51 protein-coding genes and 2 pseudogenes (2 of these 53 cut by a window edge) are annotated in these 56334 nt (G+C 66.5%); 17 read left to right on the top strand and 36 right to left on the bottom strand.

Going from position 1 to position 56334, the window contains the following annotated elements; genetic code table 11:
- The 4 genes from LOS8367_RS10690 to LOS8367_RS10675 form a co-directional block, all read left to right on the top strand.
- On the top strand, positions 1–173 hold the final stretch of the coding sequence (locus tag LOS8367_RS10690) for a carnitinyl-CoA dehydratase (protein ID WP_085896497.1). Its footprint begins 613 nt before the window's first position; only the last 173 of its 786 coding nucleotides appear in the window; its start codon lies off the left edge, out of view; the stop codon is at positions 171–173.
- A 19-nt stretch (positions 174–192) separates the two neighbouring features.
- Positions 193–1116: a 3-dehydrocarnitine:acetyl-CoA trimethylamine transferase BcoG gene (gene bcoG / locus LOS8367_RS10685; protein ID WP_085896496.1), complete on the top strand. Its 924-nt coding sequence runs from the start codon at positions 193–195 to the stop codon at positions 1114–1116.
- Complete coding sequence (locus LOS8367_RS10680; protein WP_085896495.1) at positions 1113–2534, top strand: carnitine 3-dehydrogenase; 1422 nt, start codon at positions 1113–1115, stop codon at positions 2532–2534. The genes bcoG and LOS8367_RS10680 overlap by 4 nt, the downstream gene beginning before the upstream one ends.
- A 258-nt stretch (positions 2535–2792) precedes the next feature.
- Positions 2793–3800 carry a zinc-dependent alcohol dehydrogenase family protein gene (locus tag LOS8367_RS10675; RefSeq protein ID WP_085896494.1) on the top strand — a complete coding sequence of 336 codons (1008 nt, stop codon included), beginning with the start codon at positions 2793–2795 and terminating at the stop codon, positions 3798–3800.
- A gap of 97 nt (positions 3801–3897) precedes the next feature.
- On the opposite strand, the gene fahA is transcribed toward LOS8367_RS10675, so the two are convergent.
- Both fahA and hmgA read right to left on the bottom strand, forming a co-directional pair.
- Entirely contained in the window at positions 3898–5157 is a 1260-nt protein-coding gene (fahA, locus tag LOS8367_RS10670; RefSeq protein WP_085896493.1) for a fumarylacetoacetase, read from the bottom strand.
- 34 nt (positions 5158–5191) lie between these two features.
- Positions 5192–6532: a homogentisate 1,2-dioxygenase gene (gene hmgA, locus LOS8367_RS10665; protein WP_242665565.1), complete on the bottom strand. Its 1341-nt coding sequence runs from the start codon at positions 6530–6532 to the stop codon at positions 5192–5194.
- 175 nt (positions 6533–6707) lie between these two features.
- Between hmgA and LOS8367_RS10660 the strand changes: the two genes are divergently transcribed.
- Positions 6708–7151, top strand: coding sequence for a MarR family winged helix-turn-helix transcriptional regulator (locus LOS8367_RS10660; protein WP_085896491.1), 444 nt, complete (start codon positions 6708–6710; stop codon positions 7149–7151).
- A 214-nt stretch (positions 7152–7365) separates the two neighbouring features.
- Positions 7366–7596, top strand: a complete 231-nt coding sequence (locus LOS8367_RS10655; protein WP_085896490.1) for a hypothetical protein — start codon at positions 7366–7368, stop codon at positions 7594–7596.
- 177 nt (positions 7597–7773) lie between these two features.
- On the opposite strand, the gene xylA is transcribed toward LOS8367_RS10655, so the two are convergent.
- The 3 genes from xylA to xylB form a co-directional block, all read right to left on the bottom strand.
- Complete coding sequence (xylA, locus tag LOS8367_RS10650; protein WP_085896489.1) at positions 7774–9075, bottom strand: xylose isomerase; 1302 nt, start codon at positions 9073–9075, stop codon at positions 7774–7776.
- A 117-nt stretch (positions 9076–9192) separates the two neighbouring features.
- Entirely contained in the window at positions 9193–10221 is a 1029-nt protein-coding gene (locus LOS8367_RS10645) for a LacI family DNA-binding transcriptional regulator (RefSeq protein WP_085896488.1), read from the bottom strand.
- A 122-nt stretch (positions 10222–10343) separates the two neighbouring features.
- Positions 10344–11789, bottom strand: coding sequence for a xylulokinase (xylB, locus tag LOS8367_RS10640; protein WP_085896529.1), 1446 nt, complete (start codon positions 11787–11789; stop codon positions 10344–10346).
- A gap of 503 nt (positions 11790–12292) precedes the next feature.
- Between xylB and LOS8367_RS10635 the strand changes: the two genes are divergently transcribed.
- The 5 genes from LOS8367_RS10635 to LOS8367_RS10615 all read left to right on the top strand — a co-directional run bounded on the left by LOS8367_RS10635 (position 12293) and on the right by LOS8367_RS10615 (position 18041).
- Positions 12293–13054 carry a GntR family transcriptional regulator gene (locus tag LOS8367_RS10635; RefSeq protein ID WP_165761443.1) on the top strand — a complete coding sequence of 254 codons (762 nt, stop codon included), beginning with the start codon at positions 12293–12295 and terminating at the stop codon, positions 13052–13054.
- Between the two features lie 138 nt (positions 13055–13192).
- Positions 13193–14740, top strand: a complete 1548-nt coding sequence (locus LOS8367_RS10630; protein WP_106535046.1) for a type 2 periplasmic-binding domain-containing protein — start codon at positions 13193–13195, stop codon at positions 14738–14740.
- A 138-nt stretch (positions 14741–14878) separates the two neighbouring features.
- Complete coding sequence (locus tag LOS8367_RS10625) at positions 14879–16006, top strand: Gfo/Idh/MocA family protein (protein ID WP_085896486.1); 1128 nt, start codon at positions 14879–14881, stop codon at positions 16004–16006.
- A gap of 165 nt (positions 16007–16171) precedes the next feature.
- Positions 16172–17398, top strand: coding sequence for a D-mannonate dehydratase ManD (manD, locus tag LOS8367_RS10620; RefSeq protein WP_085896485.1), 1227 nt, complete (start codon positions 16172–16174; stop codon positions 17396–17398).
- Between the two features lie 142 nt (positions 17399–17540).
- On the top strand, positions 17541–18041 hold the full coding sequence (locus LOS8367_RS10615) for a GNAT family N-acetyltransferase (protein WP_242665564.1): 501 nt from the start codon (positions 17541–17543) through the stop codon (positions 18039–18041).
- Between the two features lie 27 nt (positions 18042–18068).
- Here LOS8367_RS10615 and LOS8367_RS10610 read toward each other — a convergent pair whose 3' ends face one another.
- From LOS8367_RS10610 to LOS8367_RS10565, 10 genes are all read right to left on the bottom strand, one after another.
- Complete coding sequence (locus LOS8367_RS10610) at positions 18069–19433, bottom strand: MATE family efflux transporter (protein ID WP_165761442.1); 1365 nt, start codon at positions 19431–19433, stop codon at positions 18069–18071.
- Positions 19434–19612: 179 nt separating this feature from the next.
- Entirely contained in the window at positions 19613–21079 is a 1467-nt protein-coding gene (locus LOS8367_RS10605) for a polysaccharide lyase family 7 protein (protein ID WP_165761441.1), read from the bottom strand.
- A gap of 70 nt (positions 21080–21149) precedes the next feature.
- Positions 21150–22094 carry a sugar kinase gene (locus tag LOS8367_RS10600; RefSeq protein ID WP_106535047.1) on the bottom strand — a complete coding sequence of 315 codons (945 nt, stop codon included), beginning with the start codon at positions 22092–22094 and terminating at the stop codon, positions 21150–21152.
- Entirely contained in the window at positions 22091–23611 is a 1521-nt protein-coding gene (locus LOS8367_RS10595; protein ID WP_085896482.1) for an aldehyde dehydrogenase (NADP(+)), read from the bottom strand. Before LOS8367_RS10595 ends, LOS8367_RS10600 begins: the two co-directional genes overlap by 4 nt.
- Positions 23612–23782: 171 nt before the next feature.
- Complete coding sequence (locus LOS8367_RS10590) at positions 23783–24529, bottom strand: SDR family NAD(P)-dependent oxidoreductase (protein ID WP_085896481.1); 747 nt, start codon at positions 24527–24529, stop codon at positions 23783–23785.
- A 65-nt stretch (positions 24530–24594) separates the two neighbouring features.
- A complete protein-coding gene (locus LOS8367_RS10585; protein WP_106535048.1) occupies positions 24595–26928 on the bottom strand; it encodes a heparinase II/III domain-containing protein in 2334 nt (777 codons plus the stop codon).
- Positions 26929–27000: 72 nt separating this feature from the next.
- On the bottom strand, positions 27001–28548 hold the full coding sequence (locus LOS8367_RS10580) for an extracellular solute-binding protein (protein ID WP_085896524.1): 1548 nt from the start codon (positions 28546–28548) through the stop codon (positions 27001–27003).
- Positions 28549–28583: 35 nt separating this feature from the next.
- The gene (locus LOS8367_RS10575) at positions 28584–29456 is read right to left on the bottom strand and encodes a carbohydrate ABC transporter permease (protein WP_242665563.1); all 873 of its coding nucleotides are present in this window, start codon (positions 29454–29456) and stop codon (positions 28584–28586) included.
- A 22-nt stretch (positions 29457–29478) separates the two neighbouring features.
- Positions 29479–30471 carry an ABC transporter permease gene (locus LOS8367_RS10570; protein WP_085896479.1) on the bottom strand — a complete coding sequence of 331 codons (993 nt, stop codon included), beginning with the start codon at positions 30469–30471 and terminating at the stop codon, positions 29479–29481.
- On the bottom strand, positions 30468–31577 hold the full coding sequence (locus tag LOS8367_RS10565; RefSeq protein ID WP_085896478.1) for an ABC transporter ATP-binding protein: 1110 nt from the start codon (positions 31575–31577) through the stop codon (positions 30468–30470). The genes LOS8367_RS10570 and LOS8367_RS10565 overlap by 4 nt, the downstream gene beginning before the upstream one ends.
- Positions 31578–31939: 362 nt before the next feature.
- Here LOS8367_RS10565 and LOS8367_RS10560 point away from each other — a divergent pair, with 362 nt between their 5' ends.
- Positions 31940–32287 carry a cupin domain-containing protein gene (locus LOS8367_RS10560; RefSeq protein ID WP_085896523.1) on the top strand — a complete coding sequence of 116 codons (348 nt, stop codon included), beginning with the start codon at positions 31940–31942 and terminating at the stop codon, positions 32285–32287.
- Between the two features lie 56 nt (positions 32288–32343).
- Here LOS8367_RS10560 and LOS8367_RS10555 read toward each other — a convergent pair whose 3' ends face one another.
- Both LOS8367_RS10555 and LOS8367_RS10550 read right to left on the bottom strand, forming a co-directional pair.
- Positions 32344–33105 carry a FadR/GntR family transcriptional regulator gene (locus LOS8367_RS10555; RefSeq protein WP_085896477.1) on the bottom strand — a complete coding sequence of 254 codons (762 nt, stop codon included), beginning with the start codon at positions 33103–33105 and terminating at the stop codon, positions 32344–32346.
- On the bottom strand, positions 33081–33803 hold the full coding sequence (locus LOS8367_RS10550) for a ribonuclease activity regulator RraA (protein ID WP_242665562.1): 723 nt from the start codon (positions 33801–33803) through the stop codon (positions 33081–33083). Before LOS8367_RS10550 ends, LOS8367_RS10555 begins: the two co-directional genes overlap by 25 nt.
- Before the next feature lie 239 nt (positions 33804–34042).
- On the opposite strand from LOS8367_RS10550, the gene LOS8367_RS10545 reads away from it, so the two are divergent.
- The 3 genes from LOS8367_RS10545 to LOS8367_RS10535 are packed head-to-tail and all read left to right on the top strand — an operon-like array spanning position 34043 to position 36888.
- Positions 34043–35017, top strand: a complete 975-nt coding sequence (locus tag LOS8367_RS10545) for a TRAP transporter substrate-binding protein (RefSeq protein WP_085896476.1) — start codon at positions 34043–34045, stop codon at positions 35015–35017.
- 57 nt (positions 35018–35074) lie between these two features.
- A complete protein-coding gene (locus LOS8367_RS10540) occupies positions 35075–35605 on the top strand; it encodes a TRAP transporter small permease (RefSeq protein ID WP_085896475.1) in 531 nt (176 codons plus the stop codon).
- Entirely contained in the window at positions 35605–36888 is a 1284-nt protein-coding gene (locus LOS8367_RS10535) for a TRAP transporter large permease (protein ID WP_085896472.1), read from the top strand. The genes LOS8367_RS10540 and LOS8367_RS10535 overlap by 1 nt, the downstream gene beginning before the upstream one ends.
- A 110-nt stretch (positions 36889–36998) precedes the next feature.
- On the opposite strand, the gene LOS8367_RS10530 is transcribed toward LOS8367_RS10535, so the two are convergent.
- Complete coding sequence (locus LOS8367_RS10530) at positions 36999–38339, bottom strand: aspartate aminotransferase family protein (RefSeq protein ID WP_085896470.1); 1341 nt, start codon at positions 38337–38339, stop codon at positions 36999–37001.
- Positions 38336–39094, bottom strand: a complete 759-nt coding sequence (locus LOS8367_RS10525) for a beta-keto acid cleavage family enzyme (RefSeq protein ID WP_085896468.1) — start codon at positions 39092–39094, stop codon at positions 38336–38338. The genes LOS8367_RS10530 and LOS8367_RS10525 overlap by 4 nt, the downstream gene beginning before the upstream one ends.
- 132 nt (positions 39095–39226) lie before the next feature.
- Here LOS8367_RS10525 and LOS8367_RS10520 point away from each other — a divergent pair, with 132 nt between their 5' ends.
- Complete coding sequence (locus tag LOS8367_RS10520) at positions 39227–40168, top strand: MurR/RpiR family transcriptional regulator (protein ID WP_306456260.1); 942 nt, start codon at positions 39227–39229, stop codon at positions 40166–40168.
- A 316-nt stretch (positions 40169–40484) separates the two neighbouring features.
- Here the strand turns inward: LOS8367_RS10520 and LOS8367_RS10515 are convergent, their stop codons facing one another.
- From LOS8367_RS10515 to LOS8367_RS10495, 5 genes are all read right to left on the bottom strand, one after another.
- A complete protein-coding gene (locus LOS8367_RS10515) occupies positions 40485–40958 on the bottom strand; it encodes a MarR family winged helix-turn-helix transcriptional regulator (protein WP_085896464.1) in 474 nt (157 codons plus the stop codon).
- A 157-nt stretch (positions 40959–41115) separates the two neighbouring features.
- Positions 41116–41409, bottom strand: a complete 294-nt coding sequence (locus LOS8367_RS10510) for a CcdB family protein (protein WP_085896461.1) — start codon at positions 41407–41409, stop codon at positions 41116–41118.
- Between the two features lie 12 nt (positions 41410–41421).
- Positions 41422–41643, bottom strand: a complete 222-nt coding sequence (locus LOS8367_RS10505) for a type II toxin-antitoxin system CcdA family antitoxin (protein WP_085896460.1) — start codon at positions 41641–41643, stop codon at positions 41422–41424.
- A gap of 137 nt (positions 41644–41780) precedes the next feature.
- Positions 41781–43076, bottom strand: coding sequence for an O-acetylhomoserine aminocarboxypropyltransferase/cysteine synthase family protein (locus LOS8367_RS10500; RefSeq protein WP_085896459.1), 1296 nt, complete (start codon positions 43074–43076; stop codon positions 41781–41783).
- 113 nt (positions 43077–43189) lie between these two features.
- The gene (locus tag LOS8367_RS10495; RefSeq protein WP_085896456.1) at positions 43190–43795 is read right to left on the bottom strand and encodes a TetR/AcrR family transcriptional regulator; all 606 of its coding nucleotides are present in this window, start codon (positions 43793–43795) and stop codon (positions 43190–43192) included.
- Positions 43796–43959: 164 nt separating this feature from the next.
- Here LOS8367_RS10495 and LOS8367_RS10490 point away from each other — a divergent pair, with 164 nt between their 5' ends.
- On the top strand, positions 43960–44523 hold the full coding sequence (locus LOS8367_RS10490) for a carboxymuconolactone decarboxylase family protein (RefSeq protein WP_085896453.1): 564 nt from the start codon (positions 43960–43962) through the stop codon (positions 44521–44523).
- Between the two features lie 85 nt (positions 44524–44608).
- On the opposite strand, the gene LOS8367_RS10485 is transcribed toward LOS8367_RS10490, so the two are convergent.
- The 12 genes and pseudogenes from LOS8367_RS10485 to LOS8367_RS10430 all read right to left on the bottom strand — a co-directional run.
- Positions 44609–45343, bottom strand: a complete 735-nt coding sequence (locus LOS8367_RS10485) for a sporulation protein (RefSeq protein ID WP_165761440.1) — start codon at positions 45341–45343, stop codon at positions 44609–44611.
- Between the two features lie 149 nt (positions 45344–45492).
- Entirely contained in the window at positions 45493–48006 is a 2514-nt protein-coding gene (gene ligD / locus LOS8367_RS10480; protein ID WP_085896449.1) for a DNA ligase D, read from the bottom strand.
- Positions 48003–48848: a non-homologous end joining protein Ku gene (ku, locus tag LOS8367_RS10475; RefSeq protein ID WP_085896448.1), complete on the bottom strand. Its 846-nt coding sequence runs from the start codon at positions 48846–48848 to the stop codon at positions 48003–48005. Before ku ends, ligD begins: the two co-directional genes overlap by 4 nt.
- Before the next feature lie 209 nt (positions 48849–49057).
- A pseudogene (locus tag LOS8367_RS19280) lies at positions 49058–49444 on the bottom strand (efflux RND transporter permease subunit); the annotation flags it as partial.
- A gap of 60 nt (positions 49445–49504) precedes the next feature.
- Positions 49505–49703, bottom strand: a pseudogene (locus LOS8367_RS19515) (efflux RND transporter permease subunit); the annotation flags it as partial.
- 284 nt (positions 49704–49987) lie between these two features.
- On the bottom strand, positions 49988–50410 hold the full coding sequence (locus LOS8367_RS10460) for an efflux RND transporter periplasmic adaptor subunit (RefSeq protein WP_085896444.1): 423 nt from the start codon (positions 50408–50410) through the stop codon (positions 49988–49990).
- A gap of 501 nt (positions 50411–50911) precedes the next feature.
- Positions 50912–51655 (bottom strand): 2-dehydro-3-deoxy-D-gluconate 5-dehydrogenase KduD, encoded by a 744-nt coding sequence (gene kduD, locus LOS8367_RS10455; protein WP_085896443.1) that lies wholly within the window; start codon positions 51653–51655, stop codon positions 50912–50914.
- Positions 51655–52479 (bottom strand): 5-dehydro-4-deoxy-D-glucuronate isomerase, encoded by an 825-nt coding sequence (gene kduI, locus LOS8367_RS10450; protein ID WP_085896442.1) that lies wholly within the window; start codon positions 52477–52479, stop codon positions 51655–51657. The genes kduD and kduI overlap by 1 nt, the downstream gene beginning before the upstream one ends.
- 44 nt (positions 52480–52523) lie before the next feature.
- Positions 52524–53918 carry a glucuronate isomerase gene (gene uxaC, locus LOS8367_RS10445; protein WP_085896441.1) on the bottom strand — a complete coding sequence of 465 codons (1395 nt, stop codon included), beginning with the start codon at positions 53916–53918 and terminating at the stop codon, positions 52524–52526.
- 4 nt (positions 53919–53922) lie between these two features.
- Entirely contained in the window at positions 53923–55209 is a 1287-nt protein-coding gene (locus LOS8367_RS10440; protein WP_085896440.1) for a TRAP transporter large permease, read from the bottom strand.
- Positions 55206–55766 (bottom strand): TRAP transporter small permease, encoded by a 561-nt coding sequence (locus LOS8367_RS10435; RefSeq protein ID WP_085896439.1) that lies wholly within the window; start codon positions 55764–55766, stop codon positions 55206–55208. The genes LOS8367_RS10440 and LOS8367_RS10435 overlap by 4 nt, the downstream gene beginning before the upstream one ends.
- A 63-nt stretch (positions 55767–55829) precedes the next feature.
- Positions 55830–56334: the 3' portion of a C4-dicarboxylate TRAP transporter substrate-binding protein gene (locus LOS8367_RS10430; protein ID WP_085896438.1), read on the bottom strand. It continues 473 nt past the right edge of the window; the window shows 505 of its 978 coding nt (coding positions 474–978); its start codon lies beyond the right edge, outside the window; the stop codon is at positions 55830–55832.

The raw sequence follows: 56334 nt of genomic DNA, 5'->3' as shown, positions 1-56334 counted from the left end.
CCGCGATCAAGGAGATCGCCCGCGAGGCGGAGGACATGAAGTTCCAGGATGCCATGAACCGCGTCACCGGCAGCCAGTTCGAAACAGTCGAGCGGCTCTATCGCTCCGAGGATCAGAAGGAGGGCGCGCGCGCCTTTGCCGAGAAACGCGACCCGGTCTGGAAGGGCCGGTAACGAGAGGACAGGAGACGTTATGCCGCTCGAGATGAACCGCAAGATATTCCTTACCGCCGCGATCACCGGTGCCGGGGCCACGCAGGACAAGAGCCGCCTCGTGCCCCGCTCGCCCAAGGAGATCGCCGAGGCCGCCATCGACGCCGCGAAGGCGGGGGCCGCGATCGTGCATTGCCACGTGCGCGACCCCGAGACCGGCGCGCCCTGCCGGGACCTCGATCTCTACCGCGAGGTGACCGACCGCATCCGGTCGGCCGATATCGACATGGTGCTCAACCTGACGGCGGGGGTCGGCGGCGACCTCACCTTCGGCGGGGTCGAAACGCCCATGGATATCGACGCGGCCGAGACCGACATGGCCGGCGCGACCGAGCGCATGGCCCATATCCGCGCCTGCCTGCCCGAGATTTGCACGCTCGATTGCGGCTCGATGAATTTCGGCGATGGCGATTACGTCATGACCAACACCACCGCTATGCTGCGGGCCATGGGCGCCCAGATGACCGAGCTTGGCGTGAAGCCCGAGATCGAGGCCTTCGACACCGGCCACCTGTGGTTCGCCAAGCAGCTGGTCCGCGAGGGCGTGCTCGACGACCCGGCACTGGTGCAGCTCTGCATGGGCGTGCCATGGGGCGCGCCCAACGATCTCAACACCTTCATGGCGATGGTCAACAACGTGCCCGAAAGCTGGAATTGGTCGGCCTTCAGCCTCGGGCGCGACCAGATGCCCTATGTGGCCGCGGCCGCCTTGGCGGGGGGCAATGTCCGCGTCGGCCTCGAGGACAATCTCTATCTCGAGCGTGGCGTGCTGGCGACCAACGCGCAGCTGGTCGCGAAGGCCGCCAGCCTGCTGTCGAACATGGGGGCCACGCTCATGGGCCCGCAGGAGGTTCGCGACCAGCTCGGGCTGAGCAAGCGCGCGCCCGGTGACCTGCCGGCATGAGCCGCGCGGCGATCATCGGCGGCGGTGTCGTCGGCGGCGGTTGGGCCGCGCGTTTCCTGCTCAACGGCTGGGACGTCGCGGTCTTCGACCCCGACCCCGACGCCGAGCGCAAGATCGGCGAGATGCTCGACAATGCCCGGGCCTCGCTGCCCGCCCTCTACGACCGGCCGCTGCCGCCCGAAGGTCGGCTGAGCTTCGCCGCTTCCGTCGTCGAGGCGGTGACGGGGGCGGACTGGGTGCAGGAGAGCGTTTCGGAGCGGCTCGACCTCAAGCACGCGGTCTATGACGAGATCGCCGGCCACCTTCCCGAAGGCGGCTTCGTCGCCTCCTCTACCTCGGGCTTCAAGGCCAGCGATCTCGCCGCACGCGGCGCGCCGGTCGTGGTGGTGCACCCGTTCAACCCGGTCTATCTCCTGCCTCTGGCCGAGATCTCGGGGGAGGCGCGGTATTGCGATCGCGCTCACGAGATCGTCGCCTCGATCGGCATGCACCCGCTCGTGCTGCGCAAGGAAATCGACGCCTTCATCGGCAACCGGTTCCAGGAGGCGGTGTGGCGCGAGGCGTTGTGGATGCTCAAGGACGGCATTGCCACGACCTCGGAGATCGACGACGCGATCCGCATGAGCTTCGGTCTTCGCTGGGCGCAGATGGGGCTGTTCGAGACCTACCGCATCGCCGGCGGCGAGGCCGGCATGCAAAGCTATATCGAGCAGTTCGGCCCGACCCTCGGCTGGCCCCGGACCAAGCTGATGGACGTGCCCGAGCTAGACGATGCGCTGATCGACATGATCGGCCGCCAGTCCGATGCGCAGTCTGGGCACCTGTCGACCCGCGCGCTGGAGCGGCTGCGCGACGACAACCTCGTCGCCATCCTGCGCGGCTTGCGTCGCACCGGCAGCGGTGCGGGCGGCGTCCTTCTCGAACATGAGCGGAGCCTGCCCGAGGGCGGGGAACTCGATGGGCTGCCGATCACGCTGCGCAAATCCGTGCCGGTGACCTGGACCGACTACAACGGACACATGAACGAGGCCGCCTATCTCGAACTGGGCAGTTGGGCGACCGATGCGCTGATGAAGCTGGTCGGCGCAGACGCGGCCTATATCGCTTCGGGCAAAAGCTTCTTCACCGTCGACACCCGAATCCGGTATCTCGACGAGGTGCATCGCGGCACGATGCTGACGGTGACCACGCAGCTTCTCGAAGCGACAGGCAAGAAGATGAAGCTGTTCCACCGCGTGACCAAACCCGACGGGATTCTCGCGGCGACGATCGAGACCCTGCTTTTGCACACCGACCTGACGTCCCGCCGCGCCTGCCCCCCCGATCCGCAGGTGGCAGCGGCGCTCGAAACCCTGGCCGCAGCCCATGCCGGGCGACCCGCCGAGGGCGCCGGTGGCGCCGTCGGGCAACGCAGCTGACGAACGGAGCTGGCCGCCCATGTGCACGGGCAATACGTGCAGATGAACGCGGCGGATGGCGATCTCGAACTGGAATGGAAGGTGCATCTGCGCTCGATCGCTGGGATTGGTACGGATTTCCGGACCTGATCCCGGCGTCGCGCGGCCAGTGGCCACGCCCTAATTTCAAGGTGGCGGGACATTCCGGCGCATGCGCTAGATCATGATAGCAATAGGGGCACGGCCCCGGCAGGGACATCCAACAGGAAAGGCAAGCTCTTGATAAAGGTAACGAGCAGGGCGCCCGGCGGCCTCGACAACCTCGTGCTGGAAGATGTGGCCGAACCGGCGGCACCCGGCCCGGGCGAGATCACCGTGCGCCTGCATGCCAGCTCGCTCAATTATCACGACTACCGGGTCTGCGCCGTCGAGGGGGCCTTGCCGGACGGGCGGATTCCGATGGCCGATGGCGCGGGCCGCGTCGAGGCGGTCGGCGAAGGCGTGGACGACTTCGCGGCCGGCGATTCCGTCGTGTCCTGCTTTTTCCCGGACTGGCAGGCGGGCGACGACCGGCCATTCGACTTTTCGGGCACCCCCGGCGACGGGCGTGACGGCTATGCGCGCGAACGTGTCACGCTGCCCGCGAGCTGGTTCACCCACGCGCCCGAAGGGTGGAGCCACGAGGAAGCGGCGACCATCACCACCGCCGGCCTAACCGCCTGGCGGGCGCTGGTGGTCGATGCGGGGCTCAAGGCCGGCGACACGGTCGCCGTGCTCGGCACCGGCGGCGTGTCGATCTACGCGCTGCAACTGGCCAAGGCGATGGGTGCCCATGTGATCGCCACCTCCTCGTCGGATGCGAAGCTCGAGCGCCTGCGCGGGATGGGGGCGGATCACGTCATCAACTATCGCGAGGCGCCCGAATGGGGCGAGGAGATGCGCCGCCTGACCGGAGGTCGCGGCGTCGACATCGTGGTCGAGGTCGGCGGGCCCGCCACGCTCGCGCAATCCATCGTCGCCGGACGCCCCGGGGCGCATATCGCGCTGATCGGCGTGCTCACCGGTCGCGCCGGAGAGGTTCCAACCGCCCTTCTGATGGCGCGCCAGCAACGCCTGCAGGGCCTGATCGTCGGCTCGCGCACGCATCAGCTCGATTTCGTGAAGGCGCTCGACGCGTTGAAACTGCGCCCGGTGATCGACCGCAGCTTCGAGCTGTCCGATCTCGCGCAAGCCTTTCGGTATCAGGAAAGCGGTGCGCATTTCGGCAAGATCTGCGTGACGATGTGAAGTGGGCTACATCGACCTGCCGGCACCTCGCTGCGATCTCATCCGGCTCGTAATTGTACCGGGCACTTGAAAGGCAATCGGCGGGCCGAGGCCCTTCTCAGCAGTGGGCCTTGTAGGGATCGTCCAGCGCCGGCAGCACCTTGCCGGTACATTCGCCGAAACCGACACGGTACCCGTCGCCCCGCGCATGGCCCCTGAACCGCAGCGTATCGCCATCCTCGATGAAACTGCGGGTCTGGTCACCGACGGCAATCGGCTCCTTGCCGCCCCAGCTTAGTTCAAGAAGCGCCCCGCGGCTCTCTCTGGCAGGCCCCGATATGGTGCCCGAACCCAGCAGGTCGCCGACCCGCATCGGGCAGCCCGACGTGGTGTGGTGCGCCAGTTGCTGCGCGGCGGAGTAGTACATCTCGCGGTAATTGGTCCGCGCGATGGTGACCGGCCCTGCCCATTCGGGGGCGAGCTCGACCTCCAGATCGATGTCGTAGAGCATCGGGCCCGGCTCCTGCAGATAGGGCAGGAGTTCGCGCTCGCGTTCGGGCGTCGACGTGCGAAACGGCGCAAGTGCTGCGGCGGTGACGATCCACGGGCTGATCGAGGTCGCCGTCGCCTTGGCCTGGAACGGGCCGAGCGGCTGGTATTCCCAAGCCTGGATGTCACGCGCTGACCAGTCGTTCAGCAGCACGTAGCCGAAGATCATCGCATCGGCCTTTGCGACGCTCAGCGGTCCGTTCGAGGGCTGGCCGAGGATCGCCCCCATCTCAAGTTCGAAGTCGAAACGCTCCGACGGCGCGAAGCGGGGAAGCGCGTCATCCGGCCCCTTGATCTGGCCCCAGGGGCGGCGGATCTCGGTGCCCGACACCACGACCGACGAGGCGCGGCCATTGTAGCCGATGGGCATCGACAACCAGTTTGGCGGCAAGGCGTTTTCGGCGCCGCGAAACATCGTGCCGACATTGGCGGCGTGATGGCGACTGGCGTAGAAATCCGTGAACTCGGCCACCGTAAACGGCAAGTGCATGCGGGCCTCGGCCTGCGACACCAGATGCGCGCGCAATGCCTCGGACTGCGACGCCCCCTCGGCCAACAGCTCCCTCAGCCGCGACCGGAGCGCTGCCCAAGCCTCGGTGCCTGCCGTCATGAGCGGGTTCCAGGTGGCCGACTGCAACAGGGGGCCTCCGCGCAACGCGATGATCCCCGCACGCTCCAGCGCCGCGACGTCGAGGATCATGTCCCCGATCGCCACGCCGCAGCGCGGGGCCTCGCCCGGGGTCGAGAAGACGCCGTAGGGCAGGTTGTTGAGCGGGAAATCGGTCTCGGCCTCATTGGCGCTTTCGACCCAGCTTCTGTCGAGGCTCATCTCCCCTCCCCGCGCCCTTGTCGTAAAAGAGGGCTCAGTCCCATTTGCCTTCCGGCGTGCCGTCGAAGTGCTTCTCGAGACTGTCCCAGCAGCCGATATAATACTCCTGCAGCGGCGCCTCCTTCGCGGCGAACTCGGTCAGATGCTGCGGAAAGCGCGTCTCGAACATGAAGGACATGGTGTCCTCGAGCTTGCTCGGCCCGAGATCGGCATGGGTGGCCTTCTCGAAGGCTTCGTTGTCGGGCCCGTGCGGCAGCATCATGTTGTGCAGGCTCATGCCGCCCGGCACGAAGCCCTGCGGCTTGGCGTCGTACTGGCCGTGGATGTTGCCCATCAGCTCGGACATGACGTTCTTGTGGTACCAGGGCGGGCGGAAGGTGTTCTCGGCCACTGACCATCGGTCGCGGAACAGCACGAAGTCGATATTGGCGGTACCCTCGACGCCCGATGGTGCGGTCAGCACGGTGAAGATTGACGGGTCGGGATGGTCGAACAGCACCGCGCCGACCGGGCAATAATTCCGCAGGTCGTATTTCACCGGCGCGTAGTTTCCGTGCCAGGCCACCACGTCGAGTGGCGAATGCTCGATCTCGCAGCGGTGGAACTGGCCGCACCATTTCACGGTGACGGTCGAGTGCGTCTCGCGGTCCTCGAAGGCGGCCACCGGCGTCTTGAAATCGCGGCGGTTGGCCATGCAGTTGGCGCCGATCGGCCCGCGCCCGGGCAGCTGGAACTTCTGGCCGTAATTCTCGCATACGAAGCCACGCGCCGGGCCTTCGAGCAGCTCGACCCGGTAGACCAGCCCGCGCGGAAGGATCGCGATTTCCTGCGGCTCGAGTTCGATCACGCCGAGCTCGGTGCAGAACCGCAGCCGCCCCTCCTGCGGCACCACCAGAAGCTCGCTGTCGGCAGAGTAGAAATAGGCGTCGACCATGCTTTCGGTGACGAGGTAGATATGGCTCGCCATGCCGGTCTGCGTGTTCACGTCGCCCGCCGTGGTCATCGTGCGCATGCCGGTAAGCCAGTCGAGCGGCGTGTCGGAATGCGGCACCGGGTCCCAGCGGTACTGGCCCAGCGAGGTGACGTCGGGCATCACGTGCGGCGCCGATTTCCAATAGGGCAGATCGATGCGTGCAAAACGGCCGGTGTGCTTCACCGAAGGCCGGATGCGGTAGCACCAGGTCCGTTCGTTCTGATGGCTGGGCGCGGTGAAGGCGGTGCCCGAAAGCTGTTCCCCGTAAAGGCCGTAGGCGCATTTCTGCGGGCTGTTCATGCCTTGCGGCAGCGCGCCGGGCAGCGCCTCGGTCTCGAAGTCGTTGCCGAAGCCCGGCATGTAGGATGGTCTCGCGCCGTCGTCGTTTGGCGCGCGCCTCATCTCCTGCGGAACCTCGCCTGACGCCATCTTTCCCCTCCCCCTGATCGGCCCGAACGAGCCCGTTTCAAGTCGTGGCCAAGTTTCGTTGCGATTGCAACGATGTCAAGAAACATTGCAAATGAGAGGAAGCTGCGCGAGGGGGACGCACTACCCGCGACCGAGATGAGACGATGTCATGGACCACGACCTGCCCGATTTCGACTTGTCGCGCTTCCTGCCCTACCGGCTGTCCGTGGCGGGCGACCGGCTGAGCGCCGGGTTGGCGCGGCGCTACCGGGCGGAGTTCGGCATCTCGGTCGCCGAATGGCGGGTGCTGGTGCATGTCACCGACGCCGGGGAGGTCTCGATCCGGGATCTGGAGCGCCGGGTCAATCTGGAGAAATCCAAGGCCAGCCGCGCTGCCACGCGGCTCGCGCAGGCGGGCTATATCCGCAAGGCCCCGAACCCCGCGGATCGGCGGCTCCTCTGCCTGTCTCTGAGCGAAAAGGGACGCGAATTGATGTCCCGGCTTCTCCCCATCGCCTCGGCCTACCAGGCGCGGCTCGAGGAGATCATCGGCGACCGTATGAGCGAACTCGAAGCAGCGCTGGAGATCATGGCGACCTCCGAACTGGACTGACGCCGCTTGCTGTCCGGACGGTTCTACCCATGTCCGGCAACCAAACTGCGGGCATGCAGGTGGCATTTCGATGCCACCACCGCTCCTTTGCCCTAGAGACATCGATGATCGCATCGCGCCCATTCCCGGTAGAGAAAGACCGGTAACTGGAGCTTGGCCCTGTGACAGAACGGCTAATCCAAACCTAATCGGCGGCGGTGACGCCGTCCGCTTCGTGTTCGGCGACGAAACGGCGAATGGTCGACGCGAGCGCGAGGTGATCCTCGACTACGAGGCGGGTCTCGACGAGATCGACCTCGGCGGCGCGAGCATCCGCAAGGTTCGCGAGTTCGGCAACAACCTCCAGATCGAGCTCGACGGGGATCGCGACATGATCTTCCTCACCGGGGTGGGCGACATAGACGAGGTCACCTTCCTGAATGCCGAAGGGCTGGCCTTCGTCTGATCCGGACGCCGCCGCGATCCCGGTATGGGGCCGCGGCGGCCCTCCCATATAGGTCGTAGCCCGGGCGAAGAGAGATGGCGGAAAGCGCGTCATGGGTCCGGCACCATGTCCGCCCATGGTCGCGACACTCAGCCGGGCTGATCGCGGCGGCCCTCTCTAGAGCCGCCGCGCTTCGCATTACAGATAGCGGTTCACGAGGTTCTCGAGCCGCTCCTGTCGGCTCGAACGCGGCTCGGGGTTGATCCCCTCGCTCTCGACCCGGGCCGCGATATCCTCGAAGCCGCCCGCGAGCATGGACTTGGCCTCCGCCGTCTCCCAGCCCGCGTAGCGCGCGTCGCGCGCCTGCTCGAGCTTGCCATCCTCGAGCATCTTCGCCGCAGCCTTGAAACCCGCCGCGCAGGCATCCATGCCGCCGACATGGGCGAGGATCAGATCCTCCGCGTCGAGCGACTGGCGCCGCAGCTTGGCGTCGAAATTGGTGCCGCCGGTGGTGAAGCCGCCGGCGCGCAGTACCTCGTAATAGGCCAGTGCCATCTCGGGCACGTTGTTGGGGAACTGGTCGGTGTCCCAGCCTGACTGGTAGTCGTTGCGGTTCATGTCGATCGAGCCGAAGATTCCCAGTTCGCGCGCCAGCGCCAGCTCGTGCTCGAAGCTGTGACCGGCAAGGACCGCGTGGCCCTGCTCGATGTTGACCTTCACCTCCTTTTCCAGTCCGAAGTCCTTGAGGAAGCCATAGACCGTCGCGACGTCGTAGTCGTATTGATGCTTGGTCGGCTCCTGCGGCTTGGGCTCGATCAGGATCGTGCCATCGAAGCCGATCTTGCGGGCGTATTCGACGGCCTGCGTCAGGAACCGCCCCGCCTGCTGCCGCTCGCGCCCCATGTCGGTGTTGAGCAGCGTCTCGTAGCCCTCGCGCCCGCCCCAGAGCACGTAGTTCTCGCCGCCGAGCTGATGCGTCGCGTCGATGCAGGACTTCACCGTCGCGGCGGCGAAGGCATAGACATCCGGATCGGGGTTGGTCGCGGCGCCCGCCATGTAGCGCCGGTGCGAGAACAGGTTCGCCGTACCCCACAGGAGCTTCGTCCCCGTCTCCTCCATTTTGCCTTGGAAGTAATCGGTGATCTCGCGCAGGTTGCGGGTGTTCTCGGTGAAGCTCGCGCCCTCGGGCCGCGCATCGACATCGTGGAAGCAGAAATAGGGCACGCCGAGGATTTCAAACATCTCGAAGGCCACGTCGGCCTTGAGCTTGGCCTTCGCCATCCCCTCCCCGAACCAAGGCCGATCGAAGGTCTGGCCACCGAAGGGGTCGCCCCCCTCCCAGGCGAAGCTATGCCAGTAGGCGACCGAAAAGCGCAGGTGATCGCGCATCGGCTTGCCCATCACGACCTCGTCCGGATCGTAGTGTCGGAAGGCGAATTCGTTGTCGCTGCCAAGGCCCTCGTGGCGGATCTTGGGGATGTTCCTGAAGAAGTCGGTCATGTCGGTCTCGTTCCTCGCCTGCCGATCTGCCCCGTGGCGCAGCGCTCGGCCCATCATTTCTGACTAACGTACATCAGAAATGGTACGGCGCAAAGCCTGATCCGATCTCGGTACGGCTCAGGGCAGGTTGTCGCGCAGGAATATTTCGGTGTGGATCCGTCCGGTCTCGGCATCGATCGGCATCGCTTCGATCAGGTTGCGGATGATGACGAGAGCGCTCGTCACCTCCTTGCGGATGTCCTGTTGCAGCACGGCGTCGAACATCCCGTCTTGCAAGGCCACGCGGGACTGGTCGGTCAGTTCATGCACGACCACCATGGGTCGCGGGTCGGCCCCCGCGCGATCCAGCGCATCACGCAGGCCGCGATTGCCGCCGCCGAGGCTGTAGATGCCGATGATATCCGGGTGCTCCCGCAGCTGGTCGGTCAAAAGCCGGTCCACCCGCGCGGCCTCGTCGCCGCTTTCGATCGGGGGCAGCAGCTTCAGCTCGGGAAACTCCGAATGCATGACCTGCTCGAAGCCGAGCCTGCGTTCGACATGATCGCGCACCAACATCGAGCCTGCAACGATCGCGATGCGGCCGGGCCGACCGGCGCAGAACCGGCCCAACAGGCCGGCGGCGGTGCGCCCGGCCGATACGTTATCGATGCCCACGAAATGGCCGCGCGCCGACGCCGAGAGGTCGGATATCAAGGTCACCACCTGAATACCTGCAGCGCGCAGTTCCGAGACGGCCTGCCGCACCTCCGCCGACTCCGTGGCGACCATCACCACCCCGTCGGCCTCCGTCTCTCTCGTCCGGCGTAGCTCGGCTCCGAGCGCCCGGCCATCGAATGGCGGGACCAGCGAGACGCTGATTTCGGTGCGGTCGCGCAGCGCGATCCGCGCCTGCGTTTCAAGCTCGGCTGCGAGGTTGCGCATGAAGCTGTTTGGCCCGTCGGGGATCACGAAGCGGATCTTGTAGATCCGCTTGCGCGACAGGTTCGCCGCCATCAGGTCGCGCTCGTAGCCGAGCTGCTTCATCGCCGCGCGAACCCGCTCCTGCGTGGCCGCCCGGACGCCGTCGCGCCCGTTCAGGACCCGGTCGACGGTGGAGAGGCTGACATTGGCCACGCGCGCCACGTCATGCACGGTCGGTCGCGACATATGACGGCCCCTCTGGATTGCTACGATACCCGGTTAGAGCAGCGCTGACGGATCGGCAACTTGGCGAGAGGTGCGAGCCGGAAGAGACGCGGCGTTACGGTCACCGTGCGCCTCGCGCACCGTCACCCCCGGCTCAGAGCCTTGAGCGCCGCATAGCTCTCCTTGTAACGGGCATGCGCCTCCGAAAAGGCGCCGCACAGATCCCGCTCCGGTTCCACCACACGCGAAATGGCGGGTGGCGTCGCGATCTCGGCGCCCTGCCCGTTGGCCGCCATCAGCCCAAGCCGTGCCGCGCCGAAGGCGCCGCCGAAATCGCCCGCGACTGGCAGCTCGACCGGCATCTCGAGCGCGGTGGCAATCGCCTTCAGCCAGTACTCCGAGCGCGTGCCGCCGCCGACGCCGATCAGGCGGTCGAAGCGGGTTCCGGTCGAGGCCAGCGCATCGCGGCTGTCGCGGATCGCGAAGCTCACCCCTTCCAGCACGGCGCGGACCAGCGCCGCGCGATCCGTGTCGTGCCCCATATGCAGGAACGAGGCGCGGATATGCGCGTCGTTATGCGGCGTCCGCTCGCCGCCGAGATAGGGCAGGAACAGCGTACGGGACGGCGCCTGCAGATCGCCCAGATCCGCGGTCAGCGCGGGGGCCGGACTCCCCAGCACGCCCGCGAACCAGTTCATCGCATCCGCCGCGGCGAGGATCACCCCCATCTGGTGCCAGCTCTCGGGCAGCGCGTGGCAGAAGCTGTGGACCGCACTGGCGGCGTTCGGGTGAAACCCATCCGTCGCGGCGAAGAGCACGCCAGATGTACCGAGCGACACGAAGGCCGTACCGGGTTTCACGACGCCCATGCCCACCGCCGAGGCCGCGTTGTCGCCACCGCCGCCGGCAACGACGACATCCGAAGGCAGGCCCCAGCGCGCGACGAGTTCCGGGCGCAGCCGGCCCGATACCTCCGAGCCCTCGACGAGCCGTGGCATCCGGTCGCGATCCAACCCCGACGCCTCGAGCAGTGCCTCGGACCAGTCGCGCGCGGCGACGTCGAGCCAGCCGGTCCCGGCGGCATCCGACATCTCCGAGACATGCTCTCCGGTCAGCCAGAGGCGCAGGTAGTCTTTGGGAAGCAGCACCTTGCGGATGTTTTCGAAGACCTGCGACTCGTGGCGCCGTACCCAGGCGAGCTTGGGGGCGGTGAAGCCGGGGAAGACGATGTTGCCTGTGATCGCGCGAAACCGCGGATCGGCATCGAGCGCCGCGGCCTCGGCGTGACTGCGGGTATCGTTCCACAGCATGCAGGGCCGCAGCACCCGGTCGGAGGCGTCGAGCAGCGTCGCACCATGCATCTGCCCCGACAGACCGATGCCGCGCACCGCAATGGCGTCGATCCTGTCCAGAAGCGCGCCGATCGCGGATTCGGCCGCCGCAATCCAGGCCGCGGGATCCTGCTCGGACCAGCCGTCATGGGGCCGCGCAACCGAAAGTGCGGCGCTGCTTTCCGCGAGGATCGACTGATCCTCGGCGATGGCCAGCGCCTTTAGGCCCGAAGTACCGAGATCGAGGCCGATCACGATCATGACGGCTCTCCTGCCCGGTGGCGTCTGCGCGAAAAGATGCGTCTCGACGCATGGCGCATACGGATTGGCGACGCCGCATATGAAACGGTATCCGCCCGCGCCGTCCTGCTGGCATCCATCGGCTGCTCCTCCAAAACCCCTGACCGGCCGCGACTGCGCGACGTGGCCATCTGTATATGAGTTACGTACATCAAGCTGCATCTCCTGCAAAGCGGGATCTGGTCTCGCTGGACGTTAGCGATGTCACGCTCTCGACCCGTTCTGATGCGGCTACATGATATCGCGGGTCATCCCGGCACAGGCAGCATTTGATGCAGGAAGGCGAAGCAAGCTACTTCCGCGCTGGAAACAGGAGTTGACGAATCTTTCCAGCATCTGGCTACATGGCAAACAAATGTTTAACTCTGTTCATAAGATTTCCGAACTGATATATCAGTTGACGAAGTTAGAGGCACGGCCTCCGAGCGAGGTTGTCACCCCGTATGGTTCGGGAGAGCGAATTGCAGAACCCATCGCCGCAGACCTACCCGCCCAAGTCCGTTCCCGTCGCCGAACTGCTGGCCGGCACCCGGCTCGATCCGGGGGCCAACATCACCTTTCAGGTGTTCGATGTCCTGCGGGACCTCATCGTTTCGGTGAAACTGCGCCCCGGCCAGAGACTGTCGGAAAAGGAGATCGCCGCCGCGCTCGATGCCAGCAAGACGCCGGTACGCGAGGCGCTGATCCGGCTCGACGAGGTGAAGCTGGTCGAGATCGTGCCGCAAAGCGGGACCTACGTCACCAGGATCTCGGTCAGCCGCTACACGACCGCCTGCTTCATTCGCTTGCAACTCGAACTCGGCGCCGTGCACGACGCGGCGATCCGCCCTGATCCCCGCCACCGGGTCGAGGATCTCGACGGCATTCTCGGCCTGCAATCCGACGCGCTCGACCGCGATGACGCCACCGCCTTCTTCGAACTCGACGAGAGATTTCACCGCCAGCTCTTCGTGCTGTCCGGACATGCCGATGCCTGGGCCACCGCCCGGCGATCGCAATTCGACCTGAACCGCGCCCGGCTCATTCGCCGCCGGCACCGGATCCTGCGCGGCCCCGAGGTGATCGCGGAGCACGCCGCGATCGCAGACGCGATCCGCGCCCGCGACCCACAAGCCGCGGAGGCCGCACTCCGGGCGCATATTGGCGATCTGGACCGGCAGGTCGGGGTGCTCTTCACAGATGAGAGGCTGCACGGGCTGATCGAGTTGCCGACCGCGAACTGACCGGGCGGCCCGACGCGGCCGCGCCGGATGCAAGGGCCTGACGCGGTGAGGAGGCCGCGCCGGCACGACCATGGGTGAGCCTCCGCTCGGGGCGCTCACCGATGAATGACCGATTTACGCGAGAGGGAGGACAACAGTATGCGTAGAGCGTCTTTGGTTTCGGCCATCCTGAGCACGACATGCTTGGCCGGCGCGGCCGCCGCAGAGGAGGAGCTGCGGATCACCGATGCGCCGCTGGAGCTTTCGATCCACATGCATTGGGACCGCTCTCAGGGCTATGACGAAAGCTACCCGGTCGAGCAGAAGGCACGCGAGCTGACCGGTATCCACCTGATCGAAGCGACCGCCGGCAAGAACACCAACGACACGCGCGAGGCGATGAACCTGTTGCTGGCGATGGGCGAGATGCCCGATATCGTCGGCAGCCAGCTGATCAAGCAGCCAGTCAATGAATACGGCCCGCAGGGCGCCTTTCTGCCGCTGAACCAGCTGATCGAGGAGCATGCACCCCACATCAAGGCCTTCTTCGACGAACGCCCCGAACTGCGCCGGGCGATCTCGGCCTATGACGGCAACATGTACTACATCCCCTATCTGCCCGACGGGAAATACGGCCGTGCCTACTTCGTCCGGCAGGACTGGCTCGACAAGCTGGGCCTAGAGCGTCCCGACGATGTCGACGCGCTTTACGACACGCTCGTCGCCTTCCGTGATCAGGACCCCAACGGCAACGGAAAGAAAGACGAGATTCCGTTCTTCGTGCGCGATTGGGAAGAGCTGATGCGGCTCGTCGTGCTCTGGGATGGCCGCTCCTCGGGCTCGGACACGCCGCATGATTTCATGGTCAACGATGATGGCAAGGTGGTGCACCCCTACGCTCAGGAGAACTACAAGATCGGCCTCGCCAACATCGCGCAGTGGTATCGCGAGGGGCTGATCGACCGGGAAGTGTTCACTCGTGGCTCCAGCGCCCGCGACTACCTGCTCGGCGAAGATCTGGGCGGCATGACACATGACTGGTTCGCTTCGACCTCGGGCTACAACGCCTCGCTTTCGGGCGAGATCGAGGACTTCGACTTCGTGCCGATGCTGCCGCCGAAATCGGTCAGCGGCCACCGCATCGAGGAGCATCGCCGCATTCCGATCAAGCCGGATGGCTGGGCGATCAGCCATTCCAACGCGCACCCGGTCGAGACCATCAAGTATTTCGACTTCTGGTTCACGGAAAAGGGCCGCTTGCTGTCGAATTTCGGGATCGAGGGCGAGCAGTACGAATTGATCGACGGTGAGCCGGTGTTCAAGCCAGAGGTGCTGAACAGCGACCAGCCGGTGAACAGCCAGCTCTGGGCCATCGGCGCGCAGATCAAGAAGGGCTACTGGCAGGACTACCGCTACGAGTGGCAGTGGACCGCCCCCGCCGCGCGCGAGGGGATCGAACTCTACGACTCCCACGATCTGCTGGTGGACCAGTTCCTCGGCGTCGCCTTCAGCAAGGAGGAGCAGGCGGTCTACGACAAGTACTGGCCCTCGATCCAGAGCTACATGCTGGAGCGCCAGCAGGCCTGGGTGCTCGGCAATGGCGATGTCGAGGCGGATTGGGACGGCTATCTCGAGACGCTCGACAAGATGGGCTTCGACGAGGTGATCGAGGTCATGAACGCCGCCTATGCGCGGCAATACGGCTGAGCCTCTCCGCATCTCGCATGCCGCGGTCGACCCGATCGCGGCATGCCCCTGCCCGGCCCGCGCACCGACCGATCCGGCGCGAGCGCGTCGGCCACCCAGAAACTCCCTAAATCGCCGTCAGGCCAAGAGTAGGACAACATGACTAGAGTCTTGATTTTCGGGACCGGTTTCGCCGGTCAGGGTCACGCCGAGGCGTTCCGAGGCGCTGGTGCCGAGGTCGTGGGCGCCGTCGGCCGCACCCCGAGCGTCGTGGACGAGGTCGCCCGGAACTTGGACATCCCCTATTCCGGGACCGACTGGCAGGAGGCGCTCGAGACCTGCCGCCCCGACATCGTTTCTATCGCGACCCCCGGCGGCGCCCATTACGAACCGATCAAGCAGGCGATCGCGTTCGGCTGCCACGTGTTCTGTGACAAGCCGATGACGGCGGAGGGCGACACGGCGGCCGAGCTTTACGAACTGGCGCGGCGGAAGGGGGTCAAGACGGCCTATGCCGCGAGCTTTCGCTACGCGCCGAGCATCCTGCATGCCAAGCGACTCGTGGCCGAAGACGCGATCGGCGCGCCTACCGAGGTCGAATGCATCTCGCATTTCAACCTCGAACGCGAGATCCCCTTCGGCTGGTCGCACCGCAAGGAGGAGGGCGGCGGCCGCCTCAACAACAACTTCACCCACACGCTGTCGATCGTGACCTCGGTGCTGGGTGACAGGATCCTGTCGATTGCGGGCGAGGTGCGCGATGATCTGGGCCGCGCGCCGATCGTCGAAGGGGTGCACAACTTCGCCACGCGCCGCGACTTCATCCCCCAGAACCTCGACGACCCCTCGCTCGAATGGGGCGAGAGCAATGTCGAATGGTCCTATACGGTGATGGCGCGGCTGGAGAGCCGCTTCGCCGACACCCCCGTCTCGGTGCTGTTCAAGCATGGCGGTCTGGTGCCGCGCTTCCACGAGGATCACGTCGTCTTCTACGGCACCAAGGGCGCGATCTACGTCAAGGGCCATTACGGGAGCGGCCACCTGTATCTGCACGAGAACAAGACTTGGCGGGAATTGCCGCTGCCCGGCGACATCGCCGCCGCCGTGCCGGATGTGCGCGGCGAGACCGAGCAGTGCTGGCACCATCTCGCCCGCGAGTTCGTGCGCGACATTCGCGGCGAGGCGGTCGAGCCCTACCCGACCTTCAGGGAGGGCAGCCAGTACCAGCGGATCATCGACCTGATCCGCAGGAACGACAGCTGGACGGATGTGACCGGCCTCGCCTGACAACTGTTCGAGCCACGCGCAGCCTCGGTAGCGCGCCACTACATGTCGCCGGGCTACGCGAGCCCGGCTCTCAATGATCCATGAACGGCCCGCAGGGCCGGCAGGCGGGGTCCCCGCTCCAGCAGGAGCGGCGATCACCGCCCGCTTCGACGGAGACCCGACCCCATGAAGATCACCGATGCCAAGCTGTTCGTCGGCGGCCCGGCCAAGAACTACGTCACACTCAAGATCATGACCGATCAGGGCGTCTATGGCCTGGGCGACGCGACGCTCAACAACCGCGAGACCCTGCCCGCGAAATACCTGCAGGACTACCTGATCCCGAACCTGATCGGGATGGACCCGCGCCGCAGCGAGGACATCTGGCAGTTCCTCTATCGTGGCGCCTATTTCCGGCGCGGCCCCATCGCCATGGCGGCCTACGGCGCCATCGACATGGCGCTTTGGGACATCAAGGGCAAGCTCGCCAACATGCCGCTCTATCAGCTCTTCGGTGGTAGGAGCCGCGACGGCGCGCTGGTCTACGCCCATGCTACCGGCGCCGATCTTGAAGATCTGATGGACTCGATCGCCCATTACGTCGAACAGGGCTACAAGGCGGTGCGCGTGCAATGCGGCATCCCCGGCATGCCGACGGCGAGCTATGCCGTGCCCGAGACGAAGGGCGACGTGAAGAACTACATCACCGATTACAGCGGCATCCGGCCCAAGCTCGAGATCTGGGACAGCGAGAAATACATCCGCTTCATGCCCGAGGCGCTGATGCGGATCCGAGAGCGGTTCGGCCCCGAGCTGAAGATCCTGCACGACGTGCACCACCGGCTCACCCCGCGCGAGGCGGCGGCCTTCGCCAAGGAGGTCGAGCCGGCGCGGCTGTTCTGGCTCGAGGACCCGACGCCCGCCGACGATCAGGACGCGCTCAGGCTGCTGCGGCAGCACTCCACCGTGCCGGTGGCCATAGGCGAGGTGTTCAACTCGATCTGGGATTGCAACAAGCTGATCGAGAGGGAGATGATCGACTTCATCCGCGTCGCCGTTACCTATGCCGGCGGCATCACTCATGTGAAGCGGATCGTCGATCTCGCCGGGCTGCACCATGTGCGCACCGGCTTTCACGGGGCGCCGAGCCATTCGCCGATCTGCATGGCGGCGCATGCGCATCTCAACGCCTGGGCGCCCAATTTCGGGATTCAGGAATATCTCGTTCTGGGCACGCCGGAATGCGACGCGCTGTTTCCGTCCGAGCACCGGATGGAGAACGGCATGGTCTTCGTCAGCGACGCGCCAGGTCTCGGCGTCGATTTCGACGAGACGGAGGCCGCGCGCTACGAATACCGGCCCGGCAGCCATCCCGTCGTGCGGCTCGAGGATGGCACGATGTGGAACTACTAAGGCGCATCCCGGGCGGAGCGAGCGTCCCTGCTCCGCTTACGGCCGGGCGTCCGGGGACTTATCGCGCCCGGCCCTGCTGTCAGGCCAAACCCGTCCTGAATGGCGAGTGCCTTGCCACGGCTATCCGTTTCGGGCCTCATGCATGGCCATGATCATTCGTTCGGAAACCCCGGCCGACGTGGATGCGATCCGCCGGCTGACGATCGCCGCCTTCGAGCGGATGCGCTTCAGCGACGGCACGGAGGTCGACGCGCTGGACAGGCTGCGGCGGGACGGTGACCTCGCCCTCTCGCTGGTCGCGCTCGAAGGAGACGAGATTTCGGGCCATGTCGCGTTCTCGCCAGCCGCAATCGGCAAGACGCGCGAAGGCTGGTTCGGAGTGGGTCCGGTCTCCGTCCTGCCCGCCCGGCAAGGCGTGGGGATCGGCTCGGCTCTGATGCAAGCCGGTCTGACGCTGCTCGGCGCCCAGGGAGCGAAAGGGTGCGTGCTGATCGGCGACCCTGCCTTCTACGGGCGGTTCGGCTTCGTCAGCGACGGTGCGCTCACCTACAAGGATATTCCAACGAGGCATGTTCAGTGGCTCGCCTTCGAAGGCGACCGGCCGGAAGGTGAGGTGAGATTCAGCGACGGCCTACAGGACTGAGCCCACCTCGACGGTTGGACGCAGACCTCACTCCGCGGCGAGGCCGCGCTTCCATTCGCCCTTGTAGAGCCGCAGGTGGAAAAGCGGGAACTTGACCAGCTCCTCGACCAGGAACAGCGCGAAGACCCAGGTCACCGACAGGTCGAGATGCAGCACGAAAAGCGCGGTCAGCGGAATCCGCACCAGCCATTGCGCCGCGACAAAGATGTTCATCACGTAGAGCGTGTCGCCCCCCGCCCGCAGCGTCTGGCCGCAGATCGCGTTCGATCCCTTGGGAAAGGGCAGAAGCAGCAGCACTGGCAGGAAGCTCAGCAGCGCCGCAGTGGTTTCCTGTTCGAGATTTCCATAGATCCAGCCTGATCCGAGGCAGATGAAGAGGTAGGTGGTCGAGACCAGCCCGGCCGCGACGAAGGCCATGCGCCAGGCGCGGCCGAGGAAGCGGTCCAGCTCATCGCCGCTGCGGTTGCTGCCCAGGAGCTGCGCCACGATGATGCCCGTCGATTGCGCCCAGGCGATGCCGAAGGTTCCCGCCGCCTGAACCCATGGCAGGATCAGCGTCATCGCGGCGAACTGGTTCACGCTCATCTTGGCGAAGAGCAGCATCGCTGCATAGTTCGCGACCGCGTTGCTGACGAAGGTGCCGGCGATCGGCATCGAGAAGTTGAGATGTCGCCCCAGCGACTGCCACAGCGTGCCGTTGAGCCAGCCCGGTTCGTCCCGATAGCTGCCGGTTTCGCGGTGAAAGGCACGGGCGAGGTAGAGGGTACGGGCCAGAGCTCCGAGCGCGCTGCCGATCGCGGCACCGGTGACGCCGAGCCCCGGCAGTCCGCCCGCCCCATGGATCAGCAGGTAACTCGTCGCCACGTTGATCGGGATCGCGAACACATAGCTCTTGAGCGGGATGATGGTACGGCCGCTGCCGTTGAAGAAGCTGCCCACGCATTGCGCTACCGCCTCGCAGAGCACCACCAAGAGGAAGATATTGAGATACGAGCGCGCCTGCTCGGCGATCCAGGGCGTATGCGCGATGCGGTCGAGGACCAGCCCCCCGAAGGCCGCGACGAAGACGATGCCGATCATGGCGACCGCGAGGTTGGTGATCAGCCCGGCATAAAACCCGGTCTTGAGCGCCACCGGTCGGCCCGAACCGACCGCCTGGGCCAACCGGATCTGGGTGGCGGTGGAGAAGGCGAAGAGCGTGCCGACCAGCAGCGTGCCGAAGGCCGAAGCGAGACCCATCGCGGCCAGCGCCGGCTCGCCCAGCCCCGAGACGAGATAGGCGTCGATCAGCACGATGCCGTTGACCATCATCGCCTTGAAGGTCAGCGGCCATGCGACGTCGAAAACGGTGCGGTTCGAGGGCGTCGCGCGGCGGGTGGCAGTGTCAGACATCATGTTCCATCAAACCGATTGGCGCGGCCCCCCTTGAGACCTGCGCTCGAAAATCGAAACCCGGCGCGACGCGCGCGCCACAAGCGACGACAAGGGCCCCCGGGGCCCGCTCCGACCTGCGGGGTCGTGCATGCGGACGGCCGGGAGACACCCCCGGCCGCCGCCATCGATCTGCGATGTCAGGAGCCGTGCTCCACATCCAGTTCGAAGAATGTCACCTGGTCGTAATCGCGATCCGGCCGATCGCTGGTGTTGTTCTGCGAATAGGCGCCCGCCTTGAAATACATGAAGTCGTCCGCGACCGAGTAGCCGCTCTCGCTCATGTCGTAGGGCTCGGCCTCGATGCGGCTTCCATCGTCGCGGGTGATCGCGACATGCAGCATCGGGTGCTCGACGCCGTCGCGCTCCTCGCCGCGCACCGCGATTTCGTAGGCGAAGGTCTCGTCGAGCGCGATGCCGTCATCGGGGTTCTCGGCGTGATTGCCGCGGCTGCCGATCATCTCGACATAGACGTCGTCCTCGCCCACCGCCTCATGCGCGAAATAGATCGAGCCGAACTTGTTGCCGGGGAGCTTGCGGTAATAAAGCCGGATCGGCTCGTCGTCCTTGGCGTGGATCTGGCCAATGATGACGCGGCCCACCTTGCCCGCCTCGCCGATCCGGGTAACCTGGTTCACCGCCAGCGTCGCACGCATCACGCCGTCGACGCCGCCCGCCATCGCCTGCGCCTCTTCGGGGGCCGAAGAGAAGACCCAGTTGTTGGCCGTGGGCGTGCCATCGTCGTTGCGAGTGGAGATGTTCTCGTCGCCACGGCGGATCATCTCGCGCAGCTCTGAGCGGGCATAGCTCGAGCCGGAGGTGGTGAAGCCGCCCGGCACGGTGCGGAACACCATGCCGCCGGTGACCGGGTCGGTGTAGAAGAACCGGTCGTCGGACCAGCCCTGCAACTCGTTCTCGGAGATCTCGTCGACCTTGCCGTCCTGGTCGAGATCGGCGGGCAACGTCAGCTTCCAGCCGGTCAGGTCGAAGTTCTCGCTGGGGGGCACGTCGATGCGCAGGTCCAGCCCGGTCTTGCTCATGTTGGCCACCCGCGCCGTGTCGCTGCCGTCGCTCAACTCCGCGACCTCACCCGAGCCGCAGCCATAGGCCTGCACCTCGATCAGGCTGTTCCAGCCGCTGGCCTCGTTGCCCTGCCCCGTGAGCCGCAGGTAGCGCGCCGGGGTCGCCGGCACCTCGAACCGCTCGATCGCGGTGCTCTGCCCGGCGCTCTGGCCGCCCGAGATCAGCGAGGTCCAGCTATCGCCATCCTCGGAGGCCTCCAGGTCGAAACTGGTGCGCCGCTCGTCGCCTTTGTAGAAGGCGAGCCCGACCTCGCGCAGCGCCTGCGCCTCGCCCAGATCGAGGGTGAGCTGCTTGCCCGCCCCTTCTGACGACCAGCGCGAATCCGGGTCGAAATCATTGTCGAAAACCCGATCGGGCCCGTATTCGGCGTCGAAGCTGCCGTCATCGCTGGCCGAGACGATGGCCAGTGGCGAGATGTCGGCGCAGGACTCGGGCGCCTGTGCCGCGACCTGAGTGGCGGGCCAGAGCGCGCCGGCCAGAAACAGCGTGACTCCGCTGCGCAATCCAATGGTGATGTTCGTCATGTCGCTCCTCCCCGAGCGGTCAAAAGGCGCATGCGCGCCGGGAAACTGGAAAATGGACTGGTCGATGCCGTCAGGACGCGCGAGCCGCCGCAGCCTCCTCGCTAGTGGTGGCGGGCAGGATCGCGCCGGGCGCGGCAACCACCCGCGCGGCCATCTCGTGGGCGCGGCGCAGCGCATCGTCGACGCCCTGCCCCTCGACCCAGGCCGCAAGAAAGGTACCGTCGAAGCTGTCGCCCGCGCCGGTGGTATCGACGACCCGCTCCGCTTGCGCGAAGACCGGCTCGCTTCCGCCCGGGTCCGGCACCAGCAACCGTGGCCCCGCCCCGCCGCGTTTCAGGACGCAAAGCGACATGTCATACCTTGAGAGCCGACGCGTCGCCTCCGCCTCGCTTTCACCGAACAGCGCCACCTCGTCGTCGATCGAAGGAAAGCCGATATCGGTGACCGCCCAGGCCCGGTCGACAGCCGCGCGCGCGACCGCCACGCTCTCCCACAGGCGCGGCCGGTAATTGCTGTCGAAGCAGACCGTCACGCCCGCCCGCCGCAGCGACGCCAGCCGATCGAGCAGCGCCGCGCGCACCGGCGCCGACAGGATCGCCAGCGTGATGGCCGATAGGAAGACGTGGCTCGCCCCGTCCAGCGCCGAGAAATCGGGGGGCGCGTCGGGACCGAACATCCGCCGCGCCGCCGAGGCGTCACGCCAATAGGCAAAGCTGCGCTCGCCCTCGGCATCGGTCTCGATCGCGTAGAGGCCGGGGCCGCGATCGGGGTCGAGGCGAATGCGCGCGACGCCGACGCCATGCGCTTCGGCGAAGCTCATGATCCGGTCCGAGAACCGGTCGTGTCCCAGCGCCGTCACCAGTTCGACCCGCGCCGCGCCGCGCAGGGCGCGCCGCATGTAGATCGCGGCGTTGAGCACGTCACCCGCCACGCCGAGCCGGGCGGTCTCCTGCGCCTGAGGCACCGACAGCTCGATCATCGGCTCCCCGACGAAGAGGATGAGGGGCGGCGTCACGACAGGGCGCCTCCGCGCATCTCGTCGGGCAGCAGCGCCTCGGGGATGTTCTGGAAGCAGACCGGGCGCAGGAAGCGACGGATCGACAGCGTGCCGACCGAGGTGGCGCCGAAATTGGTGGAGGCGGGGTATGGCCCGCCATGCACCATGGCGTCGCAGACCTCGACCCCGGTCGGGAAGCCGTTGGCCAGCACCCGGCCCGCCTTGCGTTCGAGCAGGCGCAAGAGCGGCGCTGCATCCTCCGCATCGCCCTCCTCGATCTGCAGCGTCGCGGTGAGCTGTCCCTCCAACTCCCGCGCCACGGCGCGCATCTCGTCGACGTTCTGGGCCAGAACCACGACACCAAGCGGGCCGAAAGCTTCCTCGTGCAACGAGGTATCGGCGAGCCAGTCGCTGGCGCGGGTCACGAAGAGCGCGGGCGCGGCGTAGCGGGCGTCGCTCTCGCGCGCAAGCCGGGTTTCGGCCCGGCCATTGGCCGCCATCGCCTCGCGCGCCGCGCGGTAGGCGCCGGCGATGCCCGGCGTCAGCATCGGCTGATCGGGCGCTTCGTTCAGCGCCGCCTGCGCGGCATCGACGAAGCTCTCGGCCCGGTCGCCCGCGGGCAGGACCACGACGCCGGGATTGGTGCAGAACTGCCCCGCCCCCATCAGCAGCGACGCGGCCCAGCCGGTGGCGATCTCGCCGCCCCGCGCGGCGAGCGCGCGCGGCAGCACGAAGACCGGGTTGATCGAGCCCAGCTCTCCAAAGAACGGGATCGGGTCGGGCCGCTGCGCGCAAAGATCGAACAGGGCGCGGCCACCGGCGAGAGAGCCGGTGAAGCCCACGGCGCGGATCAGCGGCTGGCGCACCAGTGCCTCGCCCACGGCGCGGTTGCCGCCCTGGATCTGGCCGAACACGCCGGGATGCAGCCCCTCGGCCACGCGCGCGGCATCGACCGCCTGCGCCACGATGTCGGCCACGCCGGGATGCGCCGAGTGGCCCTTAACCACAACCGGGCAGCCCGCCGCCAGCGCCGCCGCCGTGTCGCCACCCGCGCTCGAGAAGGCGAGCGGGAAGTTCGAGGCGCCGAACACTGCCACCGGGCCGATCGGGCGCTGCATCATCCGCAACTCGGGGCGCGGCAGCGGCTGGCGCTCGGGCAGCGCCTTGTCGTGGCGCAGGTCGAGATGCTTACCCGCCTCGACATGGTCGGCAAAGAGGTTGAGCTGGGCCACGGTGCGCCCGCGCTCGCCGTTGAGCCGCGCCTCCGGCAGACCGGTCTCGCGCATGCCGATCTCGGTGATCTCGGCGCCGCGCGCCTCGATCTCCTGACCGATGCGGCGCAGGAAGGCGGCGCGCTGCGCGCCGCTGGTGGACGAATAGCTGTCGAAGGCCGCCTCGGCCGCCGCGCAGGCCCGCTCGACCAGCTCGGGGTTGCCCGCCTGGAACGTCTCCGGCGTGCCGTGGATCGGCTGGTTCTCGAAGGTCGTGCTGCCGTCGAGCCATTCTCCGGCAATCAGGTGCTTGGTCTTGAGCATGGAAAGCTCCTTTCGGATGTCGTCGCGGCGCGCCAGCCCGCCCGCGTCAGGCGGGCGGATGGGGATGAAATCTGAGGGCGAGCGGGCCGCGCCCCGAAAAAAGGGGGGGGCGGCGCTCGGAGCCCGTGGGGGATTGACGGGGCCGCCGCGCAGGGCGGCCCCGGGGGAGGATCAGGAGAAGACCAGACCGCCGTTGATGTCGACATTGGCGCCGGTGATGAAAGACGCCGCCGGCGAGGCCAGGAACACCGCCAGCTCGGCCACCTCCTCGGAGGTGCCCTCGCGCTTCAGCGGCGTGTTGCCCGCCACCATCTTGCGCACCTCGGGCTTGGTGAAGATGTTGTGGAAGTCGGTGTCGATCAGCCCGGGGCAGAGCGCGTTGACGCGGATCGCCGGGGCCAGCTCCTTGGCCATGCCGCGGGTCATGGTCATGATCGCGCCCTTGGCCGCGCCATAGGCCAGCGCGCCGCCGCCGGCGCCGTCGCGGCCCGCCTGGCTGGCCATGTTCACGATCGCGCCGCCCTCGGTCATGTGCGGCAGCGCCGCCTGGATCAGCAGGAAGGCTGAGGTCACGTTAACGTCCATCACCGCCTGCCAGTGCTCGACCGTGATCTCGGGGATGGTCTTGCGGGCGATCAGCCCGCCGGTCACCGGCATCACCACGTGGATGGCGCCGAAGGTTTCCGCCGCCGCGGCGACGAAAGCCTTGACCTGCGTAGGGTCGGTCATGTCGCCCTGCATGGCGAAGGCGCGGCCACCCATCTCCTCGATCTCGCGCACGGCCGCCTCGGCGCCCTCGCCGCTCTTGTAGTAGTTGATCGCGACATTAGCGCCCGCCTTGGCGAGGCGGATGGCGCAGGCGCGGCCGATGTCACGCCCGCCGCCCGAAACGATCGCGGTCTTGCCCTTGAGTTCCATGTGTTTGGTCCTTCGAATTGAGGTGGATTGCGCCACCCGGGGACTCGGCCCAGGCGGCAGAGGCGTCAGGTGCGCGCGAGCTTCTTGATCACCCGCTTGAAGGTGCGTTCCTCGGCGTCGGTAAAGTAGAGGTCGCAATCGTAGCCCTGATCGTCGAGGAAGTGGAAAATCCGCTTCGGCGCGTCGAGCCGATAGGGCACGAGCAGCGTCGCGATCCGGTGCCGCGTCGCCTCCGGGAACCGCGCGGTGACGCAGGTGCTGACCGGCAGCCCCTCGTATTCCTTCGGATCGACGCCCGGAAAGCCGGTTTCCTGGCTCAACTGCGGCATCCCGGCCTCGGACCAGACGACCTGCCCGTAGAACCCCGCATTGCGCCCGGTGTAGCGGAACGAGGCCTGTCCCAGATCGTAGGGGCCGTTGGCGTGCAGCAGCCAGTCGATCGAGACCGGGCTCTCCGCATCGATGCTGTCGACGATGACGAAGTAGCTGTCATGGACGAAATGCACCTCGCGGCTGACGCTCGTGACCTCCGGGCTCAGCGAACGGTAGGCCTCGGTCGCGTCGCCATGGATATAGATGTCCTCGCCGCGATCCTCGGCCGCGAGGATCCGGCCTGTCGCCGCCATGGCGCGCGCCTTGTCCTTGTCCGCGTATTGCCCCTTGCCGTTGATCAGGATCGCGTTCTTGGAGCGCGTCTGACGCCGCCAGCCTTGGTGCATGGTCGAGTTGAAGGCGACGTAATGCCCCGACTGGATCGCCAGATCCTCGCCGAAGGCCGAAAGGCAGAACGCGTTCTGGTCGCCATGGCTGTGGCTGATCGAGCCGAAGGGCGAGGCCTTCATCACGAATTGCAGGTGTCGGTCCGGATCATCCATGTGGCTCTGGATCGCGGCCCAGCCGATCCCCTTGAACCAGCGCAGCCGGTCCTCGGGCCCCGGTGCCGCGCCCTCGACCTGTGGCCAGTCATGGCGATACATCAGGTCGTCGAAGTTCAGGTCCCACCAGCCGTAATTGTAGAAGGCCCCCTCGGTGCCCGGATCGTTGCGGCAGATCTCGTCGAAATACCACTGGTAGGCGGGGTTGCCGGTGACGCCCGCATATTGGCGCAAATTGTAGCCGATCTTCAGGCAGGGCAGATCGCCCATGGTGCTGTCGTCGCCGAAGGTGGCGCGGCGGGTATCGGGCGCCTTGGTATAGAGCGGGAAATCCCCGGTCTTCTGGAAAAAGGGCCGCTCGTAGAGGTTCAGTCCCGTGAAGCTTTTCAGCAGGTTGGCCGCCTCTGTGAGATAGGCCATGCCGGTCATCCAGTAATGCGGCCCCTCGGCCCAGCCGCCATCGGCGTCGCCCCAGGGCGAATAGACGGTCCAGAGGAACTCGATCGAGTAGTCGAGCCAGTCGCGCGCCTCGGGCTCTTCGTCGAGAAGCGCGATGCAGGCCGGCACGAGAACGGCCGAGACCGAGCGCACCGCGTGGCTGTCATAGGGAAAGAGATGGATATGCGCGTGGCGGATCACGTGATCGGCCACCTCGCGGGTGCGCACCAGGAGCGCCTGGCGCACGCGCGCCTCCTCGTCCTCGTCGAGCACGTCGCGCAGCCAATCATAGCCCCAGGCCAGCGCCACGGCGACGCGGAAGGCCCATTCGTCGGTATAGCCGCGCGAGGTGGTGCCCGCCGGATCCCAGTCGGCAGCCGAGAGCAGCCATTCCTTCGAGCGAGCGAGCATGGTGTCGTCGCCCAGCACCTTGCCCGCGACGGCGAGATGGCGGATCGCGTAGATCAGCTCCTGGCAGTCGATATAGGTCTGACGCCAGATCGGCGCGGTGCGGGTGTTGTTCGGATATGGCGCCGGTTCGGCCATGATCTCGCGGTCGAGCCATGGCTTGACCGACTTGTCGAAGAAGTTCTGCCAGTTGCAATGCTGCGGGTCAGCCGCGACCGCGTCGCGGAACGCCGCGAGCTCCTCGGGGCCGAGCCAAAGCCGCGGATGCGCCATGTCGGCGCGGGCATAGCGATCGGCGCGGTTGGGCAGCGGCGTCTCGGGCAGCGCCTCGGGCAGGTCGAAGGCGCGGGACTTGCTCCAGCGGGTGGCCGGACGCTTGGCGTCCGCGTCCCAAACCGCGTAGGACCAATGCCAGCGGCCCGGCGGCAGTGCCGCATCGGGCGTCAGGAAATTGAGCGGCAGGTCGGTGAAGACCCGCGTCGCGTCGTCGGCATAATCCGGATCGGTCGAGAGGCGCAGCACGTAGCGCGCCGCCTCGTCGACCACCGGCAGCCAGGTGAAGCGCGGCGGGTTCTCGGCGATCTCGGCGCCCTCGTCGGGAGCGTAGCGGATGTTGAGCCGGCCGGCGGCGGGTTCGTCGAGATAGGCGGTCTGGGGTTCGGCGGTCATAGTGGCCATGCGCTTGCATCCTTGGTCGAATGGGAGATCGGGGGTACCGGGGGGTCGTGATCGCCCCCCGGAACCGGGGCGTCAGCTTTCGTACTGGCGTTCATAGGCGGAGTTCATCACCTCCAGCACGTCGCTCAGACCACGCTTGTCGAGCTGGGCCATGTACTCGCCCCAATCGGCTTCGACGTCGCCGGTGCCGAGGATCCAAGCCTGCTGGCGCTCCAGCATGTAGGTGAGGATCGAGGGCCAGTACTTGTCGTAGACCGCCTGCTCCTCCTCGTTGAAGGACACGCCGAGGAATTGGTCGATCAACAGGTCGTTCTGCTCGTAGAGTTCGATGCCCTCGCGCGCGTCGTCGGAGGTCCACTGCCATTCATAGGCGTAGTCCATGTAAAAGCCGCGCGGGATCTGCGCGCCGATCTCCCACATCTGGCTGTTGACCGGCTGGTCGCTGGTCAGCACCTCTTCGGTGTAGACCGGCTCGCCATCGACCATTTCGTAGTGCACGCCCTCGACGCCGAAATTCGACAGCCGGCGGCCTTCCTCGGTGAACCAGAAGTCGAAATACTTGATCGTCTCGACGGGATGCTCGTTGGCATAGCTGATGGCCCAGCCATCAGGCTTGAGCGGGGTGCGGCGGTGCTCCTCGATGCGCTGGCCGCTGACGCTCTCAGGCGGCAGCATCGGCGCGAAGTTGAAGCCCGGCACCTTCTCGGCGAGGGCGGCGTTGTAGCCGGAGGTCGAGGCGAACCAGTCATGGGTCAGGCCGCCGAGATTCTCCGACAGAAGGTATTCGCGGGCGCTGGAGCCACGGGTGAAGATCTCGGGATCGATCAGCCCCTCGGCATACCACTTGGCAAGGTTCTTCATGCCCTCGCGGTAGCCCTCTGTGGCGTAGGGATGCTTAACCTCGCCATTGTCGACGTAGAAGTCGTGATAGGTGTCCGAGCCCGAGGACCGGCCGTCCCACAGGGTCACGAAGCGGATCAGCTCCTCCCACTGGCGCTCGAAGATCGGGATCTCGTCCTTCTTGCCGTTGCCGTTGGGGTCCTGGTCGCGGAACGCCACCAGCACCTGGTAGAGCTCCTCGACATTGTCGGGCCGCTCCAGCCCCAGCGCGTCGAGCCAGTCCTGACGGATGTACCAGGCGCGGCCGAACTTGCCGTCGGGCAGGTAGGGCACGTAGTAGATCTTGCCGTCCGATGAGGCCATGGCGTCGCGCAGTTCGGGCCGCTCGTCGAGCAGCGCCTTGATGTTGGGCGCGTGCTCCTCGATCAGCTCGTCCAGCGGCAGGAAGGCGCCCTGGGGGCCGTACTGGTTGACCGGGTCCTTGATCCGGTTGCCGCCGACGATGTCGGGCAGGTCGCCCTGCGCCAGCAGGAGGTTCATGGCCTCGTTATGGTCGGGGGTGTTGCGCCCGGCGGTGGCATCCACGAGGTGGATGCCGGTCATCTCGCGCGCCGCCTGCTCGACCGGGTAATCCTCTTCGTAGCCCTGGTTGCGGGGCCAGTGGAAATGGATGCTCAGCTCGAGCGGCTCCTCGACGATCCTGAGATGTTCATCGGCGAAGCCGGGCTGCGCCAGCATGGTGGTGGCCAGGAACGTGGCGGACAGTGTCGTTTTACGCATGGTTTCCCTCCCAAATCGCGTGTCGTTCTCGCGGGTCATTCCTTCACGCCTCCCAGAAGGATGCCCTTGTTGAAGTACTTCTGGACCCACGGGTAAATCAGCAGGACCGGAATGATGGAGCAGACGATGATCGCCGCGGTGACCGTCTCGACCGAATAGGCCGCGTCGATCAGGGTGCTGGTAAATTCCTCGTCGTCGGACAGCTCGGCGATCAGCTGGCGCAGGTAGACCTGCAGCGGGATCTTGTCCTCGCTTTGGAGTAGCACCATCGCCCAGAAGAAGCCGTTCCAGCGCGCCACGATGCAGAACAGGGTGATCGTGGCGATCGCCGGCTTCGACAGCGGCACATAGACCTTCCACAGCACCTGGAACTCGTTGGCGCCGTCCATCCGCGCCGCCTCCTCGAAGGAGGACGGGATGGATTCGAAGAAGTTGCGCAGCAGGATGATGTTGAAGGCGTTCAGCGCGAAGCCGATGATGATGCCGAAATAGCTGTCGAGCAGACCCAGATCGCGCATGTTCAGGAAGAACGGGATCAGGCCGGCGTTGAACCACATCGTGAAGGCCACGAAGAGGTTCCAGAACCTGCGCCCGATCAGCTGCGGCCGCGACAGCGCGTAGGCGCCGGGGATGATGATCAGCAGGCTTACCGCCGTGCCGCCAAAGGTGTAGATGAAGGTGTTGGCGTAGGAGCTCCAGAACTGCGGCTCGCTCAGCACCCGCTCATAGGCGGCGAGGGTGAACTCGACCGGTGCCAGCACCACCGTGCCGGCGGCGGCCGCGAAGCCCGAGCTGAAGGAGACGGCGGCGATGTAGATGAACGGGTAGAGCGTCGAGATCGTGAACAGCCCCACCAGCACCATGTTGGCGATGACGAACCATTTGTCGCCGCGAGAATAGAGATTCATGTTGGCCATTGGCGCGTCCTCCTCACCACAGCGACGTGCGCGACACGCGCTTGGAGATGGTGTTGGCGGTCATCACCAGGATGAAGGCGACGACGGCGTTGAACAGGCCGGCCGCGGCGGCGAGGTCGTATTGCCCCTGCTGCAGACCCTGGCGGTAGATGAAGGTGTTGATCACGTCGGCCGTCTCGTAGGTGGCCGGCTGGTAGAGCAGAATGATCAGCTCGAAGCCCACTTCCAACAGGTTGCCGATGCGGATGATCAGCATGATGATGATCGTCGGCAGGATCGAGGGCAGCGTCACCTTCCACATCATCTGCCAGCGGCTGGCGCCGTCGACCACCGCGCTCTCGTAGAGCGAGAGGTTCACGCCCGCGATGGCGGCGAGATAGACGATCGACTGGAATCCCGCCTCCTGCCAAATGCCGGAGCCCACGAAGATCGGCCGGAACCATTCGGGCTTGGTCAGGAAGTAGATCGGGTCCATGCCCAGCCATTCGAGGATGGTGTTCACGATCCCTGCCGAAGGGCTGAAGGCCGTGATGACGATGCCCGCGATAATCACCGTCGAGATGAAATGCGGCAGGTAGACGATGGTCTGCGCGGTGCGCTTGTAGGTCTGGTTCAGGATCTCGTTGAACATCAGCGCCAGGATGATCGGCGCCGGAAAACCGAACAGCAGGGTGAAGAAGCTGATGATCACGGTGTTCCGGATCGCCCGCAGGAACTGGTCGTTCTCGAACAGCGTGCGGAAATGCTCGAAGCCGATCCACGGGCTGCCGTCGATGCCGCGGAAGATCGAGTAGTCCTTGAAGGCGATCTGCAGCCCGTACATCGGCTTGTAGAGAAACAGCAGGAACCAGATGATCGTCGGAAGCAGCAGCACGTAGATCTGCCACTCGCGTTTGAAATGATCGCCGAGCCGTGCGGCGCGACGGCGGGCCCGGTCGCGCAAGGCCTCGCGCGACTCGATGACCAACTCCTCGGTGGAGGGGCCGATATGCTCCTGCTGGCTCATGCCGCCACCCCCATCCGGGAGCCTCCCAGCACCCGGCCGGTGTCGTGGTCGAAGACCTTGATCCGGTCGACCGGCACGTGGAAGGCGTTGACGCCGCTCAAGTGATCGGTGTCGCCACCGGTCTCGGCCTTGATGACGAAGGGCACGTCGCCGATCGAGGTGTGCAGCAGCGCCTCGGAGCCCAGCGTCTCGATCAGGTCAAGCTCGACCGGCACCGTCGAGCCACCGCCGATGGGTTCGATCGAGGCGTGCTCGGGGCGGATGCCGACGATGATCTTTCGGCCCTGCGCGTGGCGCAGGCTATCGAGCGCCGGCAGCGCGATCCGGGCGCCGTTGGCGACCGCGACCGGGCCGCGCTCGCCGGTTTCGACCACAGCGTCGAACTGGTTCATCGGCGGTGAGCCGATGAAGCCCGCGACGAAGGTGTTGACCGGGTTGTTGAACAGCTCCATCGGCGTGCCGATCTGCTCGATCCGGCCGTCGCGCATCACCACGATGCGGTCGGCCAGCGTCATCGCCTCGACCTGGTCGTGCGTGACGTAGACCGAGGTGACGCCGAGCCGCTTGTGCAGCCGCTTGATCTCGGCGCGCATCTGGGTGCGCAGCTTGGCGTCGAGGTTCGACAGCGGTTCGTCGAAGAGGAACACCTCCGGGTGGCGCACGATGGCGCGGCCCATGGCGACGCGCTGGCGCTGACCGCCCGAGAGATCGGCGGGGCGGCGGTCGAGATAGGCGGTGAGCCCGAGGATCCCGGCCACTTCCTCGACCGAGGATGCGATCTCCGCCTTGGGCGTGCGGCGGATGCGCAGCCCGAAGGCGATGTTGTCGGCGACGCTCAGATGCGGGTAGAGCGCGTAATTCTGGAACACCATCGCCACGTCGCGATCCTTGGGAGCCACGCGGTTCACGACCCGGTCGCCGATGCGGCAGGTGCCGTCCGAGATTTCTTCGAGCCCGGCGATCATTCGCAGCGTCGTGGACTTGCCGCAGCCCGAAGGCCCGACAAGCACCACGAACTCCTTGGGTGCGATCTCCAGATCGATGCCGTGGACGACTTCGAGCGCCCCATAGCGTTTGACGATTCCCTTGAGACTGACGCCTGACATGGTCCCCTCCCTTTCGGCCCCGACGTGGAAGCACTGGCAGCATGGCTACCGGATTCGTCAGGAGTGATCAATACAAATATTGACAACTGACTGGCAAACCGGCAATCAACTGTTAACAAGCTCATGTCTCGGCTGCTGAAAGACGCGCGAATGTCACGCGGGAAAGAAGTGTTAACAAGCGCTTTATCGCCCATTGGCGCGCCCTGTGCGACGGAACGCACGCTGTCGAACGGGACTTTACAAGTTCCGGTCGCCGCGCCCCGGAACGGGACGGAATTTGTTCGGCCTCCCCGCCCGGAGGCCCCTGTCATGCCCCGCGCCGCGACGGCGCGCGGCGATCTGCCACGAGAGAGGAGACGATGATGCAGGTGAACAGCGATACCCCGGAGGCCTGGATGACCTCCGGCCCCGGCGCCCAGCGGCGCATCCTGTGCGAGAACCCCGAGCTGATGATGGTCGAGTTCCGCTTCGAGAAGGATGGGCGCGGCCTGCCGCACCATCATCCGCACGTCCAGACGACCTACGTGACCTCGGGGCTGTTCCGCTTCACCGTCTCGGGCGAGACCCGCGACCTGGGCCCGGGCGACGCGATGCTGATCCCCTCGAACGCCGAGCATTCCTGCCTGTGCCTCGAGGAAGGCGTGCTGATCGACGCATTCACCCCGCGCCGCGCCGATTTCATGGAAGCGCACGGCCTGCCGACCAGCTGAACGCCAAAGGCCCCCGCCATGGCGGGGGCCCTTCAAATCATGCCGTCACGGCCGCGTCAGGCGTGGCCGATATCGCCCTCGAAGACCCGCCTGCGGGCGTTCTCGATATGGCTGCGCATGGCACGCCGCGCCGCGTCGCCATCGCGCTCCGAGATCGCCTCGTAGATCGCGTCATGCTCGGCCTGCACCATCGCCAGCCGCTCCTGCGACTTGGTCAGCGACAGGTTGCGGGTGAGGTTGAGGCCGGTGAGGATGTTGGCCTTCATCGAGTTGCGCGCGGAAACGAAGTAATGGTTGTCGGAAGCGGCGCAGACCGCCGAGTGGAACGCCTCGTCGGCATCGACGCCAAGCTCGCCGGTACGCACGCAGCGATCGAGCTCCTCCAGCGCCTGCTGGATCTGCCGCAACTCCCGCTCGGACCGGCGCTGCGCCGCGAGAAAGGCGGCCTCGCCCTCGATCGCGGCGCGGAACTCGAAGGTGCGCTGGATGTCGGCGATCGAGCCGATCGGCGCGAAATCGAGCACCGCCTCCTCAGGCTTGCGCCGCACGAAGGAGCCGGAGCCTTGGCGCGACACCACGACCCCGTCCTCGCGCAGCTGCTTGAGCGCTTGACGCAGCACCGGGCGTGACACGCCCATCTCGAGGCTGAGCTCGTGCTCGGTGGGAAGCTTCTCCCCCACCGCAAAGTCGCCCTTCACGATCCGCGACAGTACGCTTTCATAGACCGTGTCGGCCAGCGTCCGGTCGCCGGTGTCGCGGGCGGCCCTGACCGGGGCCGCTGCCTGCGGGAACTCTATCGCCCGTTTGCCTGTCGCCATGCGCTGTACTTCCCCTTGGTGGCCGGATCGGTCGGCGGATAGAGGCCGAAGGTCGAAGCGCCCTTCTGCACCTCCTCCATCACGAAGTCCTCGAAGGACGTCATTTCGACCGCTTCCTCGGCGACCTCATCGGCCATGTGACGAGGAATACATACAACTCCCTCGTTGTCTCCGACAATGACGTCACCGGGAAAAACCGACACGCCGCCGCAGGCGATCGGATCGTTGATCGCCACGGCGTGGTGCTTGGTGAGGTTGGTGGGCGCGCTGGGGCGCGAATGATAGGCGGGCATCTCGAGTTGCGCGATCTCCGGCGTGTCGCGGAAGCCGCCATCGGTGACGATGCCGGCGCAGCCCAGCTGCTGCAGCCGCGTCGCCAGAATGCAGCCGGCGGAGGCCGCGGTTGCGTCCCCGCGCGAGTCGATCACGAAGACTGCGCCATCCGGGCATTCCTCGACCCCCTTGCGCTGCGCGTTCTCGCGGTCGGCGAAGCTCTCGAGCACGTCGAGATCCTCGCGCGCCGGGATGTAGCGCAGCGTATAGGCCAGCCCCACCATGTTGCGCCCGGCGCGAAGCCGCTGCGGCCCCTGCAGGTAGATGTTGCGGAAGCCGCGCTTGAACAGCGCGGTCGTCAAGGTCGCCGTGCTGACCTGCATCAGCCTCGCATGGGTCTGCGCCCCGAGCGCCGTCATCTCCATCGTCCCCTCCTGCCCGTCCCGTGACGGCTCTGCTTGATGTCGAAACCAAACTATGCGGCCAGCCCGCATCTTGTCAAGATTTGTAATTGCTATTTTGACAAGGTGCCTCCGATCCCTTCCTTTTCTACCGCCACAGGGCGCCTCCCATGTGTGCGTCACCCACTGCGCAACATGCATGTTGATATTTTTTGTAATCGGAAGTAAGAATCAAAAATTACAAACGAGGGAGGAGAGGAAACATGTTCATCAGGAATATGCTGTGCGGCGCCTTGGCTGCGACCGCGATCGCCGGAACCGTCGCGGCGGAGGAATGGCGCGGCTGGAACATCCATGTCGAGGATTATCCCGTCAGCCACGGAATGGAGCGCTTCGCCGATCTGGTCGAGGAGCGCACGGGCGGCGAGCTGACCGCCAAGACCTTCCATTCCGGCGTGCTGGGTTCGCAGCCCGACGCGATCGAGCAGCTGCGGCTCGGGGTCATCGACTTCGGCGTGTTCAACCTCGGTCCGATGGGCCAGGCGGTGCCCGAGGCCAATGTCACGCTGCTGCCCTTCATCTTCCGGGACGTGCCGACGATGTACCGCCTCATGGATGGCGAGCTCGGCGAGGCGATCGGCGAGGGCATGCGCGAGCGCGGCATAGTGCCGGTGGGCTGGTACGCCGCGGGCGCCCGGTCCTTCTACAACGGCGAGGCGCCGATCGAGACGCCCGAGGACGTAGCCGGCATGAAGGTGCGGGTGATGAACAACGACCTCTTCGTCGGCATGATCGAGGCGATGGGCGGCAACGCCACGCCGATGGATTTCGCCGAGGTCTACCAGTCGCTGCGCACCGGGGTGGTCGACGGGGCGGAGAACAACCCGCCCTCCTATGAATCGACCAACCATTACGAGGTCGCAAAGTTCTACTCGCTGACCGAGCACCTGATCATCCCCGAATGCCTCTGCATCAGCCTCAAGTCCTGGGACGCGCTGACGCCTGAGCAGCAGGAGATCGTGGCCGAGGCCGGCCGCGAGAGCGCCACCTACCAGCGCGAGCTGTGGGACGAGCGCGAGGCCGCGAGCCTCGAGACGCTCCGGGCCGCCGGCGTCGAGATCAACGAGATCGCCGACAAGAGCGCCTTCCAGGAAGCGATGACCCCGGTCTACGATGCCTATGTCGCCGATAACCCCGACATGGCGCCGCTGGTCGAGATGATCCGCAACGCCGAGTGAGCCATCGCGGCGAGGGCCCGCATGGCCCTCGCCCACCCTCTTGCCGGGACATCGCCCATGACTGCCCATACTCGACTGACCGCCGGTCTCGACACGGCACTTTATTTCCTGCGCAATGCCTGCCTATTCGTGGCCTCGATCTGCCTCGTGGTGCTGATCGCGAGCTTCGGCTGGCTGGTCTTCGGCCGCTACGTGCTCAACGCCACGCCGACCTGGGTCGAGCAGCTGTCGCTGCTCCTCGTCGGCTACATCACCTTTCTGGGCGCCGCGGCTGGCATCCATGACGACGGTCATCTGGGCGTCACCTTCCTGCGCGATGGCTTTGGCCCGCGCTTCTCGTCGGTGCTGCGCAGCATCTCGGACCTGGCGATGACCGGCTTCGGGCTCGTCATGTTCACCGCCTCGACCGAACTGGTGCGCTTCGGATGGTCCTCGCAACTGCCGATGCTGAATCTGCCGGAGGGAATGCGCGCCATCCCGGCCGCGATCTGCGGCCTGCTGGCAGCGCTGTTCTGCGGCACGCGCGCGCTGCGCCGGATGCTGGGCGATAGGCCCGCCACCGACGCCTTCATCTTGGAGAACATCTGATGGGTCTCATGGTCTTGATGGGCGCTTTCGCAGCGGCGCTGCTTCTGGGCGTGCCCGTGGCATTTGCCATGGGAATCGCCGCCGCGCTGACCTTCTGGTTCGAGGGGCTGCCGCTCCTGATGACCTTCCAGCGGACGATCTCGGGCATCTCCGCCTTCTCGCTTCTCGCGATCCCCTTCTTCATCTTCGCGGGCGAGCTGATGCTGCATGGTGGCATCGCGCGCAAGCTGGTGAACTTCGCCGGTACGCTGGTGGGCCATATCCGTGGCGGGCTGGGCTCGGTCAATATCCTGTCGAGCATGCTGTTCGGCGGCATCTCGGGCTCGGCCATCGCCGACATCTCGGCGCTCGGCTCGCTTCTAGTGCCGACCATGAAGGAACGCGGCTACCGCGCCGACTACGCGGTCAACGTCACCGTCACCTCATCGATCGCCGGCATCGTGATCCCGCCCAGCCACAACATGATCATCTTCGCCATCGCCGCGGGCGGCGGCGTGTCGATCTCCAAGCTGTTCCTGGCCGGTGTCGTGCCGGGCATGCTGATGTGCCTTTGCCTCGCCATCGCCGCCTATATCCTGGCGATCCGCCACAACTACCCGGCCGAGACCTTCCCAGGCTGGCGCGCGGTCCTTCTTTCGGCGGCCGAGTCGATCCCCGGCCTCGTCACCGCGATCATCATCATCGGCGGCGTGCTTTCGGGCGTCTTCACCGTCACCGAATCCGGCGCTTTCGGTGCGCTCTACGCGCTGGCCCTGACCGCCATCGTCTATCGCAGCCTGAGCTGGGAGGATTTCCGCGTCGCCATCGTCAACTCGGTGCGCACCACCGCGATGGTGATGATCCTGATCGGCTTCGCGGCCTCCTTCGCCTATCTGCTGGCGCTCTACCAGGTTCCGGCGCGGCTTTCGGATGCGCTGCTGACGTTGACCGAAAACAAGATCCTGATCCTGCTGATGATCAACCTGATGCTTCTAGTGCTGGGCATGATCATGGACATGGCGGCGCTGATCCTGATCTGCACGCCGATCTTCCTGCCGATCGCCAAGAGCCTCGGTATGGAGCCCGAGCAGTTCGGCATCATGATGCTGGTCAATCTCGGCCTCGGCCTGTGCACCCCACCGGTGGGCACCTGCCTCTTCGTCGGCTGCGTCGTCGGGCGAATCCGCATCGAGGAGGCGGTGCGCGGGATCTGGCCCTTCTACATCGCCATTGCCGGCGCGCTGCTGCTCGTCACCTATGTGCCCGCCGTTTCGCTGGGCCTGCCGCGACTGCTCGGATTGTAAGGCCGCGACGGAACAAGGCCGCCACAGGGCGGCCTTGTCGTTTCCGAAACGGGTATGCCACTGCAAGCGCGCGGAAGGATCGAGGCCGTTTCCCGGCGCTGCCGCTCAGGTCACAGCCCGGGCAGCACCGCGTCGATGGCGCGCGACAGACGTTCGATCATCTCGTCGAGATCGGCCTCCGAGGCGATGAAGGGCGGCGCGAGCAGCAGGTGGTCGCCCGCCTTGCCGTCACGCGTGCCCGGCATCGGATAGCAAATCAGCCCCTCCGCCATGGCCGCCTTCTTCAGCTTGCCAGCGACACTCCTAGCCGGATCGAAAGGCGTTTTGGTCGTGCGGTCGGCCACGAATTCCAGCCCGCGGAACAGGCCACGGCCACGGATGTCCCCGATATGGGGGTGCTGGCCAAAACGCGCCTCGAGCGCGGACTGCAGGTAATCGCCGCGTGCCCGCACCTGCGCCGGAAGGTCGTGGTCGAGCAGCTCCCGCAACACCGCCAGCCCCGCCGCCGCAGCGACCGGGTGGCCGACATAGGTATGGCCGTGCTGAAAAAAGCCGGAGCCATTGGCGATGGCGTCATAGACCGGGGCCGAGCAGAGCATCGCGCCGATCGGCTGGTAGCCCGCGCCGAGGCCCTTCGCGATGCACAGGATGTCGGGGGCGATGCCTTCGGCCTCGCAGGCAAAGAGATGCCCGGTCCGGCCCATGCCGCACATCACCTCGTCGAGAATGAGCAGCACACCGTGCCGGTCGCAGATCTCGCGCACGCGCTTGAAATAGCCCGGCACGGCCGGCACCGCGCCCAGCGTCGCGCCGACCACCGGCTCTGCGATGAAGGCCATGACGCTGTCGGGGCCAAGGCGCTGGATCTCCGTTTCCAGCTCATCGGCCACGCGCCGCCCGTAATCCTCGGGGCTCTCGTCCTCGGGGCGTTCGGCATATTCGTAGCAGGGCGCGATGTGGCTCATTTCCACGAGAAGAGGCGCGAATTGTTGGCGCCGCCATGCATTGCCCCCGGCCGATAGCGCGCCGAGCGTGTTGCCGTGATAGCTCTGGCGCCGCGCGATCAAGTGGCGTCGCTGCGGCTCGCCGCGCTCGACATGGTATTGCCGCGCGAGCTTGATCGCGCTCTCCACCGCCTCTGAGCCACCGGAGACGAAATAGACGCGGTCGAGATCGCCGGGCGCGTTCGTCGCCAGGAGATCGGCCAGGGCCTCGGCGGGCTCGGAGGTGAAGAAGCCGGTATGGGCGAAGGCGAGCTGGTCTACTTGACGTTTGACCGCCTCGCGCACCCGCTCGTTCGAATGGCCGAGGCAGGAGACGGCGGCACCGCCGGAGCCGTCGAAGTAGCGCTTGCCCTCCGTATCGATCAGGTAGCATCCCTCGCCGCCCACCGCGACGGGAAGATCGGCATGGCAGTTGCGGGGAAAAACGTGGCTTTGCTTGGCGCTCATGGAAGATGCCTTTCGAGTTGGGCGCGAAGCGCCGCGACGGAGGCGGCGTTGTCGGCATGGGGCTGGCCGCAATGGTCGGTCAGGCTGTTCTCGAAGCCAACACGCAGGCTGCCGCCCTGTTGCGCCGCCGCGATCAGGCAGGCGTGCTCGCGCGGCCCGAAGGCGCAGACCATCCAGTCCACGGCCTCCGGCATCGCGGCCCGGAACGGGTCGAGATCGGCGGGGTCCGAGACCTGGCCCGCAGCGTAGCGACCGAGGACGAAAAGCACTGAAGACTGCTCCCGTACGACCACGCCCCGGGCCTGCCAGTCGCGCAGCAGCGCGATATCGGCGGTGTCGTAGAGGATATGCTGCACCTCGGTGCCCTGCTCGGCACAGGTGGCATAGACATCCGGCGCAAGGTCGGGCTCGCGCGCGATCTCGCGCACCGAGATAGAGGCCCAGCCGGGCCGGACCCGGCGCAGGCAGTCCAACTGAGCCGGGACATCGAATAATCCCGCCGCCTCGGTGGTGATCTGGATCCGCATGCCCGGCACCCGGCGCTTCAGCTCCTGAAGCGCCTCACCATAGCGTCCGGCGTCGAGCGAATGCCGACCGTTCTCGTCGCGCACATGCAGATGCAGCGCCTCGGCGCCCGCCTCGTGGCAGGCTTGAGCGGTTTCGGCAATCTGCCCGGGGGTAACCGGCAGGGCCGGGTGATCCGCCCTGCTTCGCCGTGCCCCGTTCGGGGCGATCATGATGAAGGGTCGAGCCATGGTTCAGACCCTTATCCGATATGCGTGGACGCCAATGGGCGGGGCGTGGTCGGGGAGCGTTGCTGGCATGTGAACCTTCGGCGGTTTCCGCGGACACGATGTATCGGACCAAACCTTGCTCCCAAAACGTGTTTGGTCAACAGTCACAAAATAAAACATCCGTTCCGGCCCAGCATCGAAGACCTCATGGATCCGACATTGAAGAACAGGGTCGTCGCGGCCCTCAAGGCAGAGATCCCCACCCTGCCCCGCGGCCTGCGCGTCGGAGCCAAATACGTCGTCGATCACCCGTCCGATTTCGGCCTCGACCCCATCCGCGAAACCGCGCGCAAGGCCGGGGTCAGTCCTTACACGTTGGTCAGGCTCGCGGAGCGGCTTGGTTTCGAAGGCTATGACGACCTGCGCGCGCCGTTTCGCCAAGCACTGGTTTCGGCCGCGGTCGTGGTCGAGAAGCCGGCTTGGGTGGAGCGGCTTCGGGAGGAAGGCGAACCCGGTCGCATTCAGGCAGATGCCGCGCTCAACGAGATGGCAATCGTGCAGCGCACGCTCGAAGGGGTAAAGGCCGGGCAGATCGATCGCGTCGTCTCGATGCTGATGGCCGCACCCACCGTCTATCTGACCGCGGCGCGGGCCAGCTACGCGCTGGCCTATTACCTGCATTATGTCGGGCGGATGGCGCTGCCATCGTTGCAACTGATCCCGCGGCACATGAACAGCCCGATCGACGACCTCGATACGGCCGGTGTGGATGACGTGTTGATCGCGATCACCTTCACCCCCTACTCCCGCGAGACCATCGAGGCCTGCCGATTTGCCAGTCGCAAGGGGATGAAGCTCGTCATGATCTCCGACAGCGAGATCGTCTCGCCGGAATTCGCCGCCGACGAGACACTGGTCGCCTCGATGCTCTCGACCCATCACTTCGGCTGCTATGCAGGGGCGATGGCGCTGATCGAGACGCTGATTGCACAGCTCGTGGCCCAAGGCGGTGAGGCCTCCCGCCTCAGAATCGCCTCCTATGAGAAATTGCGGCGGGAGAGTCAGGCCTACTGGGCGGGGCAGAAAAAACGTTAGTTTTAATTACGTCGGTCCCTATGGACCCTTGGTCCGAAATTCGCCCGGGTTCAGTCGGATCGGAATGGGTTGGTTACGGTTTGGCACGGCAGCGCGGTTGACCGGCACGCCGCCACGACAGGTGTCGGGTTCGCGATTCGAGGCCATAGGATTCAGCGGGATGGTGTCGGTCGTCGCAAGGTCGTCTTAGATGTGATCGAGCATGCATTGAACGCAGTTGTACTGCGACTCCGGATCGACATCGGGCCGCGCCGCCCCTTCGCATTCCGCCCGCAGCCACGAAAGGAGGCGACCTAGGCGAAAGGGAGCAGGCAGTTCATCTCGGGGCCCCGTTAGGCAGCGGGCGTTCCTCATCCGCACCCGGAACGCGTCCCCCGAGAGAATCCCGCAATTGACGGGTCAGCTCGGCCAGGCTGGCGGCCTTGTCGGCGCCCAACTCGGTCTCCATCAGCCGGTCCATGTCGGTCCAGGCGGCGTGGATCTCGGCCAGAAGGTCGCGCCCCCGCGGTGTAAGGCGAAGCAGGTTGCTGCGCGCCGCCTCGGGATGGGTCTCGCGCGTGATCAGCTTTCGGTCGAGCAGCCGCGCGGTCATCGTGCTCATGCTGGCGGGAGTGACGTCGAAGGCGCGGGCGAGGGCGATCTGTGACGCAGGTTCCATCCGGTCGAGCGCGTCGAGCACCCGCGCTTGGCGCGGCTGGATATCGGCCTCTGCCAGCCGTCGGCGCAGCCGGTCCTCCAACAGATCGGCTGCATGCAGCAGGTAATGCATGGAATAGGCCTTCACGATCATCCCAATAGTTAGAATATTAATATTTCAGAATGTCAAGATTGGTGAAGGAAAACGCGCGCTTCCGTCAGGGAGGAGCGATGGTTCCGCCGCCCACTGCTCCGACCGAAGGCCAGGTTTTCCGATTCAGGTGCCGGGCACTTGCTGTTCCAAAGTAGGTTCAGATGCCGTCGATCAGGATGTCCAATGCCCGTTTCAGCGCGTCGCGCTCATGGGCCAGTGACCCGACATGGTTCTTCAGCTCATAAGCCGGGACCGCCGCGAGTTCCTGCACGCGCACGATCCAGAACTGGTCATCATGTTCGACCCGGGGCGTCAGCCCGGGAAGCGCGGCGTATTGCGCGGCCTCACGCAGGGGTGCCACGACGCGGGTCGCGTCGAGGCCGATCAGATCGGTCTGGAGATCGACGACGAGCGCTCCAGACGCCAAGCGATACAGGTCGAACTGCGCCATACCGGTCGGTGCTCAGAAGCTGCGATAGGAGGCGAGCGGCAGGCCCTCGCGGGCGACCTCCTCGGTATAAGCCGCCAGCGCCGCGCGGTTCTCCTCGCGCCAGCGGCGGTTGCGCTCGGCCTTCGCGGCCTCTGCGATCGCCGCCTCGGCCAGACGGGACATGTTGAGCCCGAGCGCCCGAGCGGTTTCGGCCAGTTCGGCCTCCAGCGTCAGGTTGACCTTGATCCGTCCCACGGCATCCCCCCAAGGCAGGCGTATAATTCAGGAGTATATGCCGCACGCCGGGACCTTTCAAGTGGGGGACACTGCCCATTGCCCGTGCGAGCTGCCCCCGTCATGCATGATGCCGCATGTCGGGGGCGCCCAACGGCTCAACCCGCCGTCGCCATCGTCAGGGCCTGATCGAGATCGGCGATGAGATCCTCGGGATCCTCGATGCCGATCGACAGCCGCACCAGATCCGCCTCGGCCCCCGCCGCCATCTGCTGATCGGCCGTAAGCTGGCGATGCGTGGTCGAAGCCGGATGGATGATCAGCGAGCGGGTATCGCCCAGATTAGCGACATGGCTGAACAGCTTGAGGCTGTCGACCAGCTTCACGCAGGCGTCGTAGCCCCCCTTCACGCCGACGGTGAACAGCGCCCCCGCCCCTTTCGGCGTAACCTTCGCGACCCGATGATGCCATGGCGAGGAGGGCAGGCCAGCCCAGGTGACCCGGTCGATGCGCGGATCGGCCTCAAGCCAGGTCGCGACCCTTTCGGCATTCGAGACATGCCGTGCCATACGCAGGCTCAGCGTCTCGACTCCCATCAAGGTATAATGCGCGGCTTGCGGGTTCATCGTCATGCCGAGATCACGCAGCCCCACCGCGATCGAATGGAACGTGAAGGCCATCGGCCCCAGCGCCTCGTGGAAGTTCAGCCCGTGATAGGCGGGCTCGGGGGCTGCGAGCGAGGGGAACTTGCCCGAGGCGGACCAGTCGAACGTCCCGCTGTCGATCACCGCGCCGCCGGTGACAGTGCCATTGCCGGTCAGGTACTTGGTCGTCGAATGCACCACCAGCGTCGCGCCCTGCGCAATCGGGTTGCACAAATAGGGGGTGGCCAGCGTGTTGTCGACGATCAGCGGCAGGCCGACCCGCCCGGCCAGTTGGGCGACCTCCGGCAGGTCGGTGATATAGCCGCCTGGGTTCGAAATCGACTCGCAGAAGATGGCGCGGGTGTTGTCGTCCACCGCCGCCTCGATGGCTTCCAGATCGTCGAAGTCAACGAAGCGCGCCGACCAGCCGAAGCGCTTGATCGTCTGGCTGAACTGCGTGACCGAGCCGCCATAGAGCCGGGTCGAGACCACGACGTTGCAGCCCGGCCCCATCAGCGGGAACAGCGCCATGATCTGCGCCGCGTGCCCGGAGGAACAGCACACCGCCCCCGCCCCGCCCTCGAGCACGCAGAGCCGATCGGCGAGGGCCGAGACGGTCGGGTTGGTCAGGCGCGAATAGATGTATCCCACCTCTTCAAGACCGAAGAGCCGGGCAGCGTGATCGGCATCCCTGAAGACGTAAGAGGTCGTTTGGTAGATCGGCACCTGCCGCGCACCGGTCGCCGGATCGGGCGCCGCGCCGGCATGGATCTGCAGCGTGTCGAAGCGAAGCTTGGGTTGATCGGACATCTGGCGGCCTCCCGGGAAGAGTTCACCGCGAGGCTAGACGCAGCCCTACCCTACGGCAAGCATGCGGTTGCCATGCCCTACCAGAGCGTCTGGCCGGTATCCGGCCTTGAGATCTAGCCGCTCTCGGCCAGTCGCAGCCGCTCCACGTCGCGCGCCATGTCATCGGCCAGAGCAGCGAGCGCGGCCGGGTCGCCGCCGCGATGTGCCTCGATCCGAAGCGCGGTCATGTCGGCCTGATATTTGCGGGCCAGCCGCACCGGGTCCGCCCCTTCGGGAAGTTCGCCCGCATCCCGCGCCGCCTCGAAGATAGCCGTGATCTCGGCGGTCATCTCGTCGAGGTAGCCGCGCGCGCGGAGGCCGATCGCCCCGTCCTGCTCGGTCACGTCGAGCAGCGTCTTGACCAGCATGCAGGCGCGATGGCCGGACTCCTCGGCCTGCTGCCGTCCGAAGCTGCGCAGATGGCCGGCCAGCGCCGCGAGCGGCGAGCCACCCTGCGCCGCGAGGGCGCGAAGACCGTCGCGATTGCGGTGAAAATACCGCTCCAGTGCGGAGAGATAGAGCCCCTCCTTGCTCTTGAAGGCCGCGTAGATGCTGCCGGGCTTCATCGCCAAGGCGGCTTCGAGATCCTTCAGCGACGTCGCGTGATAGCCCTTCTGCCAGAAGAGATTCAGCGCCGCGTCCAGCGCGGTTTCGCGATCATAGGGTTGGGCTCGTGTCATGGTCCCGAAGATAGGTCTTCGGGCGCGGTTTGTCCCGCCTTGTCGCGGGAGAGCCGGCATCACCCTTGAGTGATCGCTCAAATCTGGTATTGAGCGATCACTCAAACCAGTTATGTTGCCGCTTATCCCGGGTCGCACGGACCCGTCAGGACAAGGACACCGACATGACCGAATTCACCTTCCACGACGAAACCACCGCCCCCGAAGAGAGCCGGCCGCTGCTGGAGAAATCCAAGGCGGCCTTCGGCCGCCTGCCCGGTCTGCACAAGGTGATGGCCGAGGCGCCCGGCCTGCTCGAAGGCTACCAGAAGCTCCACGAGCTGTTCGTGAACTCCAGCTTCGACAAGGACGAGCTGACCGTCGTCTGGCAGACCGTGAACGTCGAGAACACCTGCCATTACTGCGTGCCCGCCCATACCGGCATCGCCAAGAGCATGGGCGTCGACGACGCGATCACGGATGCGCTGCGCGACGGCACGCCGCTGCCGAACGCCCGGCTCGAGGCGCTGCGCGACTTCACCCTGAAGCTGGTGCGTCAGCACGGCAACGTCGCCGAGGCCGACGTGCAGGCCTTCCTCGATGCCGGCTTTACCAAGCGCAACATCCTCGAGGTGATCCTGGGCTACAGTCAAAAGGTCATGTCGAACTACACCAACCACCTCGCCGAGACGCCGGTCGACCAGCCGTTCCAGAAATTCGCCTGGAGCCCGGCCGACAAGGCGGCCTGAGCCATCCGAACTGATCGCAATGCCCTAGAGGGTGCCCATCGGTAGCATAGCTGCCCCCCGGCTCCGCCCGGGGGGCGGCAGGCGATCAGCGCAGCTGCTCGATCGCCCGGCGCAACTCCCGCCCCATGTCGATCCGTGCGGCCTCGGCGTGATCGACCCGGATACGCGCTGTCTTCTCGCGCCCAGCCAGGAAGAACCCGCCGCGATTATCGACCGTCAGCAGCACCTCGACGCCGCCCGCGACCGGCACGAAGGAAATCTCGACCTCCTCGATCCCGAAATCGCCAAAGCCGGTGGGTCGGAAATCGAAGTCCTGCACGAAGGGCGGCACGCGGCGGCGATCATACTCGACCTCGGTCTCCACCAGCCGGAACCCGGCCTCCTGCACCCCTTGCAGCACCGCCGTCATTGTCGGGCTGGGCAGGATGTTGACGAGATCCTCGTCCTTGGGGTCGACCGCACCGGGCACGTCGAGCCGGGTCCGCAGGAAGCTCCGGGTCGAGCCGATGCTGATCGGCGCCGAATCCGGAACGTGCATCTCTATCGGAAAGCTCAGCTCCTCTCCGGCCTCCACATCGCCGATCTCCACCCTGCCTGCGGCAAGGATGATGTCGCTGTGGATCTTGCGGTCTCCGGGCCCCTCGACGAGGCAGCGGGTCGCAAGCTCCAGATCGACACTGCGGATCTCCTGCCGCGCGGTACCACCCTTGATGCGGATTTCCGCCCTGAGCACGCGGCCCACTTCGACATCGGTGCTTTCCAGCACCGCATCCACCGTCGCACCGCCAATACCGAGGCTCGAAAGAACCTTGCCGAACATATCGTTTCTCCGTCGTCCGCCGGGCGATCGGGGCCCGGCCATCCACTCCGAACTGGGAATAACGGCGCCGAAGGACAAGCGGTCCGACCTTGGCAATCCGAAGGGAGACGCCGCCTGAATTCGCTAGCGATAGCCCGCAGCCGGAACGCTCAGGCGCTTTCTTCCAGCCAATCCTCCAGCGCGTCCAGCGTCGCCTCCGACAGCCCGGGCGCACCCTTCGCCGCCGCCAGCAGCGGACACGGCTCATGCGCGCGCGCGACCGCGGCCTTCACCGAGAAACCATTGGCGCGGTCGAGATCGTCCAGCTCGTCCCACGTCACCGGCACGGCCACCGGCGCGCCGGGTCGCGCGCGCAGCGAATAGGGCGAAATCGCCGTTGCAGCCGTATCGTTGCGCAACCAGTCGATGAAGATGCGGCCCTTGCGACGGGTTTTGGACATGGTGGCGGTGTAGCGATCCGGGGCCCGGCGTTCGAACCCCTGCGCCACGGCTTGCGCAAAACCGCGCAGCGTCTCCCAGCCGGCGACGCGGCGCAGCGGAACGACGACATGGACGCCCTTGCCCCCCGTCACCATCGGCGCGCAGGCGAGGCCGAGCTTCTGCACCAGATTGCCGACCTCGCGGGCCGCGCGCCTGACCTCGTCGAAGCCCAGCCCCTCGTCGGGATCGAGATCGAAGACCAGCCGATCGGGCCGGTCGAGCCGATCGTTGCGCGCGCCGTGGATGTGGAACTCAAGCGTGCCCATCTGCACCGCGCCCAAGAGCGCCTGCGCGTTCGGCAAGGTGATGTAATCGGCCTCCTTGCCGCTGGCTTCGGTCAGGCGGACCGAGCCGATGGCGTCCGGGAACCCCTTGCCAGCGTGGCGCTGAAAAAAGCGCTGCCCGTCCAGCCCGGAGGGCATCCGCACCAGCGCGACGGGACGATCTGCGGCATGTTCGAGCATCCGGTCCGCCACGGCGTCGTAGTAGCGCGCGACGCCGCCTTTCGTCAGGGCGGGGCCGGGATAGACGACGCGGTCGGCGCTGGAGATGTCGATGCCCCTCAAAGACAGCTCATCCGATGCCGCGTCGCCGCGTTCGACCGCCATCTCCTGCGCGGCGGTGACCTCATCCGGGGACTTGTCCTCGCGCAGGCCCTGGAAGACGCCGTGCCGGACCCGGCCTTCGCCCGTCAGCTCGGCATAGCGGATCTGGGCTACCAGCGCTGGCGTGATCCAACGCGCGCCGCGCGCCTGATCCTTGGGCACCTCGTCGAACGGCGAGGTCTTACGCGCGAGCGGCTTCATTCGGGCGGCGAGGTCCCGCATCGTCTCGGCGCCGAAGCCGGTGCCGACTCGGCCGCGATAGACCAGGCGGCCGCTCTCGAAGCTGCCCAGCAGCAGCGAAGCGAAGGGGCGTCCCGGCTTGTCGGAGGGCGACCAACCGCCGATCACGAACTCGGCGCTCTTGACGCATTTGACCTTGATCCAGTCAGCGCTGCGCCCCGAGCGGTACGGCGCATCGGCCCGCTTGCAGATGATGCCCTCGGCCCCCGCGCCGCACAGATGCGTCAGCACCTCCTCGGCACTGCCCATGATATAGGGCGAAAGCCGGATCGCGCCGTCGCCGGGCAATTCACCCAAGAGCGCGTCGAGCGCCTCGCGTCGCTGCTCCAAGGGCTGCGCCTGCAGATCCTCGCCATCAAGATGCAGAAGATCGAAGGCATAGAAGGACAGCGCTCCGCCTTCGCCAAGCGCCTTTTGCAGCGTGGAGAAATCGCCATTGCCGTCACCAGCCGTCACCTCGCCGTCGATCAAGGCGGTGTCGCAGGGAATGGCCCGCGCCGGACCGATCAGAGGTGCGAAGCGGTCGGACCAGTCGTGACCGTTGCGGCTGAAGGCGCGCGGCCCGTCGGCGCCGAGCGACAGGAGGCAGCGATAACCGTCGAACTTAGGCTCCTGCCACCAGTCGTCGCCTTCGGGCGCCTCCTCGCGCAGCGTCGCGAGCTGTGGCGCGACGAAGCCGGGCGCCGCCCCCTTTCTTTCCGGCGAGGCGCCGCCATCCTCATGCGGCGCGCTCCGGCCGTCATCTTCGGGCCGCATGGCCGCCTTTGCCCCTGCCGCGATCGCGTCTAGGTCGCGCCCGCTCTCGATGGAGGTGAGATGGCGCGTTGTCAGACCCTCGGGATCGTCGCCCGCCTGATCGTCGCGCTCCTTGATCAAAAGCCAGTTCTCGCGCCCCCGGTCCCGGGCCCGGCCCTTCATGCGCACCAGCGTCCAGCCGCCATGCATCCGCTCTCCTGAGAGCCGGAACTTGAGCTTGCCCGCCGCCAGCGCCGCGCCCGGATCCTCGTCCAGCGGCTCCCAGCTGCCGCGGTCCCACAGCATCACCGTACCTGCGCCGTAATTGCCCTTCGGGATCACCCCTTCGAAACCGGCATAGTCCAGCGGGTGATCCTCGGTCCTGACCGCGAGACGCTTTTCGCGCGGATCGTCGGCAGGCCCGCGCGTCACGGCCCACGACCAGAGCGCGCCCTCATGCTCGAGCCGGAAGTCGTAATGCAGGCGCGTGGCATCGTGCTTCTGCACGACGAAGCTGCGTCCGTTGCCGCTGCTCTCGCCCGCCTGCGGCTCCGGCGTGGCGTCGAAGTCGCGCTTGTCGCGGTAGCGGTCGAGCCGACTCATGAGGCCTTCTTGCGGGAGGAGGACGATTTCCGCCCGCCCTTCTTGTCCTTCTCGAGGCTCTTCTTGAGCGCCGCCATGAGATCGACCACGTTGCCCTTGTCGTCGGTCTCGACCTCGGGCGCGTCCTCGCCGGGCCGGGCACGCGGCGCTTTCTTGGACCGGGATTTGCGCGCCACCAGCTCCTTCAGCGCCTGCGCGTAGTGGTCCTCATAGGCCGAAGCATCGAAAGGCGCGGTCTTGGCCTCGATGAGCTGCGTCGCGACCTCCAACAGCTCCTTGTCGGCGGGATCGTCCTCGATCTGGCTGAATAGCGGCTCCGCCTTGCGGATCTCGTCCTCATAACGCAGCGTCTCGAGCAGCAACCCGTCGCCACAAGGGCGGATCGCGCAGAGATATTCGCGCCCCCGCATCGCCAACTGACCGAGGCCCACCTTGCCGCTCTGACGCAACGCGTCGCGCACCACGCGGTAGGCGTCCTGCGCCAGTTCGTCGGCGGGCACCACGTAATAGGGGGCGTCGTAGTAGAGCGGAGCGATCTCCGCCGCCTCGACGAACTGCACCATCTCGAGCGTCTTGCGCGTTTCGAGCCGGATCTCCTCGATCTCCTCCGGCTCGATCAGGACGTATTCGTTCTTGGCGGTCTGGAACCCCTTCACGATCTCGGCGGTATCGATCGGTCCGAGCCCCGCCACCACCTTCTGGTAGCTCACCGGCTTGCCCGAGGGCTTGTGGATCTGTCGGAAACTGGTTTTCGATCCGCTCTCGCGGGCCGAATGCAACTCGATGGGAATGGCCACCAGCGACAGGCGCAGCTGGCCCTTCCAGACGGGGCGCGAGGCCATGGCATCCTCCCGTTGAACGGTGCGTCACACCGCCAGAACCCGGCCCCCGGCATTGCGGTTCCGCGACGGCAGGAACACCCCCGGCATCCAGGGCTGGAGCGAGGCGCGCCGGCCTCCCGAGGCGCTCCCGCGTCGTCGTTACGAGAGCATCTCCTGCCGCGCGCGCGCCGCGGCGGCGCCCGGCTGGCCGCCCCAGGGCGCGATCAGCCGTAGAAGACCGGGGTCAGCAGAAGGGTGAAGACCGAGGCAAAGCCCAGACCACCGACCACGACCCAGCCCACCGCGATGCGCGCCTCGGCGCCCGCACCGGAGGACAGCACCAGCGGCAGCCCGCCCAGCACGGTCGAGGCCATGGTCATCAACACCGGCTGAAGCCGCAATTCGGCCGCATGGCGGATCGCCCGGTCGATGTCATGCCCGGCCTCGCGCATCTGGTTGGCGAACTCGACGATCAGGATGCCGTGCTTGGCCATGATCCCGATCAGCATCACGAGGCCGATCTGGCTGTAGTAGTTGAGCGAGCCGCCGGTAAGCGCGATCGCCATCACAGCGGCGCAAAGCCCGAACGGCACGGTCAGCATGATCACCATCGCCGATGCTGTCGGGGAGCTGGCTCTCCTGCTGTGCGACGATCTCGCGGGCGGATGTCGCGGCGGCATCGATATCGATGCCCGAGGCCAGCTCCACGTTGGTCCGCGACGAGCTGAAGCCGGAGCTGGACGAGATCGTGTTGATCCCGTCCAGCGCACTCAGCGCCTCCTCGAACGCCGAGGTCACCTCGGTGTCGACGGTTTGCGGGTCGGCCCCGTCATAGGAGGCGCGGATCGAGATTACGGGCTGATCGACATCGGGCATCTCGCGCACCTCGACATCCATGAAGGCCGCGATCTTCCGCGTCGTGGAGTCGATCTCGGTATCGACGGCGCTGATCACCGCCTCGTAGACCGTGCCGGGGCGGGTCGGCAGCGACATCGCCACCTCAAACCCGGGCGCGAGGCTGCCAAATGCCCGGTCCGGCAGACTGAAGGAGGCCCTCATCTCGTCGAGATCGCTGATCGTGACGATGTCGGTGCCGACCGAGATCGCGGTGCCGCGTTCGATTTCCGATATCCCCAGATGCCCGCCGATCGGCGCCACGATCACCGCTCCGACAGGTCGTGCCCCGCGCCTTCCATCGCCGCGGCCGCGATCTCGACGGCCGTACGCGCCTCCGCGATCAGCACGTCCGTCACGGCGACATTGCCGCCGTCGGGAAGCGCTTCGTAACGCGCAAGCGGGCTTTGCGCCTCGGCGAGCTCGGCCTTGGCGGTGCGCAGAGCGAGTTGCTGCACCCGGTCGTCGAGCCGCAGGAGCGGCGTGCCCGCTTCGACCTCGGCGCCGATTTCGATCAGGCCCTCGGTCACCTGCTCCGACACTTGCGACTGGACCTGCACGCGGTGCCCGGCCCGCACCGTGCCGATGGCCTGATAGATGTCCTCGTAAGGAATGAACTCGACCGGCTGCGTGGTAACGAGTGCCGCGCGCCCGCCACCACCTGCCCCGCCGGGGCCGCGCATCGGCATCGCGCTTTCCGCGGGCGCCTGCCCCGTACCGGCTTCCGGCCCGAAGTCGATCTACCAGGCCCCGCTCACCTGCAGGCCCGCCACGAGCAGAGATCCGAGCGTCTTCATCATGGGGCACCCTTTCCGGCGAGGGCCTGTCACATCAAGGGAGTCGCGCTCCGAGCGCCCCGAGCGACCGGACTTGTCGTGCTACTGCACGGATCCTTGCACCAGTGGGCGGCGTCTCCGAAATTATCGCAGGCTGTAACGGGCACCGGGCATGTGACACGGTGCGACGATTCCCCCTCGCTCCCCGCCGAGAGTTCGCTGGCGGAGCAGCGCTCCGGGCGGGGTTTTCGCCCTGTCTTCACCCCTTCGGGGCATTCCGGTTCCATGATAGCGGGCGGACCGGCCATGAAGGGGTGGCCGGCCGGAAGGATATCGTTTGACCGCGATCCTTGACGTGACCGCGATCGGGTCATGGACACCGCATTCGGTGCAGAATGTGGTCCTGGCCAAGCCTCAGCGCGCCATCCAGCCGCCATCGACGTTGATCACCGAGCCGGTCAGATAGGTCGCCGCCGGCGAGCAGAGAAAGGCCACGGTGCCGCCGATATCCTCGGGCGCGCCCCAGCGTCCGGCGGGGATGCGGTCGAGGATGGCGCGCGCGCGTTCGGGGTCATCGCGCAGCGCCTGCGTGTTCGCCGTCGCGATGTAGCCCGGCGCCACCGCGTTGACGGTGATCGCGTGTTTTGCCCATTCGTTGGCGAGGATCTTGGTCAAACCGGCCACCCCGTGCTTGGAGGCGGTATAGGACGGCACCCGGATCCCGCCCTGAAACGACAAGAGCGAGGCGATCGAGACCACCGCGCCCGAACGGCCCCGCGCGATCAGCTCGCGCCCGAAGGCCTGCGTGGTGAAGAACACCGCCTTCATGTTGATGTCGACGACATCGTCCCAGTCGGCCTCGGTGAAATCGACGCTGTCGGCGCGGCGAATGATGCCCGCATTATTGACGAGGATATCGAAGCCCGCCCCCTCGAACACATCCCGCGCCGCCATCGGATCGGCGAAATCGAGCCTCAGGCTCTCGGCCGAGCCGCCCGCCGCCGCGATCTCCGCCACCGTCTCGTCGCAGTTGCGTCGTCCGGCGCAGACCACATGCGCGCCCTGCCCCGCGAGCGCCGTCGCGATGGCACGGCCGATCCCGGCATTGGCGCCGGTGACGAGGGCCTTGCGGCCATCGAGCGAAAACAGACCCGCCATCAGCGCATCTCCCCCGGCTTAACGAAATCCATGTCGGTGAAGTCGATATTGTCGCCCGCCATTGCCCAGATGAAGCTGTATCTGCCGATACCGGCGCCGGAATGGATCGACCAAGGCGGCGAGATCGCGCCTTCCTCGTTCGCGACGAACAGGTGTCGCGTTTCCTGCGGCTCGCCCATCAGATGCAGCACGCGGGCTTCCTCCTCCATGCCCCAATAGAGATAGGCCTCCATGCGGCGGTCATGGACATGGCTCGGCATGGTGTTCCAGACCGAGCCCTCCGCGAGGCTGGTATAGCCGAGGACCAGCTGACAGCTCTCCATCACCTGCGGGTGGATGAACTGCTTGATGACGCGCTGGTTGGAACTCGCGGGCTCGCCCAGTCGCACCTCCTTGCAATCGGCCGGCGTGATCAGGCGCGAGGGAAAGGCGGCATGGGCCGGAGCCGAGGTGATGTAGAAGCGGCCCTCGCCCTCGAAGCTGACCGCGCCGCTGCCCTTGCCGAGATAGAGCACGTCGCCGCGCGCCATCTCGTAGCATTCACCGTCGCAGCGCACCGAGCCGGTGTCGCCGATATTGACGATGCCCATCTCGCGCCGGTCCAGAAACCGCTCGGTGCCGGTCTCGGCCACTGTCTCGAGGGTCAGGCTACCCCCGGCGGGCACCGCGCCACCCATTACGAAGCGGTCGTAATGGGTATAGATCAGGCGGATCTCGCCGTCGCGGAACATGTCCCGGGCCAGGAAATGGGCGCGCAGTTCGGCGGTATCCATCACCTTCGCCTGCGCCGGGTGCACGGCGTGGCGGGTCTCTACGCTCAACATGGGGTCTCCTTCACTCGGTATCGTCGGGGGTCGCGGACATGCGCTCAGCCGAGGCGGTAGGCCTGCCGGGCGAGATCGCCGGCCAGCAGCGGCGCGATCTCGAAGGCCTCGTCCTCGTCGAGGCGATGCGTCACCACCAGCTCGGCCAGAAAGCCGCTATCGACCCGCCGCGCCACGTCGTGCCGCGCCGGGATCGAACACAGCGCACGGGTGTCGTCGTTGAAGCCGGCGGTGTTGTAGAACCCGGCGGTCTCGGTGACCGCCTCGCGGTAGCGGCGCATTCCCTCGTAGCTGTCGTGGAACCACCAGGGCGGGCCGAGCCGCAGGCAGGGCCAGACCCCCGCCAGCGGCGCCAGTTCGCGCGCATAGGTGGTCTCGTCTAGGGTGAATAGGATCAGGCTTAGACGCGGATCGAGACCGACCGCGTTCAAGAGCGGCCGCAGCGCCTCGGTGAAGCTCGACGGCAGCGGGATGTCGAAGCCTCGGTCGGGGCCATAGGCGGCGCGGACCGCGTCGGAATGGCCGCGCGAGGAGCCGGCATGCAGCTGCATAACCAACCCATCCTCGAGCGACATCCGCGCCATCTCGGTCAGCATCTGCGCCCGGAACAGCTCGGCATTGGCCGCGCTCGCCCCACCCCGGCGCACCCGGTCGAAGAGGGCGCGAGCCTCGGCCTCGGGCAGGTCGGCGGTACGCGGCGTCGGGTGGCCGTGATCGCTTGCCGTGGTGCCCATCGAAATGAAGAAGGCCCGCCGCGCGCGATGAGCCGCCAGATAGCCCTCCCAGCTGCCGGTGTCGCAGCCAGTCACTTCGCCCAGCCGGTCGAGCGCCGCCGCGAAGCCCGGCGCCTCGGGGTCGACCACCGCGTCGGGGCGGTAGGTCGGCACCACCCGGCCGGACCAGTCCGAACCGCGCAGCGTCGCGTGCTGCGCGAGATCGTCGAGCGCCCCGTCGGTGGTCGCGATCACCTCGATATTGAAGCGGTCGTATAGTTCGCGCGGGCGGAATTCCGGCCGCGCGAGCCGCTCGGCGATGGCGTCATAGGCGCGATCCGCCGTGGCCTCGGACAGCCGCTCGGTGACGCCGAACAGGCTTTCCAGCGCGTGCTCGATCCACAGCCGCGAGGGCGTGCCCCGGAACAGGTGGAAGTTGCGCGCGAAGAGCCGCCAGATCGCGCGCGGGTCGGTCTCGGCCCCCGCGCCGATGCCCATCGCTTCGAAGGGCACGCCCTGGCTGGTGAGCATTCGGGTCACGTAATGATCAGGCGTCACGAAAAGCTGCGCGGGATCGGAAAAGCGCGGGTTCTCGCCCCACCAGCGTGGATCGGTATGGCCATGCGGCGAGACGATCGGCAGGTCGGCGACCGCGTGGTACAGCTCGCGCGCCAGCTTGCGAGTCGCGGGATCGGGCGGCAGCAGCCGGTCGGGATGCAGGGTCATCGGATCACATCAGCCAGTTGGGAAGGAACATCACGAGGCCAGGGAACAGGATCATCAGCGTCACCAGCCCCAGCACCGCCGCCACCAGCGGCAGCATCTGGATCGAGTAGTCGCGGTAGCTGCAGCGCAGGATGCCGCAAACGGTGAACATCGACACGCCCACCGGCGGGGTCATGCCGCCGAAGGTCACCAGCGTCATCATCACCAGCCCGAAATGCACCGGGTCGATGCCCGCCGCCGTTACCACCGGCACGAGGATCGGCGTCAGCAGCATCACCAGCACCGTGGCCTCGACCAGCATGCCCAGCACCATCAGGAAGCCCGCGATCACGAAGAGCAGCACGGTTGGATCCGACAGCGCCGTCAGCGCCACCTCGGCGATGCTCTGCGGCACCCGTTCGAAGGTGATGACGTAGCCGAAGGTGCCGGAGAACAGGATGATCAGCATGATCATCCCGATGTCACGCAGGCTCTGGACCATGGCGTCGAGGATCTTGGCGGCGTCGAGCTCGCGGTAGATCAGCGTGCCGATGATCAGCGCATAGGCCACCGCGAAGGCACCGGCCTCGGACGGGGTGAAAAAGCCGAAGCGGATGCCGATCAGCAACCAGACCGGGAACAGCACCGCCCAGAAGCTGCGCCACAACTCGTGGCCCACTTCGCGCAGCGTCGGCAGTCGTTCGGTCTCAGGCTTGTAGTCACGCTGCCGCGCCACGCCCCAAGTGGCGACCATCAGCACCACCAGCAACAGCATCCCCGGCACGATGCCGGCGATGAACAGCCGGCCGATCGAAACCTCGCCGAGATAGCCATAGAGGATTAGGCCGAGGCTCGGCGGCAGCGTCGCAGTGATCAGGCCGCCGATGGCGAGCAGCGCGGCGGTGAAACCGCGATCATAGCCCTTCTCGACCATCGGCTCGCCGAGGATGCGGGCCTGCATCGCCGCGTCGGCCACGGCCGAGCCAGAGACGCCGCCCATCAGCGCGCTGAGGATCAGCGTCGACTGCGCGAGACCGCCGCGCATCCAGCCCGCGATCACCGTGGCGAGCCCGACGAGGCGCGGCGTGATGCCCGAGCTGTTCATCAGGTTGCCGAGCAGGATGAACAGCGGCACCGCGAGGAGCGGGAAGGACTGGCTCGCCGCGACGATGCGCTGCACGGCGGTGCTGTCGGGCAGGAAGGTGCCGGGCAGCAGGAAATAGGCGGTGCCGGCGATGCCGATCGCGAAGGCGACCGGCATACCGATCACGATCAGCGTCAGCGCAAGGATCAGGATCAGGGCGGAAATCACAGCAGGTCCTCCGAGCTGTGCCCGGCGGCGAGGCCGGGCGCGTGACCGGGGGTCCGGTCGGTGCCGAGCGCACCCAGATCGGGCAGCACCGGCTCGAACGCCGCGTTCAGCCCGAGCGAGAGCACGCGTCGCATCAGCGTCAGCGCCAGCAGCACCGCCCCCACCGGCAGGGCCAGCGTGACCAGCCCATAGGACAGCCCCGAGCCGCCGAGCTCGCGCTGCCAGTTTCCGATCGCGAGGTCCCATCCGAGATAGGCGAGAAAGCCGAGAAACGGCATGATCAGCACGAGGCTCACCAGCGACAGCAACCTCCGCCCGCCCGGCGGCAGCAGGTCCGGCAGCGCCGAGACGCGGATCGCCTCGCCGCGCTTCATGGCGAGATCAGCGCCCAGCATGCAGGTCCAGATCAGAAAGAGCTGTGCGAATTGCGGCGCCGAGGTCACCGGCGCGCCGATGCTGCGACCGATCCCGGCGGTCAGCACGGCCGCCACCGTGCCGATAAGCGCGATCAGCGCCAGCGCCTGCTCGATCCCGTCATAGAGTTTCCAGAAGATCATCCTCACCCTCCCCGGCGCGGCTGGTATTCGACCCCCGGCACCGTGGCGCCGGGGATCTTGGGCTTACTCCGCCGAGGGCAGATAGGGGGCCAGCGCCTCGCGCGCCTCGACCAGGCCGACCTTCTCGTAGACCACGTCGACGCGGTCGCGGAACGGCGCGATGTCGACCTCGTTGAACGCGACGCCCGCCGCCTCCATCTCGGTCTGCACCTCGGCCAGCTTGGCCACCGTCTCGCGCGTGGCCTCCTCGCCTGCGGCCTTAAGCTCCTCGGTGACGATCGCCTGCAGGTCCTCGGGCAGCGAGGCGAACCAGCTCTCGGAGGTGGCGAGCCCGGTGAAGAGCTGGATGTGGTTGGTAAAGGCGACGTTGTTCGACACCTCGTGCAGCTTGATGCCATAGGCCCCGGTGAGCTGCGCCTCCGCGCCGTCCACCGCGCCGAGCTGCAGCGCAGAATAGACCTCGGACCATGCCATGGGCGCGGGCGTCGCACCCATCGCCTCGACCGTCGCGACCCAGCCCGGTGCGTCGATGGTGCGCACCCGGACGCCGTTCAGATCCTCGGGCGTC

This window comes from Limimaricola soesokkakensis, assembly GCF_900172345.1.
Lineage (GTDB): Bacteria > Pseudomonadota > Alphaproteobacteria > Rhodobacterales > Rhodobacteraceae > Limimaricola > Limimaricola soesokkakensis.
This window is presented reverse-complemented; position numbering and strand designations above follow the sequence as displayed.

Excerpts from the sequence above, each read along its gene's own strand:
- LOS8367_RS10555 (WP_085896477.1), bottom strand. The coding sequence starts at position 33,105 with ATGGCGACAGGCAAACGGGCGATAGAGTTCCCGCAGGCAGCGGCCCCG.
- hmgA (WP_242665565.1), bottom strand. The coding sequence starts at position 6,532 with ATGAGGCGCGCGCCAAACGACGACGGCGCGAGACCATCCTACATGCCG.
- LOS8367_RS10570 (WP_085896479.1), bottom strand. The coding sequence starts at position 30,471 with ATGAGCCAGCAGGAGCATATCGGCCCCTCCACCGAGGAGTTGGTCATC.
- LOS8367_RS10535 (WP_085896472.1), top strand. The coding sequence starts at position 35,605 with ATGGGTCTCATGGTCTTGATGGGCGCTTTCGCAGCGGCGCTGCTTCTG.
- LOS8367_RS10585 (WP_106535048.1), bottom strand. The coding sequence starts at position 26,928 with ATGGCCACTATGACCGCCGAACCCCAGACCGCCTATCTCGACGAACCC.
- LOS8367_RS10545 (WP_085896476.1), top strand. The coding sequence starts at position 34,043 with ATGTTCATCAGGAATATGCTGTGCGGCGCCTTGGCTGCGACCGCGATC.
- kduD (WP_085896443.1), bottom strand. The coding sequence starts at position 51,655 with ATGGCGGGTCTGTTTTCGCTCGATGGCCGCAAGGCCCTCGTCACCGGC.
- manD (WP_085896485.1), top strand. The coding sequence starts at position 16,172 with ATGAAGATCACCGATGCCAAGCTGTTCGTCGGCGGCCCGGCCAAGAAC.
- LOS8367_RS10495 (WP_085896456.1), bottom strand. The coding sequence starts at position 43,795 with ATGACACGAGCCCAACCCTATGATCGCGAAACCGCGCTGGACGCGGCG.
- fahA (WP_085896493.1), bottom strand. The coding sequence starts at position 5,157 with ATGAGCCTCGACAGAAGCTGGGTCGAAAGCGCCAATGAGGCCGAGACC.
- kduI (WP_085896442.1), bottom strand. The coding sequence starts at position 52,479 with ATGTTGAGCGTAGAGACCCGCCACGCCGTGCACCCGGCGCAGGCGAAG.
- LOS8367_RS10645 (WP_085896488.1), bottom strand. The coding sequence starts at position 10,221 with ATGTCGCGACCGACCGTGCATGACGTGGCGCGCGTGGCCAATGTCAGC.
- LOS8367_RS10490 (WP_085896453.1), top strand. The coding sequence starts at position 43,960 with ATGACCGAATTCACCTTCCACGACGAAACCACCGCCCCCGAAGAGAGC.
- LOS8367_RS10660 (WP_085896491.1), top strand. The coding sequence starts at position 6,708 with ATGGACCACGACCTGCCCGATTTCGACTTGTCGCGCTTCCTGCCCTAC.
- LOS8367_RS10625 (WP_085896486.1), top strand. The coding sequence starts at position 14,879 with ATGACTAGAGTCTTGATTTTCGGGACCGGTTTCGCCGGTCAGGGTCAC.
- bcoG (WP_085896496.1), top strand. The coding sequence starts at position 193 with ATGCCGCTCGAGATGAACCGCAAGATATTCCTTACCGCCGCGATCACC.
- LOS8367_RS10460 (WP_085896444.1), bottom strand. The coding sequence starts at position 50,410 with ATGCCGATGCGCGGCCCCGGCGGGGCAGGTGGTGGCGGGCGCGCGGCA.
- uxaC (WP_085896441.1), bottom strand. The coding sequence starts at position 53,918 with ATGACCCTGCATCCCGACCGGCTGCTGCCGCCCGATCCCGCGACTCGC.
- LOS8367_RS10610 (WP_165761442.1), bottom strand. The coding sequence starts at position 19,433 with ATGTCTGACACTGCCACCCGCCGCGCGACGCCCTCGAACCGCACCGTT.
- LOS8367_RS10510 (WP_085896461.1), bottom strand. The coding sequence starts at position 41,409 with ATGGCGCAGTTCGACCTGTATCGCTTGGCGTCTGGAGCGCTCGTCGTC.
- LOS8367_RS10550 (WP_242665562.1), bottom strand. The coding sequence starts at position 33,803 with ATGGAGATGACGGCGCTCGGGGCGCAGACCCATGCGAGGCTGATGCAG.
- LOS8367_RS10565 (WP_085896478.1), bottom strand. The coding sequence starts at position 31,577 with ATGTCAGGCGTCAGTCTCAAGGGAATCGTCAAACGCTATGGGGCGCTC.
- ligD (WP_085896449.1), bottom strand. The coding sequence starts at position 48,006 with ATGAGTCGGCTCGACCGCTACCGCGACAAGCGCGACTTCGACGCCACG.
- LOS8367_RS10575 (WP_242665563.1), bottom strand. The coding sequence starts at position 29,456 with ATGAATCTCTATTCTCGCGGCGACAAATGGTTCGTCATCGCCAACATG.
- LOS8367_RS10580 (WP_085896524.1), bottom strand. The coding sequence starts at position 28,548 with ATGCGTAAAACGACACTGTCCGCCACGTTCCTGGCCACCACCATGCTG.
- LOS8367_RS10615 (WP_242665564.1), top strand. The coding sequence starts at position 17,541 with ATGGCCATGATCATTCGTTCGGAAACCCCGGCCGACGTGGATGCGATC.
- LOS8367_RS10540 (WP_085896475.1), top strand. The coding sequence starts at position 35,075 with ATGACTGCCCATACTCGACTGACCGCCGGTCTCGACACGGCACTTTAT.
- LOS8367_RS10680 (WP_085896495.1), top strand. The coding sequence starts at position 1,113 with ATGAGCCGCGCGGCGATCATCGGCGGCGGTGTCGTCGGCGGCGGTTGG.
- LOS8367_RS10515 (WP_085896464.1), bottom strand. The coding sequence starts at position 40,958 with ATGATCGTGAAGGCCTATTCCATGCATTACCTGCTGCATGCAGCCGAT.
- LOS8367_RS10530 (WP_085896470.1), bottom strand. The coding sequence starts at position 38,339 with ATGAGCGCCAAGCAAAGCCACGTTTTTCCCCGCAACTGCCATGCCGAT.
- LOS8367_RS10500 (WP_085896459.1), bottom strand. The coding sequence starts at position 43,076 with ATGTCCGATCAACCCAAGCTTCGCTTCGACACGCTGCAGATCCATGCC.
- LOS8367_RS10590 (WP_085896481.1), bottom strand. The coding sequence starts at position 24,529 with ATGGAACTCAAGGGCAAGACCGCGATCGTTTCGGGCGGCGGGCGTGAC.
- LOS8367_RS10605 (WP_165761441.1), bottom strand. The coding sequence starts at position 21,079 with ATGACGAACATCACCATTGGATTGCGCAGCGGAGTCACGCTGTTTCTG.
- LOS8367_RS10595 (WP_085896482.1), bottom strand. The coding sequence starts at position 23,611 with ATGCTCAAGACCAAGCACCTGATTGCCGGAGAATGGCTCGACGGCAGC.
- LOS8367_RS10485 (WP_165761440.1), bottom strand. The coding sequence starts at position 45,343 with ATGTTCGGCAAGGTTCTTTCGAGCCTCGGTATTGGCGGTGCGACGGTG.
- LOS8367_RS10525 (WP_085896468.1), bottom strand. The coding sequence starts at position 39,094 with ATGGCTCGACCCTTCATCATGATCGCCCCGAACGGGGCACGGCGAAGC.
- xylA (WP_085896489.1), bottom strand. The coding sequence starts at position 9,075 with ATGACCGACTTCTTCAGGAACATCCCCAAGATCCGCCACGAGGGCCTT.
- LOS8367_RS10435 (WP_085896439.1), bottom strand. The coding sequence starts at position 55,766 with ATGATCTTCTGGAAACTCTATGACGGGATCGAGCAGGCGCTGGCGCTG.
- LOS8367_RS10630 (WP_106535046.1), top strand. The coding sequence starts at position 13,193 with ATGCGTAGAGCGTCTTTGGTTTCGGCCATCCTGAGCACGACATGCTTG.
- ku (WP_085896448.1), bottom strand. The coding sequence starts at position 48,848 with ATGGCCTCGCGCCCCGTCTGGAAGGGCCAGCTGCGCCTGTCGCTGGTG.
- LOS8367_RS10560 (WP_085896523.1), top strand. The coding sequence starts at position 31,940 with ATGCAGGTGAACAGCGATACCCCGGAGGCCTGGATGACCTCCGGCCCC.